The organism is Arthrobacter sp. YC-RL1, from assembly GCF_001454985.1.
Lineage (GTDB): Bacteria > Actinomycetota > Actinomycetes > Actinomycetales > Micrococcaceae > Glutamicibacter > Glutamicibacter soli.
Map to the genome: position 1 here is coordinate 3,704,671 of NZ_CP013297.1, position 56,140 is coordinate 3,760,810.

At 64.6% G+C, this 56,140-nt stretch carries 51 protein-coding genes, 4 tRNA genes and 3 rRNA genes (2 of these 58 running past the window's edge); 23 read left to right on the top strand and 35 right to left on the bottom strand.

Annotated elements, in window-relative coordinates:
- Positions 1–3,804, top strand: the 3' portion of a protein-coding gene (locus ATC04_RS20070; protein WP_052772219.1) for an FtsK/SpoIIIE domain-containing protein. The gene continues 474 nt to the left of window position 1, outside the view; 3,804 of the gene's 4,278 nt are visible here — the last part of the coding sequence; the start codon falls outside the window, past its left edge; its stop codon occupies positions 3,802–3,804.
- Positions 3,805–3,825: 21 nt separating this feature from the next.
- On the opposite strand, the gene ATC04_RS17020 is transcribed toward ATC04_RS20070, so the two are convergent.
- The 5 genes from ATC04_RS17020 to ATC04_RS17040 form a co-directional block, all read right to left on the bottom strand.
- A complete protein-coding gene (locus ATC04_RS17020; protein WP_047118164.1) occupies positions 3,826–5,802 on the bottom strand; it encodes a serine/threonine-protein kinase in 1,977 nt (658 codons plus the stop codon).
- Positions 5,803–5,902: 100 nt separating this feature from the next.
- Positions 5,903–6,316 carry a DUF3151 domain-containing protein gene (locus ATC04_RS17025; RefSeq protein WP_047118165.1) on the bottom strand — a complete coding sequence of 138 codons (414 nt, stop codon included), beginning with the start codon at positions 6,314–6,316 and terminating at the stop codon, positions 5,903–5,905.
- A 2-nt stretch (positions 6,317–6,318) separates the two neighbouring features.
- Positions 6,319–7,341, bottom strand: a complete 1,023-nt coding sequence (fbaA, locus tag ATC04_RS17030; RefSeq protein WP_047118166.1) for a class II fructose-bisphosphate aldolase — start codon at positions 7,339–7,341, stop codon at positions 6,319–6,321.
- Between the two features lie 145 nt (positions 7,342–7,486).
- Positions 7,487–8,689 (bottom strand): peptidoglycan DD-metalloendopeptidase family protein, encoded by a 1,203-nt coding sequence (locus ATC04_RS17035; RefSeq protein WP_152666769.1) that lies wholly within the window; start codon positions 8,687–8,689, stop codon positions 7,487–7,489.
- A 173-nt stretch (positions 8,690–8,862) separates the two neighbouring features.
- On the bottom strand, positions 8,863–9,516 hold the full coding sequence (locus ATC04_RS17040; RefSeq protein WP_082123777.1) for an RNA methyltransferase: 654 nt from the start codon (positions 9,514–9,516) through the stop codon (positions 8,863–8,865).
- Between the two features lie 197 nt (positions 9,517–9,713).
- Between ATC04_RS17040 and ATC04_RS17045 the strand changes: the two genes are divergently transcribed.
- The 4 genes from ATC04_RS17045 (at position 9,714) to ATC04_RS17060 (ending at position 12,440) form a co-directional block, all read left to right on the top strand.
- Positions 9,714–10,511 (top strand): HAD-IIA family hydrolase, encoded by a 798-nt coding sequence (locus ATC04_RS17045; RefSeq protein ID WP_047118247.1) that lies wholly within the window; start codon positions 9,714–9,716, stop codon positions 10,509–10,511.
- Between the two features lie 106 nt (positions 10,512–10,617).
- Positions 10,618–10,857: a hypothetical protein gene (locus tag ATC04_RS17050; protein ID WP_047118168.1), complete on the top strand. Its 240-nt coding sequence runs from the start codon at positions 10,618–10,620 to the stop codon at positions 10,855–10,857.
- 78 nt (positions 10,858–10,935) lie between these two features.
- Positions 10,936–11,718: an ABC transporter ATP-binding protein gene (locus ATC04_RS17055; protein ID WP_047118169.1), complete on the top strand. Its 783-nt coding sequence runs from the start codon at positions 10,936–10,938 to the stop codon at positions 11,716–11,718.
- Complete coding sequence (locus ATC04_RS17060) at positions 11,715–12,440, top strand: ABC transporter permease (RefSeq protein ID WP_161449994.1); 726 nt, start codon at positions 11,715–11,717, stop codon at positions 12,438–12,440. Before ATC04_RS17055 ends, ATC04_RS17060 begins: the two co-directional genes overlap by 4 nt.
- 49 nt (positions 12,441–12,489) lie before the next feature.
- Here ATC04_RS17060 and ATC04_RS17065 read toward each other — a convergent pair whose 3' ends face one another.
- Both ATC04_RS17065 and pyrE read right to left on the bottom strand, forming a co-directional pair.
- A complete protein-coding gene (locus tag ATC04_RS17065) occupies positions 12,490–12,702 on the bottom strand; it encodes a hypothetical protein (protein ID WP_047118248.1) in 213 nt (70 codons plus the stop codon).
- A gap of 140 nt (positions 12,703–12,842) precedes the next feature.
- Positions 12,843–13,400 carry an orotate phosphoribosyltransferase gene (gene pyrE / locus ATC04_RS17070; protein ID WP_181728131.1) on the bottom strand — a complete coding sequence of 186 codons (558 nt, stop codon included), beginning with the start codon at positions 13,398–13,400 and terminating at the stop codon, positions 12,843–12,845.
- Positions 13,401–13,439: 39 nt separating this feature from the next.
- Between pyrE and ATC04_RS17075 the strand changes: the two genes are divergently transcribed.
- Together ATC04_RS17075 and nadE are read left to right on the top strand one after the other, a co-directional pair.
- Positions 13,440–13,877 carry a transcriptional regulator gene (locus ATC04_RS17075; protein WP_047118172.1) on the top strand — a complete coding sequence of 146 codons (438 nt, stop codon included), beginning with the start codon at positions 13,440–13,442 and terminating at the stop codon, positions 13,875–13,877.
- A 92-nt stretch (positions 13,878–13,969) separates the two neighbouring features.
- Entirely contained in the window at positions 13,970–14,794 is an 825-nt protein-coding gene (nadE, locus tag ATC04_RS17080; protein ID WP_047118173.1) for an ammonia-dependent NAD(+) synthetase, read from the top strand.
- 498 nt (positions 14,795–15,292) lie between these two features.
- Here nadE and ATC04_RS17085 read toward each other — a convergent pair whose 3' ends face one another.
- The 4 genes from ATC04_RS17085 to ATC04_RS17100 all read right to left on the bottom strand — a co-directional run bounded on the left by ATC04_RS17085 (position 15,293) and on the right by ATC04_RS17100 (position 17,554).
- The gene (locus tag ATC04_RS17085) at positions 15,293–15,592 is read right to left on the bottom strand and encodes a transcriptional regulator (RefSeq protein ID WP_047118174.1); all 300 of its coding nucleotides are present in this window, start codon (positions 15,590–15,592) and stop codon (positions 15,293–15,295) included.
- Entirely contained in the window at positions 15,589–16,029 is a 441-nt protein-coding gene (locus ATC04_RS17090) for a hypothetical protein (RefSeq protein WP_047118175.1), read from the bottom strand. Before ATC04_RS17090 ends, ATC04_RS17085 begins: the two co-directional genes overlap by 4 nt.
- Positions 16,026–16,232 (bottom strand): hypothetical protein, encoded by a 207-nt coding sequence (locus tag ATC04_RS17095; RefSeq protein WP_047118176.1) that lies wholly within the window; start codon positions 16,230–16,232, stop codon positions 16,026–16,028. Before ATC04_RS17095 ends, ATC04_RS17090 begins: the two co-directional genes overlap by 4 nt.
- Positions 16,233–16,408: 176 nt before the next feature.
- On the bottom strand, positions 16,409–17,554 hold the full coding sequence (locus tag ATC04_RS17100) for an acyl-CoA dehydrogenase family protein (protein ID WP_052772221.1): 1,146 nt from the start codon (positions 17,552–17,554) through the stop codon (positions 16,409–16,411).
- Positions 17,555–17,625: 71 nt separating this feature from the next.
- Between ATC04_RS17100 and ATC04_RS17105 the strand changes: the two genes are divergently transcribed.
- The gene (locus ATC04_RS17105) at positions 17,626–18,129 is read left to right on the top strand and encodes a MarR family transcriptional regulator (protein ID WP_047118177.1); all 504 of its coding nucleotides are present in this window, start codon (positions 17,626–17,628) and stop codon (positions 18,127–18,129) included.
- Here ATC04_RS17105 and mmsB read toward each other — a convergent pair.
- Both mmsB and ATC04_RS17115 read right to left on the bottom strand, forming a co-directional pair.
- Positions 18,124–19,020, bottom strand: coding sequence for a 3-hydroxyisobutyrate dehydrogenase (gene mmsB, locus ATC04_RS17110; RefSeq protein ID WP_047118178.1), 897 nt, complete (start codon positions 19,018–19,020; stop codon positions 18,124–18,126). The genes ATC04_RS17105 and mmsB overlap by 6 nt on opposite strands.
- The gene (locus tag ATC04_RS17115) at positions 19,017–20,069 is read right to left on the bottom strand and encodes a 3-hydroxyisobutyryl-CoA hydrolase (protein WP_047118179.1); all 1,053 of its coding nucleotides are present in this window, start codon (positions 20,067–20,069) and stop codon (positions 19,017–19,019) included. The genes mmsB and ATC04_RS17115 overlap by 4 nt, the downstream gene beginning before the upstream one ends.
- A gap of 104 nt (positions 20,070–20,173) precedes the next feature.
- On the opposite strand from ATC04_RS17115, the gene ATC04_RS17120 reads away from it, so the two are divergent.
- On the top strand, positions 20,174–20,974 hold the full coding sequence (locus ATC04_RS17120) for an exodeoxyribonuclease III (protein ID WP_047118180.1): 801 nt from the start codon (positions 20,174–20,176) through the stop codon (positions 20,972–20,974).
- Positions 20,975–20,989: 15 nt separating this feature from the next.
- Positions 20,990–21,832: a hypothetical protein gene (locus ATC04_RS17125; protein ID WP_047118250.1), complete on the top strand. Its 843-nt coding sequence runs from the start codon at positions 20,990–20,992 to the stop codon at positions 21,830–21,832.
- A 78-nt stretch (positions 21,833–21,910) separates the two neighbouring features.
- Here ATC04_RS17125 and ATC04_RS17130 read toward each other — a convergent pair.
- The 4 genes from ATC04_RS17130 to ATC04_RS17145 form a co-directional block, all read right to left on the bottom strand.
- Positions 21,911–21,984, bottom strand: a tRNA-Asp gene (locus ATC04_RS17130).
- A gap of 60 nt (positions 21,985–22,044) precedes the next feature.
- Positions 22,045–22,117: transfer RNA gene (locus ATC04_RS17135), tRNA-Phe, on the bottom strand.
- Between the two features lie 49 nt (positions 22,118–22,166).
- Positions 22,167–22,240, bottom strand: a tRNA-Asp gene (locus tag ATC04_RS17140).
- Positions 22,241–22,295: 55 nt separating this feature from the next.
- Positions 22,296–22,368: transfer RNA gene (locus tag ATC04_RS17145), tRNA-Glu, on the bottom strand.
- A gap of 135 nt (positions 22,369–22,503) precedes the next feature.
- Here ATC04_RS17145 and ATC04_RS17150 point away from each other — a divergent pair.
- Positions 22,504–22,875, top strand: a complete 372-nt coding sequence (locus ATC04_RS17150; RefSeq protein WP_047118181.1) for a metallopeptidase family protein — start codon at positions 22,504–22,506, stop codon at positions 22,873–22,875.
- A gap of 544 nt (positions 22,876–23,419) precedes the next feature.
- Positions 23,420–25,099 (top strand): NlpC/P60 family protein, encoded by a 1,680-nt coding sequence (locus ATC04_RS17155; RefSeq protein WP_152666770.1) that lies wholly within the window; start codon positions 23,420–23,422, stop codon positions 25,097–25,099.
- 129 nt (positions 25,100–25,228) lie between these two features.
- Here the strand turns inward: ATC04_RS17155 and ATC04_RS17160 are convergent, their stop codons facing one another.
- Complete coding sequence (locus ATC04_RS17160; protein ID WP_047118183.1) at positions 25,229–26,206, bottom strand: universal stress protein; 978 nt, start codon at positions 26,204–26,206, stop codon at positions 25,229–25,231.
- 169 nt (positions 26,207–26,375) lie between these two features.
- Here ATC04_RS17160 and ATC04_RS17165 point away from each other — a divergent pair, with 169 nt between their 5' ends.
- Both ATC04_RS17165 and ATC04_RS17170 read left to right on the top strand, forming a co-directional pair.
- A complete protein-coding gene (locus tag ATC04_RS17165; protein ID WP_197413548.1) occupies positions 26,376–27,827 on the top strand; it encodes an NCS2 family permease in 1,452 nt (483 codons plus the stop codon).
- 101 nt (positions 27,828–27,928) lie between these two features.
- Positions 27,929–28,468 (top strand): DUF2087 domain-containing protein, encoded by a 540-nt coding sequence (locus tag ATC04_RS17170; RefSeq protein WP_082636919.1) that lies wholly within the window; start codon positions 27,929–27,931, stop codon positions 28,466–28,468.
- Here the strand turns inward: ATC04_RS17170 and ATC04_RS17175 are convergent.
- Both ATC04_RS17175 and ATC04_RS17180 read right to left on the bottom strand, forming a co-directional pair.
- A complete protein-coding gene (locus tag ATC04_RS17175) occupies positions 28,465–29,292 on the bottom strand; it encodes a fused MFS/spermidine synthase (protein WP_047118185.1) in 828 nt (275 codons plus the stop codon). The two genes, ATC04_RS17170 and ATC04_RS17175, sit on opposite strands and share 4 nt — an antisense overlap.
- Positions 29,285–29,800 carry a GNAT family N-acetyltransferase gene (locus ATC04_RS17180; RefSeq protein ID WP_047118186.1) on the bottom strand — a complete coding sequence of 172 codons (516 nt, stop codon included), beginning with the start codon at positions 29,798–29,800 and terminating at the stop codon, positions 29,285–29,287. The genes ATC04_RS17175 and ATC04_RS17180 overlap by 8 nt, the downstream gene beginning before the upstream one ends.
- A 138-nt stretch (positions 29,801–29,938) precedes the next feature.
- Here ATC04_RS17180 and ATC04_RS17185 point away from each other — a divergent pair, with 138 nt between their 5' ends.
- The gene (locus tag ATC04_RS17185; protein ID WP_047118187.1) at positions 29,939–30,331 is read left to right on the top strand and encodes a hypothetical protein; all 393 of its coding nucleotides are present in this window, start codon (positions 29,939–29,941) and stop codon (positions 30,329–30,331) included.
- 9 nt (positions 30,332–30,340) lie between these two features.
- Here the strand turns inward: ATC04_RS17185 and ATC04_RS17190 are convergent, their stop codons facing one another.
- Positions 30,341–31,030 carry an O-methyltransferase gene (locus ATC04_RS17190; protein WP_052772224.1) on the bottom strand — a complete coding sequence of 230 codons (690 nt, stop codon included), beginning with the start codon at positions 31,028–31,030 and terminating at the stop codon, positions 30,341–30,343.
- A gap of 289 nt (positions 31,031–31,319) precedes the next feature.
- Positions 31,320–31,628, bottom strand: a complete 309-nt coding sequence (locus ATC04_RS17195) for a thiamine-binding protein (RefSeq protein WP_047118188.1) — start codon at positions 31,626–31,628, stop codon at positions 31,320–31,322.
- Positions 31,629–31,818: 190 nt separating this feature from the next.
- Here ATC04_RS17195 and ATC04_RS17200 point away from each other — a divergent pair, with 190 nt between their 5' ends.
- Positions 31,819–32,025, top strand: a complete 207-nt coding sequence (locus ATC04_RS17200) for a hypothetical protein (protein ID WP_047118189.1) — start codon at positions 31,819–31,821, stop codon at positions 32,023–32,025.
- 36 nt (positions 32,026–32,061) lie between these two features.
- On the opposite strand, the gene ATC04_RS17205 is transcribed toward ATC04_RS17200, so the two are convergent.
- From ATC04_RS17205 to ATC04_RS17240, 8 genes are all read right to left on the bottom strand, one after another.
- Entirely contained in the window at positions 32,062–32,379 is a 318-nt protein-coding gene (locus ATC04_RS17205; protein WP_047118190.1) for an AzlD domain-containing protein, read from the bottom strand.
- Complete coding sequence (locus ATC04_RS17210) at positions 32,376–33,107, bottom strand: AzlC family ABC transporter permease (RefSeq protein WP_047118191.1); 732 nt, start codon at positions 33,105–33,107, stop codon at positions 32,376–32,378. Before ATC04_RS17210 ends, ATC04_RS17205 begins: the two co-directional genes overlap by 4 nt.
- A complete protein-coding gene (locus ATC04_RS17215) occupies positions 33,088–33,771 on the bottom strand; it encodes a serine-tRNA(Ala) deacylase AlaX (protein WP_047118192.1) in 684 nt (227 codons plus the stop codon). Before ATC04_RS17215 ends, ATC04_RS17210 begins: the two co-directional genes overlap by 20 nt.
- A 5-nt stretch (positions 33,772–33,776) precedes the next feature.
- Positions 33,777–34,646, bottom strand: coding sequence for a glycerophosphodiester phosphodiesterase family protein (locus tag ATC04_RS17220; protein WP_047118193.1), 870 nt, complete (start codon positions 34,644–34,646; stop codon positions 33,777–33,779).
- 230 nt (positions 34,647–34,876) lie between these two features.
- A 5S ribosomal RNA gene (gene rrf, locus ATC04_RS17225) occupies positions 34,877–34,993 on the bottom strand.
- A 152-nt stretch (positions 34,994–35,145) separates the two neighbouring features.
- A 23S ribosomal RNA gene (locus tag ATC04_RS17230) occupies positions 35,146–38,284 on the bottom strand.
- Positions 38,285–38,864: 580 nt separating this feature from the next.
- Positions 38,865–40,390 (bottom strand): 16S ribosomal RNA (locus ATC04_RS17235).
- The 16S, 23S and 5S rRNA genes sit together here, the layout of an rRNA operon.
- Positions 40,391–41,080: 690 nt before the next feature.
- Complete coding sequence (locus ATC04_RS17240) at positions 41,081–41,845, bottom strand: hypothetical protein (RefSeq protein ID WP_047117702.1); 765 nt, start codon at positions 41,843–41,845, stop codon at positions 41,081–41,083.
- A 135-nt stretch (positions 41,846–41,980) separates the two neighbouring features.
- Between ATC04_RS17240 and ATC04_RS17245 the strand changes: the two genes are divergently transcribed.
- Positions 41,981–43,171 carry an alanine racemase gene (locus ATC04_RS17245; RefSeq protein ID WP_047117701.1) on the top strand — a complete coding sequence of 397 codons (1,191 nt, stop codon included), beginning with the start codon at positions 41,981–41,983 and terminating at the stop codon, positions 43,169–43,171.
- The gene (locus tag ATC04_RS17250; protein ID WP_160309059.1) at positions 43,168–44,469 is read left to right on the top strand and encodes a D-arabinono-1,4-lactone oxidase; all 1,302 of its coding nucleotides are present in this window, start codon (positions 43,168–43,170) and stop codon (positions 44,467–44,469) included. The genes ATC04_RS17245 and ATC04_RS17250 overlap by 4 nt, the downstream gene beginning before the upstream one ends.
- On the opposite strand, the gene ATC04_RS17255 is transcribed toward ATC04_RS17250, so the two are convergent.
- The 4 genes from ATC04_RS17255 to ATC04_RS17270 all read right to left on the bottom strand — a co-directional run bounded on the left by ATC04_RS17255 (position 44,466) and on the right by ATC04_RS17270 (position 50,221).
- A complete protein-coding gene (locus ATC04_RS17255; protein ID WP_047117700.1) occupies positions 44,466–45,443 on the bottom strand; it encodes a hypothetical protein in 978 nt (325 codons plus the stop codon). The two genes, ATC04_RS17250 and ATC04_RS17255, sit on opposite strands and share 4 nt — an antisense overlap.
- A gap of 148 nt (positions 45,444–45,591) precedes the next feature.
- Positions 45,592–47,247, bottom strand: coding sequence for a thiamine pyrophosphate-binding protein (locus tag ATC04_RS17260; RefSeq protein WP_353611644.1), 1,656 nt, complete (start codon positions 47,245–47,247; stop codon positions 45,592–45,594).
- A 199-nt stretch (positions 47,248–47,446) separates the two neighbouring features.
- Positions 47,447–48,514 (bottom strand): ECF transporter S component, encoded by a 1,068-nt coding sequence (locus tag ATC04_RS19540; RefSeq protein ID WP_152666714.1) that lies wholly within the window; start codon positions 48,512–48,514, stop codon positions 47,447–47,449.
- Positions 48,515–48,874: 360 nt separating this feature from the next.
- Positions 48,875–50,221: a TIGR01777 family oxidoreductase gene (locus ATC04_RS17270; RefSeq protein ID WP_047117699.1), complete on the bottom strand. Its 1,347-nt coding sequence runs from the start codon at positions 50,219–50,221 to the stop codon at positions 48,875–48,877.
- Between the two features lie 126 nt (positions 50,222–50,347).
- On the opposite strand from ATC04_RS17270, the gene ATC04_RS17275 reads away from it, so the two are divergent.
- The 3 genes from ATC04_RS17275 to ATC04_RS17285 all read left to right on the top strand — a co-directional run bounded on the left by ATC04_RS17275 (position 50,348) and on the right by ATC04_RS17285 (position 52,033).
- Positions 50,348–50,824, top strand: coding sequence for a MarR family transcriptional regulator (locus ATC04_RS17275; RefSeq protein ID WP_047117698.1), 477 nt, complete (start codon positions 50,348–50,350; stop codon positions 50,822–50,824).
- A 126-nt stretch (positions 50,825–50,950) separates the two neighbouring features.
- Positions 50,951–51,406 (top strand): Fur family transcriptional regulator, encoded by a 456-nt coding sequence (locus ATC04_RS17280; protein ID WP_047117697.1) that lies wholly within the window; start codon positions 50,951–50,953, stop codon positions 51,404–51,406.
- A gap of 15 nt (positions 51,407–51,421) precedes the next feature.
- A complete protein-coding gene (locus ATC04_RS17285; RefSeq protein WP_047117696.1) occupies positions 51,422–52,033 on the top strand; it encodes an FABP family protein in 612 nt (203 codons plus the stop codon).
- A gap of 60 nt (positions 52,034–52,093) precedes the next feature.
- Here the strand turns inward: ATC04_RS17285 and ATC04_RS17290 are convergent, their stop codons facing one another.
- Complete coding sequence (locus tag ATC04_RS17290; RefSeq protein WP_082123727.1) at positions 52,094–54,925, bottom strand: FAD-binding and (Fe-S)-binding domain-containing protein; 2,832 nt, start codon at positions 54,923–54,925, stop codon at positions 52,094–52,096.
- Positions 54,926–55,056: 131 nt separating this feature from the next.
- Between ATC04_RS17290 and ATC04_RS17295 the strand changes: the two genes are divergently transcribed.
- Both ATC04_RS17295 and ATC04_RS17300 read left to right on the top strand, forming a co-directional pair.
- A complete protein-coding gene (locus tag ATC04_RS17295) occupies positions 55,057–55,710 on the top strand; it encodes a GntR family transcriptional regulator (protein WP_047117695.1) in 654 nt (217 codons plus the stop codon).
- A gap of 17 nt (positions 55,711–55,727) precedes the next feature.
- Positions 55,728–56,140 carry the 5' portion of a hypothetical protein gene (locus ATC04_RS17300; RefSeq protein WP_047117694.1) on the top strand. The gene runs 40 nt beyond the window's last position, so the window shows 413 of its 453 coding nt (coding positions 1–413); the start codon lies at positions 55,728–55,730; the stop codon falls past the right edge of the window.

Sequence of the window (56,140 nt, forward strand, 5' to 3'; positions counted from 1 at the left end):
ATCACCGAGGCGGCCACCGTGCTGGTCGGCGGCACCGCCCTGCAGCTGCGCCCGCAGCTGCCCGAACGCCTGGCACCGCGGCCCGGCTCGCTACACAACCTCACCCCTGCGGCCACCGCCCCCTTCAACCGCCCGCCCCGCCCGGGCCTGGACCCAGCCCCCGAACCGCTGCCCGCCCCGGCACCGAAGGACGTGGCCCCGGCCTCCAAGTTCAGCTACATCACGGTGCTGGCCCCGCTGCTGCTGGCCGGCGCCATGGTGATGATGCTCGGGGACCTGCGCTTTGCCATGTTCGCCCTGCTCAGCCCGGTGATGGCGATCGGCATGTGGTTCGAGCAGAAGCACCGCCACACCAGGAACCTGAAGGAGGAAAAGGAGCGGTTCGAAACGGCCCTTGAGGAGTTCGAGGGGCAGATCGCCCGGGCGGCCGTACGCGAGGCCGAGCGGCGCCACACCCGCATCCCGGATCCGGCCACCACGCTGCGCGTACCCGCCCTGCCCACCACCGCTCTGTGGCAGCGACGGGCCGGCGACCACGACTTCCTGGCCCTGCACGCCGGAACCGGAAACGTGCCCTGGCAGCCGGAGATCGACCGGCGCGCCACCCCCACCCTGGACCCGCGGGTGCGCGAGCTGATCGAGGCCAGCCACATCCCGGCGGCCCCGGTGGTCGTGGACCTGACCGGCGCCGGCGTCGTTGGCATCGTGGGCGAGCGCGAGGGGGCGCTCGCCCTGGTCCGCAGCCTGCTGGTGCAGGCCGCCGTGCACGCCGGGCCGGCGGACCTGCGCATCGCCCTATTCTGCGACCGCGGACGGCACCCGGCATGGGAATGGACCGGCTGGCTGCCGCACACCCGGCGCGCCGGGGCGGCCACCGGGGAACGCTGGCTGTCCGATGACCAGCGCCGCAGCGCGCGCCTGCTGCGCGCCCTGCGCGAGGACAGCATCCAGCGCAGTGAGGGAGCCACGCTGCTGGTGCTCGACTCGGAGGTGCTCACCGAGGGCCGCGACGCCCCGGCCCGCGCGCTGCTGGGGCACGGGCGGGACGCCGACTCCGGGCTGGGCGGTACGCGCCGCGCCCACCAGGTCTCCGGGATCGTCATCGCCGCCACCGAGCAGCAGCTGCCCGCGGCCTGCAGCACGGTGATCCGGGTCGGCGCGGACGCCGCCGGCACCGTGCACGGGCTGGGCGAGCAGTCCGAGGTCGAGGACGTGGTGCTCGCCGGGCTGCCGGTCGAGCGCGCCGAACGGGCCGCCCTGGACCTGGCCCGTTTCGACGACCCCGAACTGGTGGTCCCAGGTGCGGCGCTGCCCGCCCTGGTCAAGCTGCCGGCACTGCTGGGCCTGGAGCAGATCAACGAGGCTGCGATCGGCGAGCTGTGGCGCACCGCGCGCGGGGTGTCCACCCCGATCGGCAGCACCGAGGCCGGCACCATGATGCTGGATTTGGTCAAGGACGGGCCGCACGGCCTGGTCGGCGGCACCACCGGCTCGGGCAAGAGTGAATTCCTGCGCTCGCTGGTGGCCGGGCTCGCCGCCCGCAACGACGCGACCAAGCTGAACTTCATCCTCATTGACTTCAAGGGCGGGGCGGCCTTCGCCGCCTGTGAGGCGCTGCCGCACACCATCGGCACCATCTCCAACCTGGACGAGCAGCTGGCCGACCGCGCGCTGCGCGCCTTGGAGGCGGAGATGGCCCGGCGCCAGCGGATCTTCGCCGCCGCCGGGGAGGACATCGACAACCTGGACGCCTACCTGGCCACCAACCCGGCCGAGCCGATGCCGCGGCTGTTGTTGGTGGTCGACGAGTTCGCGATGCTGGCCAAGGACTTCCCCGAGGTGCTCTCCTCGCTGGTCTCGGTGGCGGCGGTGGGCCGAACCCTGGGCGTGCACATGATCCTGGCGACCCAGCGCCCCGCCGGGGTGGTCAATGACGACATCCTGGCCAACACGAACCTGCGGGTGGCGCTGCGCGTGCAGAGTCGGGAGGACTCCTCGAACGTGATCGGCGTGCCGGACGCCGCGGCCATCGGCCGGGCGCAGACCGGCCGCGGCTTCATCAAGCTGGGCCAGGACGACATCAGCGCCGTGCAGACCGCCCTTGTCACCGGGCGGGCCAGCACCGCCAGCGGCGGCGGGCTGCGGGTGAGCGAACCCGGACACTTCGGCGCCCCCGCCCCGGCACCAGTAGCCGAGCCCGAGAGCACCAGCGATGACAGCGACCTGGACCTGCTGATCGCCGCGATCCGCCAGGCCCACGCGCAACGTGGGCTGGGCGAGCCCCGGCCGGTGTGGCCCGGGGCGCTGGGCGATCAGGTGCAGCTGGCCGGCTACACCCCGGCCTCGCGGCGTTCCGCCTCCCTGCCCGCGGTCGGCGCGGTGCGCGGGCAGATCATCGAGGTGGCGCTGCGCGATGAGCCGGAGTTCCAGCGCCAGGTGCCCGCCGGTTGGGACCTGTCCGAGGGGAACCTGCTGTTGCTGGGAATCGCCGGCTCGGGCACCAGCACCACCCTGGCCTCGATCGCATTGACGGCCGCCGCCGCGTATTCGCCCGGGGAGCTGGACCTGCTCATCCTGGACCTGGGATCGCGCACCCTGGCCCCGCTGGCCGGACTGCCGCACACCGCCGCGTACGTGGGCACCGGCGCGGGCGCCGCGGAGCAGCAGGCCCGGTTCCTGCGCCACCTGCGCAACGACCTGGCCCGCCGCCGTGCCGAACCGGCCGCCCGGCGGCGCACCCTGGTGCTGCTGGACGGGCTGGCCACCCTACGCGATGAATTCTCCGACTACGACGGGCTGGCGCTGATGGACGCGCTGAACCGCGCGTACGCGGACGGCCCAGCCTTGGGTCTGCATTTTGCGGTTAGCAGCACCCGCGCCAAGGCGGTGCCCACCGCCATTGACGAGGTCACCACACAGAGGTGGCTCTTCCGGCTGGCCGACCCGTATGACTATTCCACGCTCGGGGTGCGCGGAAGCAACATCCCCGCCGCCGTACCCGGGCGCTGCGTAGCCGCCGCCCAGCTGCGCCAGATGCACGTGGCCACCCCTGGCACCGAGCTCGAACAGGCGGTCGCCGAGGCCGCCGCCCGCTGGCCGGAGGCACGGCCCAAGGCGCCGGTCATCGGCCAGCTGCCCGCCCGGGTCGCGGCCGGCGAGCTGCCGGCACCCGGACTGGCGGCCGAGCCGTGGCGGATCCCAGTGGGACTGCGCGAGGAGGACCTGGCCCCGGGCTGCCTGGAAATCTACGAGGGCGAGCACGTGCTCATCGCCGGCCCGGCCCGCTCCGGCAAGTCCAGCCTGCTGCTGGCCCTGGCGGACTCGCTGCGCGGCATCCCGGGCCCGGACGGCACCCCGGTGGCGGTGTGGGGCGTGTGCGATCGCCGCTCGCCGCTGGCGGATGCGGACCTTGACCGGGTGGCGGTCGGTTCCGCGGACCTGCCCGCGCTGCTGGCCTCACTACGCCTGGAGCGCGGGCCGGTGGTGCTGCTGGTCGATGACGCCGAGCGGTTCGAGGACACCGACCAGGCCCTGGCCGGGCTGCTGAACTCTCCACCCGCGGGGTTGTGCGTGATCGCCGCCGGGCGGGCCGCGGAGCTGCGCGGGCTCTACGCGCACTGGACCAAGACCCTGCGCAAGTCCCGCTGCGGGGTGCTGCTGCAGCCTGATGCGGACTTCGACGGGGAGCTGCTGGGCGTGAACCTGCCGCGGCGCGCCCCGGTGGCGGTGACCACCGCGCGCGGCTACCTCTGCGTGGGCGGTGCCCCGGCGTTCATCCAGGCCATGGGGCCCTCCGAGAACTGACCAGGCGAATCCGGCTCCCGGCTACTGCCGGGTGGTGATGCCGAACGGCTCGCTGGCCAGGTCGGTGAAGTTGCCCACCGAAGCGCGCAGCGTGCACTGCGGGGTCACCGACAGCGCGGTGACCACCAGCCCGTCCCCGGAGACGGCCACCGCCCCGGAGCAGGCGTCGGAGAAGCGCACCCCTGCCTCGCCGCCGGCAATCGAGCGCAACGTCGCCGAGGGCTTGCCGGTGGCGGGGCTGGCATACAGCGGGCTGAGCACGTCCGGGCCCGCGGGCCACACCGGTACCAGGGTCACCGGCAGCGTGGTGCCGCTGACCGTGCGGGCGGGAGTCTGCACCACGATGTCCTGCAACCGCTGCGCCGGGTAGGCCGAGCCCTCGACCCGTTCGTCGGCGAGCGCCTGCTCGGTGGCGGCCGCGGCCTGCTGCAGCCATTGATCCAGCGCGTCATCCCCGCTCAGCGCCAGCGGCAGCGTGGCCTGGACTGTCACCTGGCCGCGAGCCGGGATGCTGATCCCTGACAGGTTCCACCCGCACTCGACCGAAATCCCGGTGAGACTGGGCTGGTTGCGTTCGCCCTGCGCCTGGCTGAAGTCCACCGCCGGGCAGCCCGAGGTACCTGGTGCCGCCGGCAGCACCTCCAGGAACGGCCCGGTCAACGGGGCCTTCTGTGCCGAATACGTGAATTCAAGGTGCACCTGCTTGGCCTGCGCGTCGTAGCGTACCGAGCGTGCGGTGGCCAGCCCACTTGGTGTAGCCTGGCCCTGCCAGCTGGCGGTGGCATCCGGGGCTGGGACGGCCTGCGGTTCGGTGCGTCCGAACAGCGCGATGCTGCCGGCGATGACGGCGGCCAGTAGCACCACCGCGGCGGCCAGCAGGCCCAGGGACTTGGCGTTGAGCCAGCTTGGGCGCCGTCTGTTCCCGGCGTTCTCCGTGGCCTCGGTGGGTGGTGCCGCGGGGGGCGGCAGGTCGCTGCGGCGCTGACGGAAGACCGTGTGCCGGGCGCTGGTCCCCAGATCGGGCGCCTCTGGCGAGGTCAGCTGTCCAACCGTGGCGGCGGCGTCGGTGGGCTCGGGGTCGGCCTGCTGGATTCCGCGCAGCACGGTGGCCGGACGTTGCAGGTCCTCGAAGTGTTCCGGGTCCACCACCGGCGGCAGCGCCGGCAGGGAGGCGTGTGCGGCGGCCAGCGCGCGCAGGGTGGTTGCGGCCTCGGCGGCGGCCGGGCGAGCCGTGGGGTCCTTGTGCAGCATGGCGGCCAGCGCGTCCCAGAGTGGGCCCGGTACGTCAATCCGCGGCGGCATGACGCTGACGTGGCGGAAGGCGATCGTGAAGTCGGTGCCGGACCCGGCGAAGGGGGTGCGCCCGGACAGCAGCTCGTAGAGCATGATGCCCGCGGAGTAGACATCCCCGGCCGGTCCGGCCTCGCCCCGGCTGGTCAGTTCCGGGGGCATGTATGCCGGGGTGCCCATGATCTCGGTGGTCCGCCGGGATTGCCCGGACATCACCGAGGCGATGCCGAAGTCAGAGACCCGCACGTTGCCGGCAGCATCCCCGGGGGCGGCCAGCAGCACGTTGTCAGGCTTGATGTCCCGGTGGGTGGTGCCCGCCGCGTGCGCCGCGGCGAGCGCGTCCAGCATCTGGGCGGCAAGTTCCAGCGCCTGGGACGGCGGCAGGGTGCCCACCTCGAGCAGCCACTCGCGCACCGAGCCGCCGGGGACCAGGTCCATCACGATGGCCAGCCGGCCCCCATCGACCACCAGGTCACGCACCGCCACGATGTTCGGGTGGCGCAGCGCCAGCAGCACCGAGCGTTCCCGCACGAACCGTTCGACCAGCCCGGCGTCCTGCGCGTGCTCCTCGCGCAGGATCTTGGCGGCCAGGTCCGCGCCCGGATCGTGGGGGCGGACCCGCCAGACCTCGCCAACGGCCCCGGAGCCCAGCGGCTCGACAAAACTGTAGGAGGCGCCCAGCGCCTGGCCCGGCTGCACGTTGCTCATGGTTTCTCCCCTGCCCGTTTACGGACGCGTCGAAGCGCACGATTGCCCGGGCCGATGCGGGACCGGCCCGGGCAATGATGCGAGGATGCTGCTTCTCGGGCTACTTGGCCTCGATGGCCGCCCGGGCGCGCGGATCCGAATCGTTCAGGAACTTCCCGATCCGCTCGACTTCCTCGGCTTCGCCGATGGCTGCGGCCGCGCGGCCCAGCGCGTACAGCGAGCGCAGGAAGCCGCGGTTCGGCTCATGGCTCCATGGCACCGGACCCTGTCCGCGCCAACCGGCCTTGCGCAGCGCGTCAAGGCCGCGGTGGTAGCCCACGCGGGCGTACGCGTAGGATTCCACGGTGCGGCCTTCGGCGTGTGCTTCGTCGGCCAGCAGCGCCCACACCAGGGAGGACGACGGGAACTTCGCAGCCAGATCCACCGCTTCGTCGCCGGCCTCAAGGCGGGCGAGCACGTCGGTTTCCTCCGGCAGCAGCGTGGCCGGGATGCCCAGCAGGTTCTCTCCGACCATGGCTACTTCAGGCTCTTTCCTGCCGAGCCCAGCTGGCGGGCGGCTTCCACGATGCGGGCGGCCATGGATTCTTCGGCCTTGGCGCCCCAGACGCGCGGGTCGTAGGTCTTCTTGTTGCCGATCTCGCCGTCTACCTTCAGCACGCCGTCGTAGTTGGCGAACATGTGGCCAGCCACCGGTCGGGTGAAGGCGTACTGCGTGTCGGTGTCGATGTTCATCTTGATCACGCCATAGGACACCGCGTCGGCGATTTCCTGGTCGGTGGAGCCCGAGCCGCCGTGGAAGACCAGGTCGAACGGGTTGGCCTTGCCGATCTTGGCGCCGACCTTGTCCTGGATGTCCTTGAGCAGCTCCGGACGCAGCTTCACGTTGCCCGGCTTGTAGACGCCGTGGACGTTGCCGAAGGTCAAAGCGGTGATGTAGCGGCCCTTTTCGCCGGCGCCCAGGGCGTCGATGGTGGCCAGCGCATCCTCGACGGTGGAGTACAGCTTGTCATTGATGGCGTTCTCCACGCCGTCCTCTTCGCCGCCCACGGCGCCGATCTCAACTTCGAGGATCTGCTTGGCGGCGGCGGTGCGCGGCAGCAGCTGGGCTGCGATGCGCAGGTTCTCTTCCAGGGTCTCGGCCGATCCGTCCCACATGTGCGAGTTGAAGAACGGGTCGCGGCCGGCGGCGACCTCTGCCTCCGAGGCGGCCAGCAGCGGCAGCACGAAGCCGTCGAGCTTGTCTGCAGGGCAGTGGTCGGTGTGCAGCGCGATGTTCACGCCGTAGTTCTTGGCGACCTGGCGGGCGAAGGCTGCGAAGCCCAGCGAGCCGGCAACCATGTCCTTGACCGAGGCGCCGGACCAGTAGGCGGCGCCGCCGGTGGAAACCTGGATGATGCCGTCGGATTCGGCCTCGGCGAAACCGCGGATGGCGGCATTCAGGGTCTGCGAGCTGGTGACATTCACCGCTGGGAAGGCGTAGCCGCCAGCCTTGGCGGCATCGATCATTGCATTGTACTTATCGGGGGTTGCGATAGGCATGCTTCACTCCTGTGAGGATTGGCGGGGTTCACGCGTCGCCGTCGACGGCAGTTCGTGTCCATCCTATCGGTTTGCAGGGGCCGGCAGACCTAAATCTGTCTTCGTGACACGCCAACTTCTGCCCCTGCCCCGGCTGCATCGCGGGCTAGCTCGACTCGGCGGCGCCGGAACCGGACCCGGACGGGCTCTGCGAGCCCGGCTTTTGGGTTGGCGCCGAGGTTGGCTTCTTGCTCGGGGCCGGTCCGGTCGAGGGGGCTTCGGTTGGCGGCGTCGCCTCGCCGGTGGGCTTCGCCGATCCGCTGGGCGACTCGGATTCGGATTCGGACGGCGCAGTGCTTGGCGAGGGCTTGGCGCTTGGCGATTCGGAGTCTGGAGCCGAGGATCCCGGGCGTTGGGTCTGGCTCGGCGACGGCGCGGGCTTCTGGGACTGCGAAGGCTTGGGCTTGGCACCGGGCTTCGGCTTGGGGACCACCGGGGTGTCATCCTTCGGCACCACGACATCCGGATCGGTGCTCAGATCGGATTCGTCGCGCACCGGCGTCTTGCCGCCATCGCCCTTCGGCGCGCTGTTGGCATTAACTGTCAGGCGCGAGGAATCGATCATCGCCTGGCCCTGGCCCGGGATGATCGGCAGGTAGTTGCGCGGATCGTGCCAGCGGCCGTCCACGATGACCTCGAAGTGCACATGGCATCCGGTGGAGTTGCCGGTGGTTCCCGACAGGGCGATCAGCTCGCCCTGCTTGACCTCCTGGCCCACCGAGGCGATGAGTTTTGAATTGTGGCTGTAGCCGGTCTGCACGTCGCTGCCGTGGTCGATGCTCACGCGCATGCCGGAGTGCCCCGCCCAGCCGGACACCGTCACGGTCCCCGCCTCGGCGGCATACACCGGGGAGCCGCAGGCGATCGGGTAGTCCTGGCCGATATGGATCTGGTTGCCGGCGCCGGTAGGGTTCGACCGCCAGCCGTAGGGGCTGGAGATACGGCGGGTTGTGACCGGGTGCATCAGCTGCAGGCCGCCGGGGAGTTCGCCGACCTGGCCCACCTCGCCGGCGAGCAGCGTGGAGTTCTCCTCCGATTCGGACTGCTCATCCACCGGGGATTCGTCGGCGCCGGCCAGCATGCCCAGCGGGCGTCCGTCGATGGCCAGCTCCTTGCCGGAGCCGCCGAATGCATGAAGCGGGGCGTCCTGGCTAACGAGGATCGGATCGTTATACAGCCCGGGCTCGGATAACGCGTTGATGGCGACAGGGATGTCGCCGTTGCGCGGATCAGCCGACTGGGCCACCAGGGGAATCGCCACGGCGCTGGACAGCGTCAGTGCTGCGGCAGTCGATATCCCCCAGATCACCACCGGTTTTTTGCGTCGGGGAAGCCCGGGCAGAAGAAGGTCATGGTTCACCTGATGACGTCGACGCACGGATTAATCCCCCCGGATCACAAATTCATATCGTTTCCAAGCCTAGGGGTTCAATGGCAACTAATCCAGATGCTCGACTAAAGAGCTTATTAATAAATTCCTTGTTAACCTACTTTTTGCCCGAAGACGTGGCGGCGGATCCAAGCATGCATCGCGATGCCTGCGGCCGAGGCCGCGTTGATCGACCGGGTGGAGCCGAACTGCTCGATGGACAGCGTGTCCTTTGCCGCGGCGTGGACTTCCGGGCTCAATCCCGGCCCTTCCTGGCCGAACACCAGGACGCAATTGCGCGGGATGTCGTAGGTTTCCAGCGGCACCGAATCCGGGAAGATGTCGATGCCCAGGATGGTCAGCCCTTCAGCTTCGGCCCAGGCGACAAATTCCTCGACCGTGGCGTGGTGGCGCACGTGCTGGTAGCGGTCGGTGACCATGGCGCCGCGGCGGTTCCAGCGGCGGCGTCCGATGATGTGGACTTCCTTGGCCAAGAAGGCGTTGGCGGAGCGGACCACGGTGCCGATGTTCATGTCGTGCTGCCAGTTCTCGATGGCGATGTGGAAGTCGTGGCGGCGCTCGTCGAGGTCGGCGATGATCGCATCCATGGTCCAGTAGCGGTATTTGTCGGCGACGTTGCGGCGGTCGCCTTCGGCCAGCAGCTGCGGATCATATTTTTCGTCCTGCGGCAGCTCGCCTTCCCAGGGCCCTACGCCGATGACGTGCTCGGCGGTGTTCTCGGTTGCTTCATTCACTTCGTGGCTCACACATTTAAGGGTAGTAGGTCGCGGGAGTGCCGCCGTTCACTGCACCTCCCGCGGATGCTGTGTAGGCTTTGGGTTACAGGGAAACTTTCAGCGCAGATAGCTCCCGCCACCTACTGCCAATGGAGGAATGACACCTCGTGACCCTCAGCAACCGCGCCGCACGCACCGTCCACGATATCGAATGCTGGCTGACCGACATGGACGGCGTCCTGGTCCACGAAAACCACGCACTCAAGGGCGCCTCGGAGCTCTTGCAGTACTGGCGCGAGAACAACCTGCGCTTTCTGGTGCTGACGAACAACTCCATCTACACGCCGCGCGACCTGCGCGCCCGCCTGCTGGCCTCCGGGCTGGACGTGCCGGAGGAGAACATCTGGACCTCCGCCATGGCCACCGCCGAGTTCCTGGCGCGCCAGCGCCCGGGCGGACGCACCTTCGTGATCGGCGAGGCGGGGCTGACCACGGCCCTGCACGACGCCGGGTTCATCATGACCGACCAGAACCCCGATTACGTGGTGCTCGGCGAAACCCGCACCTATTCCTTCGAGGCCATCACCAAGGCCATCCGCCTGATCGAGGGCGGCGCGAAGTTCATCGCCACCAACCCGGATGCCACCGGCCCATCCGCCGAGGGCATCCTCCCGGCCACCGGCGCGATTGCCGCGCTGATCACCCGGGCGACGAACCGCGATCCATATGTGGTGGGCAAGCCGAATCCGATGATGTTCCGCTCGGCTTTGAACAGGATCGACGCGCACTCGGAGACCACTGCCATGATCGGCGACCGCATGGACACCGACATCGTCGCGGGCATGGAAGCAGGCCTACTGACCGCGCTGGTCTACTCGGGAATCACCGCGCGCGAGGACATGGACACCTTCCCGTTCCGCCCCGACCTGCAGTACCCGTCGGTTGCCAACCTGCATGCCGAACTCGTCAAGGGGCGCGTCCCGTCCGACGCCAATCCGGCCGAAACCAAGGCCGCTTCCAAGTAGCCTAGTTTCCCATGCCCCGGCAACCGCTGAACCGGCTGCCGGGGCACTTTTCTTTGTCGCACCAACACCCTAGGCAGGGACGGAACACTGGCGGATACTAGGTGCCATGGAGAACTATCGTTCCCGGCGGCGGGTCTGGAAGTTCGTGCTCATCGCCGTGGGACTCTATCTGGGCCTGACGCTGCTGATCGCCGTGAACTACGCGATGCGCTCATGCCTCGGCGCCGGGGCGGAACTGCACTGCTCCATGAGCAACACCGTGGTGTGGGGCGAGCACAAGCTGTTCGGCTTCATCGCGCTGGTCTACCTGGTGCTGGTCGTCGGACTGTGGGCCAAGCGCCGTTGATCCGTTCCCGAGGCCGCCGGGGCGGCAATTCGCCGCCAAGCATTGACCCTGCCACGGCGGGGGTCTCTAATTCATTGTGTGACCAACAAGACTGCATGCATCCAGGTCCAGCGGGTGAGCGTCAAGAGAGGCAAATCGCTGGTTCTCCAGGACATCGACTGCGAGCTGGCCCCGGGCCGCATCGTCGGGTTGCTGGGACCCAGCGGCAGCGGCAAGAGCACGCTGCTGCGCAGCATCGTGGGCAACCAGATCACCGCCGGCGGCACGGTCACCGTCCTGGGGCAGCCGGCCGGGCACAAGTCCCTGCGGCATAGGGTCGGCTACATGACGCAGGCTGCCAGCGTCTACGACGACCTGACGGTGCAGCAAAACGTCGCCTATTTCGCCAAGGTCCTCGGCCTGCCAGATGCCGAAGCCACCCGAGTCATCGAAGCCACCGACCTGCAGGACCAGGCCAAGCGGCTGGCGCTGGACTTATCCGGCGGGCAGCGCAACCGCGTATCCCTTGCCATCGCGCTGCTCGGGTCTCCTGACATCGTCATCCTCGACGAGCCGACGGTCGGGCTGGATCCGGTACTTCGCGCGGAGCTCTGGGCCCTGTTCGCCAAGCTGGCGAAGACCGGAATCTGCCTGTTGGTTTCCAGCCACGTCATGGACGAGGCCATGCGCTGCGATGAAATGCTGCTGTTGCGCAACGGAAAGCTGCTGGCCCAGCTCTCCCCCGGCGAACTGCTCAGGCGCACCGGCGCCAGCGACCCGGAAGACGCATTCCTCAGGCTCATCGCCTCCGGCGGACTGGGGTCCGCGCCACCGCGCGACCCGTCCACCGCACGGCACCGGGCGGAAGGAGAGGGATCGTGAAACGAACCGCGGCCACCGCGGCCCGGGTCCTGACCCAGATCCGGCACGACCCGCGCACCATCGCGTTGATGCTGGTAGTCCCCAGCCTATTGATCGGCTTGATGGCCTGGATTTTCACCGATACCGAGGTGTTCCAGCGCATCGGCCCGGCGATGATCGCGCTGTTCCCATTTGTCGTGATGTTTCTGGTGACCAGCATCGCGACGCTGCGCGAACGGCGCAGCGGCACCTTGGAGCGGCTGCTCAGCATGCCGCTGGCCAAGGGCGAGTTCATCTTCGGCTATGCGCTGGCGTTCACCTTGGTTGCGGTGCTGCAGACCGTCATCGCGGTCTCGTTCGCCCTTCTGGTACTGGGGCTGCAGATCTCCGGAAGCCTGGTGCTGCTTTTCAGCGTGGCGGCGCTGGATGCCCTGCTCGGAACCAGTCTGGGATTGATGGCCAGCGCCTTCGCCCGCACCGAATTCCAGGTCGTCCAGTTCATGCCGCTGCTGATCTTTCCACAGTTCCTGCTGTCCGGGCTGATCCTGCCACGCGAGCAGCTGCCGGGGACGCTGGAGGTCATCGGCGATTGGCTGCCGCTGTCGCATGCCATCGACGCGCTGGGCGATGTCGCTGCGGGCACCGAGGACAGCGGCACCTGGGCCAGCCTTCTGGTCATCGGCGCGTGGATTCTCGGCGCCCTGCTGGTCGGATCGTTGACCCTGCGTCGGCGGACGCCGTAGCGCTTCGCTTGCTTGAACTAGCCGGGCAGCCCCACGGCCGGTTGCTCCATTAAACCCGGCCGTACTTCTTGTGCGCCGCCTGCTTCGAAATCTCCAGGGCAGATGCGATGGCTTGCCAGGAATACCCGTTGGCGCGCGCCCGGCGCACCTCGGCGGTTTGCGACCGGGCCAGTTCCCGCTGCCCCTCGGTCAGACGCCGAAGCTCCGCCAAGGGACCTCCGTGGTCCTCGGAGTCGACGGCTGTTCGAATCCCCTCATCCATGGGGTCAACTTTAGTTGACGGCATGTTGCAAGTCAATCAAAGTTGACGGAATTCAGGGTCGGGAAAATCCGCAAGGGCTGGGCGAACCTTGAGGTTCGCCCAGCCCTTGCGGTCGAAGAGATTGACGGGAAAGCTGCAGACTACAGACCCAGCTCGTCCTTGCCGTAGGCGAAGAGGTAAGGCACGCCGGCCTCTTCCTCGATGCGCTCCTTGGCACCGGTGTCGCGATCCACGATAACGGCCACGGCGATGACGTTGCCGCCAGCCTTGCGGACACCCTCGACCGCGGTCAGCGCGGAGCCGCCGGTGGTGGAGGTGTCCTCCAGCACGATGACGTTGCGGCCCTCAACGCTCGGGCCTTCAACCTGACGGCCCATGCCGTAGGACTTCTGCGCCTTGCGCACCACGAAAGCGTCGATGGCGCGGTTCTTTTCGCGCGCAGTGTGCATGATGGCGGTGCCCACCGGGTCAGCGCCCATGGTCAGCCCGCCCACGTTGGTGAACTCCAGACCGGCTTCATCCAGAAGATCAAGCATGACCTGGCCGACCAGACCTGAAGCTTCCTGCTGCAGGGTGACCCGGCGAAGGTCGATATAGTAATCGGCTTCCTTGCCAGAGGAGAGGATGACCTTGCCACGCACAATGGCAAATTCCTGGATCAGTTCTTTTAGCCGCCCGCGGGCGCTGGTTTCGCTCATACCCTCGATTCTAGTCGGCATCCTCGCTAGGCTGATCCCATGAACGCTACACGCCCCTTGGGTTACTGGTTGAAATTGGTGGATTCGCTGATTGACGAGCAGTTTGCTGCGACGCTGGAAGAGCATGGCGTGACACGCCGGCAATGGCAGGTGCTGAATCTCCTGGAACAGCAACCCGCCACCGAGCCGGAACTGACCGCCGGACTTTCGCCATTCTTCGCGTCGCCCGACGAACCGACGTCGGTCTCCGAGCACCTCATGGAATTGGTGGAGTCTGGATGGATTTCGCACGACGAGGGCGAGTTCTCCATCACCGACCGCGGCCACGTCTCGTTGATGAAGCTCAGCGAACTGATCGAGAAGATCCGGACGCAGTCGGGACAGGATCTCGACGGCTCGGAATACGCTGCAGTGGTCGCCACGCTGGAGAAGATGGCGCGCAACCTCGGATGGGACCCGGACGCCGAAGAAAGCTAGGAGCTGCGGCGAATGTTGAGAACTCGTTAAGTTTCGCCGCCCTTCCGCAGTTACGACCGCATCCTGCCTCCGATATACCTAGGATTAGTTACATGCGTGAACTTCAAGCAGCAATCATTGAAGAGCTGGGCGTCAAGTCGTCCATCAACCCGGCCGAGGAAGTGCGATCCCGAGTCGACTTCTTGAAAGACTACCTCGCCGCGACCGGCGCGAAGGGTTTCGTGCTGGGCATTTCCGGCGGCATCGATTCCACGCTCGCCGGACGCCTGGCTCAGCTTGCCGTTCAGGAAGTGCGCGAAGCCGGCGGCACCGCCGAATTCATCGCCGTCCGCCTGCCCCACGGGGTCCAGCATGATGCGGCGGATGCCGCGGCGGCCATGCAGTTCGTCGCCGCCGACCAGGAGTTCGAGGTCAATATCTCCAAGCCCGTGGCGGGACTGGATGAAGCCCTGGCCGATGCCGGGCATCCTGCGATCAGCGATTTCAACCGAGGCAACGCCAAGGCCCGCATGCGGATGATCGTCCAGTACGCGGTGGCCGGGGACCGCGGCATGCTGGTCATCGGCACCGACCATGCGGCGGAGTCCGTGACCGGGTTCTTCACGAAGTTCGGCGACGGAGGCGCAGACCTGCTGCCGCTGGCCGGGCTGAACAAGCGGCAGAACCAGGCGCTGTTGCGCGAGTTGGACGCCCCAGAGCTGCTCTGGGCCAAGGCTCCCACCGCGGACCTGCTGGACGGCCAGCCGCAGCGTACCGACGAGGACGAACTGGGACTGACCTACGCGCAGATCGACGACTACCTCGAGGGCCGCGAAATCGACGAGGCCGCCGCGCTGTCGATCGAACGGCGCTTCGTTCTCTCGCGACATAAGCGGACCGTTCCCGCCACCAACCTCGACAAATGGTGGAGAGCCTAGAGGAAGTCCTCCCAGACGCGGGTTTCATGGATTTCACCGACTTCGGGCGCTAGGCTGCGGCCACGGTGCCGCTACGGCACCGCCCCACGGCAAACGAGGACGCATCCATGGAAGCTGGATCCGAACACCGCACGGCGGGTGCCGCCGGTTGGCGGCCGGTGCTGGGAATTCTCCTCGGCATCTACATCGGCTACGCCGGATGGAGCTGCTCACCTCGGGCAGGGCTTCGGCATCGCTCTGAGTTTTGCGCTGTGGGCGGCGAGCGTCTCGAACCTGAGCTTGATCCAGTCCTCAGCGGTAGCTGGGGCCGCACGCGTCCCGCGCCGGCTGGCCTGGACTGCGGCGATGGCCGCAGGGGCCGCCCTCCCGACCGGCCTTCCAGCCGATCCCTTCTGGGCCGTGCTGGCCGTGCCGTTGCTCATCGCTGCGGCAGGGAGGATGTGGAGCCAAGCAGGAAAATCCGCCCGGTCACCACGGCCCGCCGCGAAATGACGGCGGCTAGGCCAGGCCGGTGACTTCCTTCAGGGCCTGGACGTGCTCCGTGAAGGCACTGCGCCCTTCGGGGCTCAGCTTGGCCCAGGTCCGAGGACGTTTTCCCACGAATCCCTTGCGGATTTTGACGTGGCCTTTTTCCTCCAGGGCGCTCAGATGGCGGGACAGCACAGAATCCGAAATTCCCAGCGCTTCCTTGAGCGACTTGAAATCCGCCTCCTCCACCATGTTCAGCGCGCCCATGATGGACAGGCGGACGGGATTGGAGAAGTCGTCATTGAGTCGGTTCCGGGCATGCGTGGTCATTTCCGCACCATGCCGATTCCCACAATCAGTAGCGGGGCCGATACAACGATCCAAATCAGTCCTAGGATGGCCCAGGAACTCAGCTGCTGCGGAAGGAGCGCCAACGAGGCCGCATAGAAGACGATGGTCAGGGTGAACCCCCAGGTGTAGCGTTTTGACGCGCCGATCGGAAGCGAACGGTAGAGCTTACGGTAGGCCAGCGACGCGGCGAGGATCGCCACCACGTAGAGTCCAATGATCACGATGAAGCCGGCCATGTGCTTCTGCGGTGGATACAGCTGCAGCAGGAAAGCGAGGGCGCCGATGACCAGCGAAACGATGATGCTGTACCAGCCTAGAAGCCTTGAGCCGTAGCCAACGGCACGGTCCATGTCGGCTTGGGCCTGCGCCAGCGCTGCCAGCTGCTGTTCCGGGTTGAGGTTGTTTTCGGCGCTCATGACGCGCGCTCTTCCGCGCGGGCCGCGGCCTGCTGCCGAGCGTGCAATGAGCTCATGGTCATCGTCACGGCGAAAAAGATTCCCATTCCCACGAAAATCAGCGCGTTGCGGCCGCTGAAGTAGGCGAAGAGCGCGAGAGCTGCGAAGAGCACGCCCGCAAGGCTGATGATGATCGAGTACGTGGCATTGGACATCTTGTTCATGATCCTGCTCCCGCGGTTCCGTTCCTCCGATGTACCAAAAGACTAACAAGTACTTTCTGTATTGGAAAGTACTTTCTCAGTTTTTGTTTTAGCGGCTGCCAACCCCGGATCTTCCAGAGCCGGCAGCCTGGGCGCGCGTGCAAAACGGGAGGAGACGGCGAGCGGCGCCCATGTAATCAGACGAAGGCGCCCGTTCCAGTCAACGCACGCCCCACAATGAGCGAATTGATCTCATAGGTGCCTTCGTAGGTATGGAGGATTTCAACATCGCAGAAGATCTTGGCCATTTCGTATTCCGAGGACACCCCATTGCCGTCAAGAAGTGCACGGCCCTTGGCCACCGCATCCCGCGCCAGCCGGGTTGCCGTCGACTTGGCCAGCGCTGCATCGGCCATGGTCAGCTTTCCCGCCTCCTGCTTGCGCGCGATGTCGCCCATCATGGACAGCCCGGCCCGGGCATTGCCGACGATTTCGGCAAGGGCCTGCTGGATGAGCTGGAAGGATGCCAGCGGCTTGCCGAACTGCCCACGGCTGACCGCGTAGGCCGTGCAGACGTCCAGGGTCGCCAGCATCGCGCCGGCAGCCTGCCAGCCGACCCACGCCCGGGATTGCATGAGCAGGTGGTTCGCTGCGGCGAAGCCTGTGGCTCCGGGAAGCTTGTTTTCCAGCGGAATACGCACCTCGTGCAGTTCGATGTCGGCATTCTGCATGATGCGCAGGCCGATCTTGTTTCCGATCTTGGAGGCGCTGAATCCCCGCCTGCCGGATTCCACCAGATAGGCGCCGATGTCCCCGGATTCCGGTTCCCTGGCCCAGACCAGCGCGAAGTCCGCGATGGTTCCCATGCCGATCCAGCGCTTGCGCCCGGTAAGGACGTACTCGTCGCCTTCCCGGTGCACGCTGGTGGCCATTCCCCCGGCAATGTCCGATCCATGCTCCGGCTCGGTCATGGCAAACGCTCCGAATGCCTCAAGCCTGCCCAAACGCGGCAGCCACTCTCGGCGTTGCGCTTCGGAGCCTAATTCGTTGATCATTCCGAGCACAAGTTCATTGTGGATTCCCACCACCGAGGAGAGGGAGATGTCAGCGCGGGCCAGCTCGGCATGAATCAGCCCACGCGCCAGATGCGAGCAGTCCTCCAGCTGCACCGCGCCCAGGCCCGCGGCGCCGAGCTCCGCCACCAGCCCGGGAGCGAAGTCCTCGCGGTTCCAGTACTCGATGGATTGCCTGCGGATCCTGCCTTGGGCGAGTTCACGCACCTGGGCCAGGCGCGCGCGCTCGGACTGGGTGAGTTGCGCCGAAATGTCGGTCATGAGGTCCATCCGGGATCTCCTTCCAAACCTTAGGATGTCCAAGTATATTGTTGGACTAGGTCTTATTTTGGGGGTAGAAAATGTCGTCACCATTGCCGCGCGACCCGATTGCCCAGGCCCGCGACCAGTGGGTCTCCCATGGCTGGGATGCCGAGGCGGACTCCATGGCCGCGATTACCGCAGTCATGCGCACCGCCTCGATCTTTCTTCAGCGCGCGGATTCAATACTCAGGCCGCACGGCCTGACCTTCGCCCGCTTCGAGGTGCTCGCGCTGCTCGGCTTCTCCAAGCGAGGTTCGCTACCCATGACCCACGCCAGCCGCCTGCTGCAGGTGCATGCGACAAGCCTGACCAATTCCGTGGACCGGCTGGAAGCCACCGGCCTAGTCCGCCGGATTCAGCATCCCACCGACGGCCGCACCCGGCTGCTTGAACTGACCGCCGAGGGGGCGAATGTCCTGGCCGCGGCCCGCGACGATCTCAACGAGCAGCTGTTCGCCGACAGCGGCCTGCCGGTCGCGGATGCGCGGGAGCTGTTCCAGATCCTCTCGCGCTTCCGCAGGGCCTCGGGCGACTTCCTATAACGTTCCTTCGCGCACCGCGTTGATGATTCCCGAGAAGTCCGTGCCGGCATTTCCCTCGTCGCTGAACTTGCGGTAGAGCGCCGCGGCCAGGGCGCCCATTCGCGCATCGGTATCGGTATGCTCCAGCGCGCTGGACGCCAGCCCAAGGTCCTTGGCCATCAGCGCCGCGGCGAAGCCGGGCTGGTAGTCGCGGTTCGCCGGCGACGCGGGCACCGGCCCGGGGACCGGACAATTGGTGGTCACCGACCAGCATTGGCCCGAGGCAGTGGAAATGACGTCGTAGAGCGCTTGGTGTTCCAGACCCAGGCGCTCGCCCAGGACGAAGGCCTCGGCCGCGCCGATCATTGAAACGCCCAGCAGCATGTTGTTGCAGATTTTCGCGGCCTGCCCCGAACCGTGGCCGCCACAGTGCACGATCCGCTTGCCCATATGCTCCAGCACGGCAGTGATCTCCGCCAGGTCCGCGGCCTCGGCTCCGAGCATGAAGGTCAAGGTCCCTGCTTCGGCTCCGACCACTCCGCCGGAGACCGGCGCGTCCGCGCTGCGATGCCCGGCGGCGACGGCCAGCTCAGCCGCTTCGCGGGCCTGAGCGACATCGATGGTAGAGCATTCGAGGAACAGCGTATTCGGCGCCGCGGCGTCGAGCAGGTAGCTCCGGTAGGCGTCCAGCACATGCTGGCCCGAGGGGAACATGGTCAGCACGATGTCGACGTCCTTCGCCGCGTCGGCTCCGCTGTCGACCGTTTCGATGCCGGCATCCGCCGCGGCTTGCACCGCCGCAGGGACGACATCGAAGCCCTTAAGCTTGTAGCCGGCCCGGTGAAGATTGATGGCCATGGGCAGTCCCATGTGCCCTAGTCCCAGGAATCCGATAACTGGCAGATTGCTCATCGTCCACTCTTTTCGCATAGTCCCTGGTCAATCAGGGTGAAATTCAATTCGGAGCCGGCCAGCGGCCTGAAATGCCTGGCCGTGCGCTGCTCGGGGCTGAGGTTTTCCAGCGGTTCGTTCCACTGCGGCTTTCGGTCCTTGTCGATCACCGCGGCACGGATGCCCTCAGCGAAATCCGGGTCGTCGAGCCGATGCACGGCCGCCCGGAACTCGCGGGCCAAGTCCGCACGCAAGTCGGCCCCGGCGTCCCGCAGCAGCTCGTCCACAAGCCGCACCGAGCTCGGGCACGCGGCTTCCAGCGCCGCCAGGGCCGCTGCAGCCCGCGGGTTCTCGAACTCGGACAGTTCCGCCGCGACCGCCGGAATGCTCGGCTCGGAGAAGGACTGGACCCACTCTTCGTGCAGGCACCCGGCCTCGGGGATTCCCGCGAAGCGCGACACCGCGCGGTCCACCGGCTCAGTCTGCAGCGCCTCAAGCAGGGCCGCCAGATCCTTTTGCAGTACGTAGTTATCGGCGAGTCCCAGCGCCATGGTGTCCGCGGCGCCGAACTTCATGCCGGTCAGCGCCGCCAGGCGTCCTGCCGCCCGCGGGGCGCGGGATAGCAGGTGGGTGCCCCCGACATCCGGGAAGAATCCGATGCCCACCTCCGGCATGCCGCACCGGCTCGTTTCGGTCACGATGCGATGGCTCCCGTGAGCCGAGATGCCGATGCCTCCGCCCAGCACAATTCCGTCCATGAACGCGATATACGGCTTGGGGTACTCGTCGATCAAGACATTGAGCTGGTATTCGACCCGCCAGAATTCTTCCGAGGAACCATTGCGCTCCAGGATGTCCTGGTAGATGGCGACGATATCCCCGCCGGCGCAGAAGGCCCGGTCGCCGGCCCCGACAACAGCCACGTGTTCAATCTCCGGATCATCGCGCCACTGCAGCAGCGCGTCCAGGATGGCGCGGCACATGTCCGTATTCAGTGCGTTCAGGGATTTCGGACGGTTCAGGGTAATGAGCCCCAGATGTCCGCGGCACTGGATCAGGATCTCAGGCAAGGGCCTCTCCTTTGAGTGATTGGGGTCACCTTCAGAGACGAATATACTCGGACTTCCAAGTAAATTGAAGTGGCTCGCTCGGTCAAACTTGATAGGTTGAAGAAGTGAAGATTGCGACTTGGAATGTAAATTCGCTGCGTGCCCGAGCCGACCGTGTTGAGGACTGGCTGCGCCGCACCGACGTGGATGTCCTGGCCATCCAGGAAACGAAATGCAAGGACGACAATTTCCCGTGGGAATTGTTCGAGAACAACGACTACGAAGTCGCGCATTGCGGCGTGAACCAGTGGAACGGCGTGGCCATTGCCTCGCGCGTCGGTCTGGATGACGTGCAGCGCGGTTTCGCCGGGCAGCCGGAATTCGGCAAGGGCGGCAAGAACCCGATCCTAGAGCCGCGTGCCATCGGCGCGACGTGCGGCGGTGTGCGCATCTGGAGCCTCTACGTCCCCAACGGCCGCGCCCTGGATGACGAGCACATGGGTTACAAGCTCAGCTGGCTCGACGCGCTCAAGCAGGACACCGTCGGCTGGCTGGAAGCCGATCCGCAGGCGCAGATTGCGCTCATGGGCGACTGGAACATCGCCCCGAAGGACGAAGATGTCTGGGACATCAACTTCTTCCTGGAAAACGAGCTGACCCACGTTTCTGCTCCCGAACGCGCGGCCTTCGCGGCCTTCGAGGACGCCGGATTCACCGATGTCGTCCGCCCGCACACCGAAGGCCAGTTCACCTACTGGGACTACACCCAGCTGCGCTTCCCCAAGGGCGAAGGCATGCGCATCGATTTCTCGTTGACCTCGCCGGCCCTCACCGCGCGGGTCACCGGCGCGAGCATTGATCGCGAAGAGCGCAAAGGCAAGGGCGCGAGCGACCATGCGCCGGTAATTGTGGAGCTGGGCGGATAGATTAGGGGAATGAAGATGACTGGGCCCCTGTACGACCTGACGGCAGCGACCGCGCACCTGCGTGTCTACGAACCGCTGTCCGCGTTCGAGGACTGGGCCCAGTCCATTATCATCAACACCCCCGGGCGCAGCGCGGACCAGCTCGACGTACTGGAGAACCAGCAGCTGTGGGAGCGAACCCTGCGCGGCGTCTCCGACCCGTTCCCCCACACCGAGCAGGAAACCTTCCGCACCGTCAAGATCCTCGACTACCAGGGCGCCGAGCATACCCGGTACTGCCCCTCGCAGATCCAGGCCCGGAGCCTGCTGGCCGCGGAGCAGGCGGAGGAAGCCATGCGCGCCGAAGTTTTCGATCTGCTGATCCCGCCGGCCGCCCGCCGCGCGAACGGGCAGCGCGTGGACACGGACAAGCTTGCCGCTGACCTGACGCACCTGCACACCCGTACCTCCACCTGGGGCATCCCGCTGAGCTGGTTCTCGCTGTTCCGCGATGACGACGAGTGCGAGGTCCTCTACGTCGGGGAGCGGCTGCGGACAGTTCGGTTGCTGGTTCCGCTTGAGCAGGCCATCGAGCGCCTGGCCTGGGCGGTGCAGACCATGGCTACCCACGCGCCGCAGGCACCGCTGTTCGAAGAACTGGGGTCACTGGGCGGCTGGCTTGAATCCTTCGACCCGCAGTCGGTGATCGAGCTGGATTACGGGCTGCTTGCGGACATCGTTTGGCCCGATGAATCCGTGAACGACCTGATGCACGGAATCCAGGCCCTGGAGGACGGCGACATGACCATGGCCGCGGCGGCCTACCGGCGCCTGAGCAATCGATGGATCGGCCCGCGCCAGCTGGGCCGGGCCAACTAACCGGACCCAAGCGAAACCGGGCCCGTTCCGGGAAAGGGAAAAGCTCCAGTTCGCTTGAACTGGAGCTTTCATGTACTGCGACCCTGACGGGACTTGAACCCGCGACCTCCGCCGTGACAGGGCGGCGCGCTAACCAACTGCGCTACAGGGCCTGGTGTTTTGGGATAATCCCAATTCACACAGTAAAACCCTCGGTTACCCGAGGGCCTGCGTGGCTCCGACCGGCGTCGATCCGGTGACCTTTCGATTTTCAGTCGAACGCTCTACCAACTGAGCTACAGAGCCTGGCGTCACAATATTTGGACACCTAATTTACTATTGCTAGTAAATTGAGCGACCCTGACGGGACTTGAACCCGCGACCTCCGCCGTGACAGGGCGGCGCGCTAACCAACTGCGCTACAGGGCCTTGCTTTCGCAAGCCGATGGATTTCTCCATCTGACAACCACAAAGTGGCTGTTTGTACCCCCAACGGGATTCGAACCCGTGCCGCTGCCGTGAAAGGGCAGTGTCCTAGGCCGCTAGACGATGGGGGCCTATATCAGCTGCGGTTTCTTTCGTCTCCGCTGCGGACTCCAATAACTATACGTGGGCTTTTTTGTTTTCGCAAAATCGGCATTCGCAACCTCTCGAACCATCCCAAAAGCGGGTCGTCGACCTAGGCTGGAGGCATGGATCTACAGATGCCCGACGACGAGTTCGACGCCCTGGCTCAGGAGGCTATTGACGCCATTCCGCAGCAGGCCCTGGACATGATGGATAACGTCGTTTTCTTTATTGAAGACGAGTACGAGCCACTCCCCGGAGAGCCGGAAAACACCGAGATTCTGGGGATTTACGACGGAGTGGCACTGACCGAACGAGATCAGGGATGGGAGGCTGGAGCCCTTCCCGACCGCATCACCATCTTCAAAAATCCCACGCTTCGGGCCTGCGAAACTCGAGAGGATGTTGTCCGCGAAATCAAGATTACGGTCATGCACGAAGTAGCCCACCACTTCGGCATCGACGACGCCAGACTGCACGAATTAGGGTGGTCATGAGCGCATTTCCCGAAAAAGTCTTTCTGAGATGTGCGTCACAAAATACGGTGAGATTGCAGCCACCTGCCCCAGCGGCGGTGTCCGACCTCACAGAGAAACCCCTTCTGTGTTTGCAAGTCACCCGGTCCGTGCCCGGCTCATCGCGCAGTCAGCGGAGCGCCGCAACCGGGTCACGCGGCGGATTTCGCCCGCACGTTTAAGAGGTCAAAAAATCGGTGTCGCGGTCGGCAGTGATCGACCGTTACATTTTCGTCACTCGATGGCCCCGTTAACCACGAACTGGGAAAGGGGACCGGTGATCTTCGAGAGTTTCCATCGGCCGCGAACCCAGCCCCCGTTTTCACGTCGCTCCACATCACAGGCATTTTCAGTCTCATAATTCCGTCAATGTAATTCGTGTGACTGGTGTGACTACTGTTGCGAACGGTACCGATGTTGGCATAGTGTGCTATTTGGGGCTTATCCAAATCGTGACCTAACCCCGTTGGATGATCACGGATTGAAACTGCCCCAATGTCATCTCTTGGAATCAGTGAGGAACGATATGGCTTACCGCCACACGCTCGGCGTTGCAGCGAGCACTCTTGCATTGGCAGTCACCTGCCTTGCCGGAGCAGCACCCGCTTCAGCAGCAACCACTACGTCATTCCCGACCACCGTGTCGATCGCAGCCGAGCGTTCGGTTTCCGGCCTGCCTAGTGCAGCGGAGATCGAGGCAGCCAAGAAGGACAAGGACTCCACCAATGCGATGATCGCGCGCCTGGAAGCTTCGCTGGCCTCCAGCCGTGCCGAGTTGCTCCAGGCCGAAACGGCGGCCGCCGAGGCCCAGGAGTCGCTGCTGACCGCAGGCGAGGAGCGCGATCTGCGCACCGCCGACGCCGAAAAGGCCGTCAAGCAGCTGGAGTATGCCAAGCAGTACCTCAAACAGAGCCAGACCGATCTGGGCGCCATCGCTTCGGACATCTACCGCAACGGCGCCGGCAACTCCACGCTCGGCATCCTGTTGAACAGCGACGACTCGAACGACCTTTTCTACAAGGCCGCCACCATTGACACCCTGAGCCAGCAGCAGGTCCAGTCGGTCAATTCGGCCACCGAGGCCGAGGCTCTGGTCTCTTCCTGGGAATCCTACGCAGACGCCGCGCAAAGCGCAGCGAAAGAAGCCGCGGCGAACTACGATGCCTCCGCGTCGACCGCCAACAGCACCTTGGCCACCTACCAGGCCGCCATCAAGCCAGAGCAGGACCTGCGCGACGAGCTGATCAGCAACCTGGCAAGCCTGAAGGACCAGGAAGAAGCCGAGGTCCGCAAGCAGGTCGAAAAGCAGGAAGAGGCGGAACGCGAAACCGCCCTGCAGGAAACCCTCAGCGCCGACGACGAACCGGTCGTCAAGCCAAGCCAGGCCGGCACGATCCAGCCGCTGGCCGTGGATGCGCCGCAGGAACTGGAAGTCGACGAGTCGACCGCCGAGCCAACCGTGAAGCCAAAGCCTGAAGCGCAGCCGCTGGACGAAGTGGATACCGTCACTCCGACCTTGGCTCCTGAGCCGGAGAGCGCTCCGAAGCCGCAGAAGACCGAAACCCCGCAGGTCGAAGAAACCCAGAAGCCTGCCGAGACTCCAAAGGCCGAGGAAACCCAGAAGCCGAAGGAAACCCCGAAGGCGACCGAAAAGCCGAAGGAAACCCCGAAGGCCACCGAAAAGCCGAAGGAAACCCCGAAGGCAACGCAGAAGCCGAAAGAAACCCCCAAGGCCACCGAAAAGCCGAAGGAAACCCCGAAGCCCAAGCCGAAGCCGCAGAAGACCGAAGCTCCCAAGCAGGAGCAGGAAGTTGCTCCCCAGAGCAGCGGACGCAGCTACGGCGCTGCAATTTCCTGGGCACTGAATACCGCCAGTGACAACAGCAAGTACTACGTCTACGGCGCCAACGGCCCGAACGCCTTCGATTGCTCCAGCTTCTCCCAGCGGGCATTTGGCAAGTCGGGCATCAGCCTGCCGCGCACTTCGACCCAGCAGTTCTTCGCTGCACCGCAGTACGTGTCGCTGAACAACCTGCGCCCCGGCGACCTGGTGTTCTCCTCCTCAAACGGAGGATCCTCGTTCTACCACGTGGCCATCTACATCGGCAACGGCCAAGTGGTCCACGCACGCAACCCGAATGCAGGCATCTCGGTCACCCCGCTCAGCTGGGTGAACAACCTCCACTCGAAGGCCGCCCGCTACTAGGAGCAGGCCACAGCAGAGCACCCGCAGGGAAGTCCCCGCGGGTGCTCTGCTGTTTTCCGGCGCAGACAGCAGCGTGCCCCCGGGGATCGCTCCCCGGGGGCACGTCAGGCTTGCGCGGCGGCCTGGATGCTAGTCGTTGGCGCGGGTGTCGAAGTTCTTCCGGTCCGCCAGGCGCGGGTCGTCGGAATCCGGAACCACCATGACCGGGCCCTTGGAGTGGTGCAGTACGCCCTGGGAGGTCGAGCCCAGCAGCATGCCGGCGAAGCCGCCGCGGCCGCGCGAACCGGTCACGGTCAGCACCGCGTGCTCGGATTCACGGATCAGCACCTCGACCGGAGGGCCGCTGATTACATCGGTCTCGATCTTCAGGGTCGGGTAGTGCGAGGACAGCCAGGCCACGCCGACGCTCATCTGGTAGCGCACGTCCTCGAGCACCGCCTCCTGGTCCACCGTCGCCGGCATCCAGGCCAGCGCGGCGCCCACCGGGGCGACCGCGCAGATCAGGCGAAGGGTCAGGTCGCTGGCTATGGCGGCGTCCGCTGCGGCCAGCACCGCGGCGCGGGCGCGGTCCGAGCCGTCGACGCCGACCACGATCGACTTGCGCGCCGCGGCGGCTGCAGCCGCTGCGTCGCCTTCCTGCTCCTTGGCCACGGCCAGCGGAACAACCACCGTCGGGCACTTGGCGTGCGCCGGCAGGGCCGAGGAAACCGAGCCGAGCAGCCGGCCCACGAATCCGCCGCGGCCACGGGTGCCGACCACCACGAGCTCGGCGTCCTTGCTCAGGTCCAGCAGCACACCCGACGGGTCGCCGGATTCGATGTAGGTGCGGATGGTGGCCTCGCTGTTTTCCAGCTCCTTGCGCGCCTGGCGCACGATGTCCTCGGCGCCGCCGCGGATCAGGTCGTCGTCGAGGGTCGAGTAGCCCGCATCCATGGAGGAGGCGGCGAAAACCGGGATGGTGTAGGCCGAAACGATGTTCAGCACGCTTCCGCGGCGCACCGCTTCGCGTTCGGCCCAGCGCAGTGCGCACCTGCTCTGCTGCGATCCGTCGACGCCGACCACGATGCCTTCGATTTTTTCAGCTGCGACTGGTGCTTCGTCACTCATCAGACCCGCTCCTCAACTACTTCCGGTTTCACGTGGGCGTGATGCCCCTTACACCCAATGTACTTCGTTGGTGCGCCATCATGTGAGTTGGATCTAAAGATTTCACGCAGAGCCTACTCAGATTCGAATTGGGTATTGGAATGAGCCCGAAAGCACCTAGAATTTTCCTATGTCCTCCTCCACAAAATCAGCGCCTGCCAGTAATATGCGCGAACGCCTTGACCGTTACTTCAAGATTTCGGAGCGGCGCTCCACCTTCTCCACCGAACTGCGCGGCGGCATCGCCACGTTCTTCGCGATGAGCTACATCGTGGTGCTCAACCCGCTGGTGCTCTCCGGCGCCGACTCCTCCGGCGGCGAGCTGGGGATCCAGCGCGTGGCCGCCGTGACCGCCTTGGTCTCCGGCATCCTGACCATCATCATGGGCATCTGGGCCCGCAGCCCGTTCGCCATGGCCACGGGCCTCGGCGTGAACGCGTTCGTGGCCATCACCGTGACCACCAACCCGGAACTGACCTGGGCCGACGTCATGGGTCTGGTGGTGATCGCCGGCATCGTGATGTTCATCCTGGTGCTCACCGGGTTTAGAACCGCGGTGTTCAACGCGGTCCCCGCGGGGCTGAAGACCGCCATCGTCGTGGGCATCGGCATGTTCATCGCCCTGATCGGCCTGGTCAACGCCGGCTTCGTGCAGCGCGTCCCGGATGCCGCGCACACCACCGTGCCGGTGGGCCTGGGCTTCGACGGCCAGCTGATGGGATGGCCGATCCTGGTCTTCATCATCGGCCTGCTGCTGACCATGACCCTGGTAGTCCGCAAGGTCAAGGGCGCGATCCTGATCGGCATCGTCGTCTCCGCGATCGTCGCCAACATCTTCGAGGCAGTGTTCCACGTCAGCGAGTCCGAGACCAACGGCTGGTCGCTGGTGGTTCCCTCGCTGCCCGACTGGCACCTGCCAGACCTGTCGCTGATCGGCGAGGTGAGCTTGTTCGGCGCCTTCGCCAAGATCGGCCCGACGGCCGCCTCGCTGCTGGCCTTCGTGATCCTGCTGTCCATCTTCTTCGACGCCATGGGCACCATGGTGGGCCTGGCCGCAGAGGCGGACCTGGTGGATGAGAACGACCAGATCCCCAACGTGGACAAGGTGCTGCTGGTCGATGCGGCCGGCGCTATCGTCGGCGGCGGCACCTCCAGCTCCTCGGCACAGATCTTCGTCGAATCCGGTGCCGGCATCGGCGAGGGCGCCCGCACCGGCCTGGCCTCGGTCTTCACCGGCCTGCTGATGATCGTGGCGATGTTCCTCAGCCCGCTGATCTACCTGGTGCCATTCGAGGCAGTGGCCCCGGCCCTGGTGGTTGTCGGTTTCATGATGATCACCCAGATCACCAAGATCGAGTGGAACGACTGGGGCGTAGCGCTGCCTGCCTTCCTGACCTTCACCCTGATGCCGTTCACCTACTCCATTGCCAACGGCATCGGCGCAGGCTTCATCTCCTACGTCTTCATCCGCGCCACCCAGGGCCGCGCGAAGGAAATCCACCCGCTGATGTGGGTTGTGGCTACCGCCTTCGTGCTGTTCTTCGGCATCGGACTGATCGAGGACTGGGCCGGGGTCAAGTAGGCATACCCCTTCCAGCCACGCGCGGCGGCCCGTCCCGATTCCCTCGGGGCGGGCCGCCGCCGTTCCCGGACGGGCCCGTGCCGCTTCGCTAGCATGGGGGCATGGCAGATCACAACGAAACACCGGGGACTTCCCCGGCGGGAGCCTGGATCCAGGTGGCGGCGGGGCTGAAGAACCCGGCGATGCGCAAGCTGCTGGGCCAGGTGCTCACCGGGCAGGACCCCGAGCAGGAAGCGGCAGGGGCCCGCAGGGCCAAGGACCTGGCCCGTTGGGAGCAGATCGGCTTGCTGCGCCTCGGGGCGGGCGGGACCTGGGAGCTGAACGAGCAGCTGCTGGCCGACACCCTGGCCGCGGCGGGAACCGCCAAGGCCGACCGCAGCGGCATCAACCGCTTTTTCACCGGCACGAAGCTGCACACGCTGCCTGCCAAGCCGGCGGACCGGCTGCAGGTCATGGCGTACCTGCGCGACGCGGTCATCGACGGGGACGAGCAGCTGCGCGAGGAGCAGCTCAACGAGCGGCTGCGGGTATTCCACCCGGATACCGCGCTGATCCGCCGCTATCTCGTGGACCACGGCCTGCTGCTGCGCGCCGCCGACGGATCCAGCTACCGCCGCGGCGACCGGTTGCCGGAAGCCTAGTCCTCGATGGGTGCCGCGGAGCCGGCGAACCGCGCGACGGCCGAGTTGGACACCAGCTGCGCGGGCAACGGCGCGGTGCGCAGGCTGCGTTCGAAGGCCGGGCCCAGGGCCAGCGGCTCGTCGCCGGCCAGGAACACGATGTTCCCGTAGCGCCGGCCCTTGAGCATGGGCGGATCGGCGATCAGCGCCACGTGCTTGAACACCGACAGCAGCGTGGCTGCCTCGGCCCGCGCCCCGGCCAGGTCCGCGGTGTCGCCGCAATTCAGGATGTACACCCCGCCCGCGTCCAGCACGCGCTGGGCCTGGCGGGCGTAGCCTACGGTGGTCAGCTGGCGCGGGGTGGTGCTGCCGGCGAACACGTCGCGGATGATGATATCGCGGCTGTCCTCGCTCAGCGTGGGAAGCACCTGCCCGGCATCCCCCACGCGCAGGCGCACCAGCGGGGCGCGCGGCACCTGGAAGTTGGTGCGCACCAGCTCGGCCAGCTTGGCATCCAGCTCCACCACGACCTGGCGGGCGTTCTCGTAGCGCGAGGCGACCCAGCGGGCCATCGAGCAGCCCCCGCCGCCCAGGTGCAGCACCCGCAGCTTGCGGGCGCGGCCGTCGTAGTCCTCCGGCGGGTAGCCCGTCAGGAAGATCGGCTCCATCCAGCGCATGTACTCGAAGTCCAGGTAGCCTGGGTCGTCCAGGTCCACATGCGAGGAGGGCACCCCGTTGACCTTGAGGATGTAGCGGTTGGCCCCGTAGGGGTCGGATTCGATCTCCGCCAGCCCTGTGTCGATCGGGTAGCTTCCCACGAGCGTCGGCGCGGCGTCCCTAGCCATTGCGGCGCACCATCCTCAGCTCGGTCAGCCCGTTCCACGACCCGGTGAGCTCCTCGCTGACGCCGTCGAGCTCGAAGCCGTGCTTGCGGTAGAAGGCGATGGCTCGTTCGTTGCCCTGCAGCACCCAGACCAGCGCCGGACGCTGGCCCAGCACCACCTGGAGCAGGTGGGCACCCAGGCCGGAGCCGTAGAAGTCGGCCAGGATGTAGAGCATGCCCAGCTCGATCTCGACGCCGGCGTCCTGGTCCTCGTCGATGACCGGCGTCCCGCCGGCCAGTCCGATGATCCGCCCTTCGGCGTCCTCGGCGATGTAGAACTGGGCGCCGCCGGCCAGCCCGCGTTCCCACCAGGCCACTTGGGCCTCGAGCTGTTCCTCGTGGAAGGCGAAGAATTCCTCACCGCGGAACCCGCTGTAGGCTTGCCGCCAGGCAGCCAGCTTCATTTCCAGCGCCGGGCGCACATCCGCGGCGGTTGCCGCGCGGATTCGATAATCTTTCAGTTCAGGCACGCTACCAACCCTACGGCAGGGCGGCGGCCCAGCCCCGGAACGCACCACCCCTCCTACTTAAGTACGATTGCGGTCGCAGCTGGTTTTTGAAATGATGGCCGGATAACTACAGCTCATTGATGGAAAAGGGGTCAGTCCGTGCATCGGAACCAGTCGTTCGCCGCGCTGACCGGTGGAGTGATCGCCAGCCTGACCGTGGTGGTCAGCCTGTCCCCGAGTTTCTGGGTCATCCTGCTGGGAAGCCTGGTCCTGGTCATCGGATTCAGCACCCTGGCCAAGCTGGAGCGTTTCTGGGGTCCTGCCTCGTCGGGGTCCTATTTTTATGTCGCGCCCATGGTCGTTGGCCCGGCGGCCGGCGGCTTGCTGCGCGATACCCAGTATGCGGGCTGGGCCGGCGCGGCTGTCGGCCTACTCTGCGGCTTGGCCGCCTACCTGCTGATCATGAAGTCCCCGCCATTCGCCGAACCGGGAGCCGATGAAGAGGCGGACGAGAATTACTTTCTGAACGTCCGCGAATCTTCGCGCAGCTAGTCGGCGAAGCTAAAGCACCCGGGCCAGCGCAAAACCGTCCCATCCCTTGGACCCGACGGTCTGCAGCGCCGTGGCCGAAACCCGCGGCTCGTCACGCAGCCAGCGCAGCGACTCCTGCACCCCTCGAAGATCCGCTTCCTGCAGCCCGTGCTGCGCCGGATCGTCGAGGATCTTCCCGGCCCTGATGACGTTGTCGAGCACCAGCACGGTTCCGGAGCGGGACAGTCTCACAGCGCGCTCCAGGTACACCACATTGTTCCGTTTGTCGGCGTCGATGAAAATCAGGTCGAACGGCGCGCTGCGCGAGCCGATCAGCCGCTCCAGAGTCCCCTGCGCGGCGCCGAGCTTGATCTCCACCCGGTCCGACAGCCCCGCACGCTCCAGGTTCTCGCGCGCGACGGATGCATGCAGCGGCTCGAATTCGCAGGAGACCACCTTGCCCCGGGCTCCGACGCCCCGGGCCAGCCAGCTGGTCGAGTAGCCGCCGAGCGTACCAATTTCCAGGACGCGGGTTGCGCCGGAGATTTCCACCAGGAGCTGCAGGAATTTGCCCTGCGCGGTGCTCACTTCGATGCGCGGCAACCCGGCATTGCGGGCATGCTCTCGCCCGGCTTCCAGCTCCGGAACTTCCAGTCCGAGAGCTACATTCAAGTAGTCATCGACTGCAGGGCTCTCACGGTCTGCCAGATGGTGGATCATCGTCTCTGGTTCTCCTCACGTTCCCGGCTGCCTGGTGCAGCACACCGCCCCTGCGAACCGGCCACCCGTTGGGGCGAACCGCGCAGGAGCCGGCCCTCCGGCGCGCCCGAGAACGCCTCGCAGATCAGCTGGTGATCGGCGGGCGGCTTTCCGGACCGGCCGGTACAGGTCTGTCGAGTTCAGGGTACTCCTGATGCTCCAGGAAGTGCAGGGGTCACGCCAATGACCTTGCCCATGCACAGCCGCGGCAGGGTGGAGCGATGGCGGGGCAATTGCCCCGGCACTCCGGCTACGCCCCGGATGCGTCGATGGCGCGTTCCAGGCGCTCCAGCTTGCCGTCGATCTCACCGGTGTATCCGGGGCGGATGTCCGCCTTCAGAACCAGGGACACCCTGGATCCGAACTGGCCAGCGGCGAACGTGGCCCGCTTGACGACGTCCATGACTTCGTCCCATTCACCCTCGATTTCGGTGAACATGGAGCTGGTGCGGTTGGGCAGACCCGATTCCCGGACGATCTTCACGGCTTCGGCGACCGCGTCGTGCACGGAGCCGTTGGGGTTGTCGGTACTGGGGGCAACTGAGAAAGCTACGATCATGAGTCCACTGTCCCACCGGACACGGGGAAACTCCTAACGTGTTGCGCCGCTACCGGGAGATCCGGGTGCCCTGTCCGCAAGCCGCCCGCGCTGTTATGGTGAAAGAAGGATGCGGTGACTGCGTCACTTCCTTCGGCAAAGCCACTACTCCTTGCAGTTTGCGGTGGAAACTACCGGGAAGGGGCAGGAAATGACACACGAAGAACAGGTCATGCGGAGGCAGCGGATCACCATACTCCTGCTGGTTTTCTTGGCCATCGCGGCCTTCGCCTTGGCCATCACCCCGGCGCTGGCCGGCCTATCCGGCGCGTTCGCGGCTTTCGGCGGGCTCTGCCTGCTGGTGTCGTTGGGCATCGCCATCAACAGCTACTGGCGCACCACCCGGACTCCGGATTGATCCGCCTGCACGGCACCCCTCGGCCGGGCCGGGGTGTCAGGCGGCCAATCCGGTAGCCCGCAGCAGAACCGCCGCCAGTGCGCCGGCAATCACCACCACCAGATACGGGGCCTTGAAAACCAGCGCGACGACGGCGGCGGCCAGCGCGCCGATGCGCGCATCGATCACCAGCTCCTGGCCGGAGGTGAACGCATTCACGGTGACCAACGAGGCCAGCAGTGCAATGGTCAAGGTGGCTGCGACATGGGACATCGTCGGCGAGTCCAGGACCTTGCGCGGTACGAAGTAACCGCAGATCTTGATCGCATAGGCGGTCAGGCAGGCTGCAAGGATCCACCAGCTCAGTTCGCTCATGCCCGGTCCTCCTGGACGTTCTGCAGCTCTCCGTGCTCGGTTGCCGGCTTGCTCCGGCGTCCGGTCGTCAGGGCATAGACCGCGGCGCAGGTGGCGGTGATGAGGATCGGCAGTCCCGGGCTCGTCAGCGGAACCGCGATCGCGGTGACCACCGCAGCGGCCAGCGCGATGAGCACCGGCTCCATGGCTTTCAAACGCGGCCACAGCAGTCCGATGAACGCCGCCACCGCTGCCCCGTCCAGCCCCCAGGCCGCGGGATCGCCCATGCGTTCTCCGAGCAGCGCCCCGGCAATGGTGAAGAAGTTCCACAGGACGTACACCCCGACCCCGGCGCTGAAGAACCCGCGGCGTTTTTCGTCTACGTCGGCCTGCCCCAAGCTGACGGCGGTGGATTCGTCGATGGTCACCTGCGCCATCCATGGCACATGCCTGCCCCGGGGACGCAGCGCCTGCTTGATCTGCATCCCGTAGACGGCGTTGCGGATGCCCAGCAGGGATGCGGCGGAGAACGCTGCCGACGCGGCGCCGCCGCCCGAGATCACCCCGATGAAGGCGAATTGCGAACCGCCGGTGAACATCAGCGCGCTCAGGGCAACGGTCTGCCAGAGGTTCAGCCCCGCGGCGATGGACAACGCACCGAAAGAGATTCCGTAGAGACCCGTCGCAATGGCGATGGACAGGCCCATCTTCGTCGCGGGGGTGAGCCGGCTACTCCGCGTGCCGGGCATCGTACCGGACCTTGTAAACGCCGCGCTTGACCTTGGCTTCCTTGATCACCACGTCCGCCAGTTCGCTCACGTGGCTGACATGGGTGCCACCGCATGGTTCGGCGTTGATTCCCTCGATGCGCACGGTGCGCAGCCCGTCGGCGTCCATGGTGCATATGACGGCCCAGCCGCCGGACAGCAATTCATCCACGCGTTCCTGCAGCCAGTCCCTGGCGGCTGCACGCTGCGTGTCATCCGCCAAGGGCATGTCCACGCTGGCCGGGTCGAAATCCAAACGGGACTGTCCGGGAAAATGCGAATGGCCCTTGTGCTGCCAACCGCGGTCTTCTCCCGCGAAACCCACGACATGCCCTGCGGTGTGCAGTGCCGCGTTCAGCAGGCGCTGCTGCTTGTCGATTGAGCTGAACACCTGCGTGCCCGGTTCCAGCTCCGGTGCGCCGTGGAGGATCACCAGGCCGTCCTGGTTGCGGCTCACGCTGACCGGGTGCCCGTTTACCGTCCCGCTGTCCTCCGGTTGACCGCCGCCTCGCGGATGGAAGATGTTCGGACTGAGCGCGATCCACGCTCCGTCTTCGTCGACACCGGTGGCAAGCACCTGCGCTTGGGCTTCAAAAGCATAGGTGTCCTGCAGATACAGATTTTCTTGCGTTGTAGCCGTGCTCATGTTTCCTAGTTCTGTTCCAATTCCCTGCGCAGTTCAGCAGGCCGGTTGCTCGTCAGTTGGCTTACGCCGAGGTTGACCAGGTATTGCGCGTCGGCTGGCCGGTCAACGGTCCAGATCCTGGCTGTCAGGCCACGCCCAAGCCACTCGCGCACGATTTTCTCATTGGCCCGGGTCCACGCAACCCCGGGACCGATGATTCCGGCGCCGCCCTGGTCGATGAACTCGATCCCTTCAGCTACCGACCGATACAGCACCTCATACACCGCTGCGCGCCCCATCTGGCCGGTGGAGACCAGCTCGTCCACCCACGATGCGTCCACCTCGGTGATCAGCTGGCAGAGCAGCTCCTTGTTCACCGTGCGGGAGAGGTACCGGAGCGATTCCGGTTCGAAGCTCATGAGGGTGACGGCAATCTGGTTCTTGCTGCCGGCCGTACCGGTAGAACGATCGAAATGGTTGTCGGCCAGGACCTTGAGCACCCCGTCTTCGAGCAAGTGCCCGAACGGGCTGGGATGCTTGATCTCGATGGCCAGGCCAATGGGCTGTCCCCGTTCCTCGAGGATCTCGAAGAGTTCGGCCAGGCTCAGGAGCTGTTCATTCTCCTGCCCGTAGCCCGCGGGAATCAGGTTCGGGATGACTCCGGTGAAGTCCATGGCCTTCATCTGGGACAGCGTGAACCCGGAAACCAGACCCGTCGAATCCGAGGTACGGTCCACGGTCGGATCATGGTGGCATACGACAATCCCATCCTGGGTCAGATGGACGTCACACTCTATGCCATCAGCTCCCTCGTCGATGGCCTGAAGGTAAGCTGCCCGAGTGTTCTCAGAGAACTTGTGGGAGCTGCCCCGGTGCGCGTAGAAAAGCGTATCCATGGTCTCTACGCTACGCGGTATGGCCCTGCTCTCACCAAACGTTCTCAGGTATGTTGCTTCTTTCCCCGTTAAACAAAAAAGGGGGGAGCTTCTACTCCCCCACCCCACCGGCCACCCCACCGGCCAAGCCAACCGCACCAGCCACCCAGCCAGGCCGTCCCGGCCAGGTGGATCCACCGGTTAAACAGCAGAAGGCCCCAACACTGTTGGAGCCTCCCACCACAAGTTAAGTCCGGCGGTGACCTACTCTCCCACACCCTCACGAGTGCAGTACCATCGGCGCAATGGGCCTTAGCTTCCGGGTTCGGTATGGGACCGGGCGTTTCCCCCACGCTATGACCGCCGTAACAATCACGAAGCACACAAACCACTGGTAATCCGGTGGATTCGTCCTTGCAAAGTCTCTTACTTTTTGTGGTTCGAGGTTGTTGTCTCGTAACCGCATAGTGAACGCGAACAATCAGAAAAACGTATTTTGTTGACACACTGTTTTGATAGTGTGTTGTAAGCCATCGGCCTATTAGTACAGGTCAGCTACACAAGTCTTTGGTCCTTGCTTCCACATCCTGCCTATCAACCCAGTAATCTAGCTGGGGGCCTCACCCACACAAAGTGGATGGAAATCTCATCTCGAAGCAGGCTTCCCGCTTAGATGCTTTCAGCGGTTATCCCTTCCAAACGTAGCTAATCAGCGATGCACTTGGCAGTACAACTGACACACCAGAGGTTCGTCCGTCCCGGTCCTCTCGTACTAAGGACAGCCCTTCTCAAATTTCCAACGCGCGCAGCGGATAGGGACCGAACTGTCTCACGACGTTCTAAACCCAGCTCGCGTACCGCTTTAATGGGCGAACAGCCCAACCCTTGGGACCTACTCCAGCCCCAGGATGCGACGAGCCGACATCGAGGTGCCAAACCATGCCGTCGATATGGACTCTTGGGCAAGATCAGCCTGTTATCCCCGAGGTACCTTTTATCCGTTGAGCGACGGCCCTTCCACGAGGTGCCGCCGGATCACTAGTCCCGACTTTCGTCCCTGCTCGAGCTGTCACTCTCACAGTCAAGCTCCCTTGTGCACTTACACTCAACACCTGATTGCCAACCAGGCTGAGGGAACCTTTGGGCGCCTCCGTTACATTTTAGGAGGCAACCGCCCCAGTTAAACTACCCATCAGGCACTGTCCCTGAACCAGATCATGGTCCGAAGTTAGGTGACCGGTACAGCCAGAGTGGTATTTCAACGATGACTCCACCCGAACTAGCGTCCGAGCTTCACAGTCTCCCACCTATCCTACACAAGCTGCACCGAACACCAATACCAAACTATAGTAAAGGTCTCGGGGTCTTTCCGTCCTGCTGCGCGTAACGAGCATCTTTACTCGTACTGCAATTTCGCCGAGTTCATGGTTGAGACAGCGGGGAAGTCGTTACTCCATTCGTGCAGGTCGGAACTTACCCGACAAGGAATTTCGCTACCTTAGGATGGTTATAGTTACCACCGCCGTTTACTGGGGCTTAAATTCTCAGCTTCGCACACAAGTGTGCTAACCGGTCCTCTTAACCTTCCAGCACCGGGCAGGAGTCAGTCCGTATACATCGTCTTGCGACTTCGCACGGACCTGTGTTTTTAGTAAACAGTCGCTTCCCCCTGGTCTCTGCGGCCCACACCCGCATCCGGAGAGCAAGTCTCCATCACGGGGCAGGCCCCCCTTCTTCCGAAGTTACGGGGGCATTTTGCCGAGTTCCTTAACCATGATTCTCTCGATCGCCTTAGTATTCTCTACCTGATCACCTGTGTCGGTTTAGGGTACGGGCGGACTGGGACCTCGCGCCGATGCTTTTCTAGGCAGCATAGGATCACCGAATCACCCCACAAACGGGGCGCCTATCAGGTCTCAGAAACAATGAACAGCGGATTTGCCTACTGTTCTTCCTACACCCTTGGACCAGGTCAATTCCATTGCCTGGCTCGGCTACCTTCCTGCGTCACACCTGTTAATACGCTGACCTCACAACATCGGTTCCCACCACACCAACCAACAAGACACCTAAAAGGCATCAACGCTGGAATCCGTCATGGTTAGCATCCATTGCTCAGTATGGGCGGTCCTTCGCCGGTACGGGAATATCAACCCGTTGTCCATCGACTACGCCTGTCGGCCTCGCCTTAGGTCCCGACTAACCCAGGGCAGATTAGCTTGACCCTGGAACCCTTGATCATTCGGCGGACGGGTTTCTCACCCGTCATTCGCTACTCATGCCTGCATTCTCACTCGTGTGGCCTCCACCGCTGGTTTCCACCGCGACTTCACCGTCCACACGACGCTCCCCTACCCATCCAAACCACTGGACCACAAAGGCCAATGACATGTTTGAATGACGCAACTTCGGCGGTGTGCTTGAGCCCCGCTACATTATCGGCGCGGAATCACTTGACCAGTGAGCTATTACGCACTCTTTCAAGGGTGGCTGCTTCTAAGCCAACCTCCTGGTTGTCACAGCAACTCCACATCCTTTCCCACTTAGCACACGCTTAGGGGCCTTAGTTGGCGTTCTGGGCTGTTTCCCTCTCGACTATGAAGCTTATCCCCCACAGTCTCACTGCTGCGCTCTAACTTACCGGCATTCGGAGTTTGGCTAAGGTCAGTAACCTTGTAGGGCCCATCGCCTATCCAGTAGCTCTACCTCCAGCAAGAAACACGCAACGCTGCACCTAAATGCATTTCGGGGAGAACCAGCTATCACGAAGTTTGATTGGCCTTTCACCCCTACCCACAGCTCATCCCCTCCATTTTCAACTGAAGTGGGTTCGGTCCTCCACACGCTCTTACACGCGCTTCAACCTGGCCATGGGTAGATCACTTCGCTTCGGGTCTAGATCACGCCACTCACTCGCCCTATTCAGACTCGCTTTCGCTACGGCTTCCCCCCACGGGTTAACCTCGCGACGTAACACTAACTCGCAGGCTCATTCTTCAAAAGGCACGCCATCACAACCACAAGTGGCTGCTCTAACGGATTGTAAGCGCACGGTTTCAGGTACTATTTCACTCCCCTCCCGGGGTACTTTTCACCATTCCCTCACGGTACTGATTCACTATCGGTCATCAAGTAGTATTCAGGCTTACCAGGTGGTCCTGGCAGATTCACACAAGGTTTCACGGGCCCCGTGCTACTCGGGCATCCACACAAGAACGGCAGACACGCATTACACCTACGGGACTATCACCCTCTCTGGTCCGGCATTCCAACCGATTCACCTATACGCCTGCACCTCATCCCACCAGCGTAGATAGAACTGGTACATGTGGACCCCACAACCCCGATGATGCAACGCCTATCCGCTATCACACACCAACCGGTTTAGCCCCATCCGCGTTCGCTCGCCACTACTAACGGAATCACTATTGTTTTCTCTTCCTGCGGGTACTGAGATGTTTCACTTCCCCGCGTTCCCTCCACACAGCCTATACATTCAGCTGCAGGTCACACCACATAACATGGTGCGGGGTTCCCCCATTCGGAAATCCTGGCCTCAACGTCCGGTTATCGACTCCACCAGGCTTATCGCAGATTCCCACGTCCTTCATCGGCTCTTGATGCCAAGGCATCCACCGTGCGCCCTTAAAAACTTCAACACAAAACAAAGTTCTCAAAAATTGAGCTATAAAACAATCAACAAAATCACTACAAACAAGACTCAAACACCACACACACCCAGGACAGGCACGCACAGCTCATCTTGTCTGCAAGATGCTCGCGTTCACTATACAGTTCCCAAACAACAACCCCGCACCCCCAACCACAGCACCCCACACACCAGCCCCAAAAGGACCAGCCAGGACACCATGCCAGCAGACACAGGACAAACACCGAAACACCAAGCACCCAACCCACCAAACCCCACAAAGGGACCAGGCGGCCAGGAGGCTTGTTGCCTCAAAACCCAACAGTGCACCAAACATTATCTATCGCATCACACGACCCATGCGCCCTTCCAACACCACCAACCCCACAAGAGGGCCGGCACTGCGTACTAAACCACACACGCCACACAACACAAACCATGCCAACACCCGAACCCCCGAAAACAACCACACGATCGCCCTCGAAAACCCGTTTCCCGGTGTTGAGTTCATTGACATTCCACCCTCGAGCAACCCACCTGCACCACACTCGGGCACAGACATGGGCAACCAAAACTGGTTAGCTCCTTAGAAAGGAGGTGATCCAGCCGCACCTTCCGGTACGGCTACCTTGTTACGACTTAGTCCCAATCGCCAGTCCCACCTTCGACGACTCCCCCCACACAAGGTGGTTAGGCCATCGGCTTCGGGTGTTACCAACTTTCGTGACTTGACGGGCGGTGTGTACAAGGCCCGGGAACGTATTCACCGCAGCGTTGCTGATCTGCGATTACTAGCGACTCCGACTTCATGGGGTCGAGTTGCAGACCCCAATCCGAACTGAGACCGGCTTTTAGGGATTAGCTCCACCTCACAGTATCGCAACCCATTGTACCGGCCATTGTAGCATGCGTGAAGCCCAAGACATAAGGGGCATGATGATTTGACGTCATCCCCACCTTCCTCCGAGTTGACCCCGGCAGTCTCCCATGAGTCCCCGGCATAACCCGCTGGCAACATGGAACGAGGGTTGCGCTCGTTGCGGGACTTAACCCAACATCTCACGACACGAGCTGACGACAACCATGCACCACCTGTGAACCAGCCCCGAAGGGAAACCCCATCTCTGAGGCGATCTGGAACATGTCAAGCCTTGGTAAGGTTCTTCGCGTTGCATCGAATTAATCCGCATGCTCCGCCGCTTGTGCGGGCCCCCGTCAATTCCTTTGAGTTTTAGCCTTGCGGCCGTACTCCCCAGGCGGGGCACTTAATGCGTTAGCTACGGCGCGGAAAACGTGGAATGTCCCCCACACCTAGTGCCCAACGTTTACGGCATGGACTACCAGGGTATCTAATCCTGTTCGCTCCCCATGCTTTCGCTCCTCAGCGTCAGTAAATGCCCAGAGACCTGCCTTCGCCATCGGTGTTCCTCCTGATATCTGCGCATTTCACCGCTACACCAGGAATTCCAGTCTCCCCTACATCACTCTAGTCTGCCCGTACCCACCGCAGATCCGAGGTTGAGCCTCGGACTTTCACGATAGACGCGACAAACCGCCTACGAGCTCTTTACGCCCAATAAATCCGGATAACGCTTGCACCCTACGTATTACCGCGGCTGCTGGCACGTAGTTAGCCGGCGCTTCTTCTGCAGGTACCGTCACTTTCGCTTCTTCCCTACTGAAAGAGGTTTACAACCCGAAGGCCGTCATCCCTCACGCGGCGTCGCTGCATCAGGCTTGCGCCCATTGTGCAATATTCCCCACTGCTGCCTCCCGTAGGAGTCTGGGCCGTGTCTCAGTCCCAGTGTGGCCGGTCACCCTCTCAGGCCGGCTACCCGTCGTCGCCTTGGTGAGCCATTACCTCACCAACAAGCTGATAGGCCGCGAGTCCATCCCCAACCGATAAATCTTTCCACCCTCAACCATGCGGTCAAAAGTCATATCCGGTATTAGACCCAGTTTCCCGGGCTTATCCCAGAGTCAGGGGCAGGTTACTCACGTGTTACTCACCCGTTCGCCACTAATCCACCCAGCAAGCTGGGCTTCATCGTTCGACTTGCATGTGTTAAGCACGCCGCCAGCGTTCATCCTGAGCCAGGATCAAACTCTCCATAAAAAACAAAAAGCCACCACAACCCCACCGGAAAAAGACGGAGCCACACGTGGTGATGAAATCCTGGCGAATAAAAACACTCGGAACAACACACGGGGGTGCATCATCCCAAGCAAAATGTTTCGTATTCACCAAACAAAAAATAATTTGGTATCAACAAACTTGGCACACTATTGAGTTCTCAAACAACAAACACTTACCGGTTCTCCGCCACCCCTATTCCAGGAGGCGATATCGTCCAGCGTTATATTCATATTCTATAATCATTGAATTCTGAAAGTCAAATCGATTCTTTGTGATTTGAACCAGTATTCTTTGATTCCCATTCAATTCCAGCTTATCCACACATGGTGTGGAAAACCTTGATTTTCCGGGGTTTTCGCCGCCTCGTCCTGGTCGGTTGGTGTTCCGTCCGGCTCGTGGCGACAAGGAAAAACTATACACGGGTTGTCGGGGGTCTGCAAATCGGCGGGGTGCTGCGGGGCGGTGAGCGTGGACACATAAAAACAGAATCGTGTTCATTACTGGCTTTTTATGCGCTTAACGCCCGAGAACGCGCGGTTTTAAGCGACTGCGACCCGCCCTAACCGGAATTCTTTATCCCGTTGCGCCCCGCTCGACACCCGCCCGACACATGAAAACTCCCGGTCCCGGGCAGCCACTCTATATTTACGGGGTTGCGCTTGACCTCTACTATTCTTCGATGACTTCGACGTCGATGATCCGCGGATCATCCAATTCCAGCTGGTCTGGGGCCATGGTGGGAATCCCAGCGAAGGCGACTGCTGCAGTTTCAACAACACGCTTGGCCAGGAAACGGTTGCCGGCGCCACCGATGACAGCTCCCACGCCGAAGGGAACGATCCTGCCGACAACGCTTGCGGCTTGGGTGCCTACAACCTTGCGCATGAACGACTTCTGCATCGTTTTTTGCAGTGAAGCATAGAAGCTCGTCGACTTGTTCGCGCCGAAGGCCTTGGCCCACCCCTTGATCGGCCCGCCGCCGCGCCCGGCCGCCTGCCGGGTGAGGCCGGCGATCATGGCGCTGCCTTCCTCACCCATCAGCACACCCATAACCAGCACTCGGGATCGTTCCGGGTCTTCGATGGCAATTCCGTGGAGCTCAGCAAGGGTCTGCGCATATAGTGCAGAAGCTTCGAGGAATCCAAGGGTGGCTGCCACAGACAGGCCCAGTGCGGCACCGGTGCCCACCGCGGGGATGGCTGCGGTGCCGCCAACGGCTGCTCCTGAACCGGTCACGATTTTCAAGTAGTCGCGCTCGGCAATCTTGGCGAGTTCTGCCGCCGTGGCCTCGGGGTGCTTGCGGCGCAGCCGTTTCAAATATGCAAGAACCAGCGGTCGCTGGACGCCGACACCTTTCATGATGGCGTCCTGGATTACAGTACGTGGTTTGCCATCGTTGCCGATGACCGTCATCGAAATGGGATCTTTGCTCATGATGGTGCCAGCATATCGAGCCAAACCTGTAAGTTTCCGTGAATCGGATGCTTCCGATACCTGAATATCCTCGGAATGCCAATCATGTTCGGCCCAGTCCTTGAAAGACCCAAACACCGATGGAAGAGTTGGGATATGAAGAACGCGCAGGCCAAACGGTACAACCACGCTGTGAAACAAGCCGGGGTCAACGAACGACCAGTAGCATTGCTGGATCTTGATGCCTTCGATGCCAACGTGATCGCCCTTCGCGAACGAGCCGGAGGAATCCCGATACGCGTCGCCTCCAAATCCCTGCGCGTCCGCAAGGCCCTTGAACGGGCACTGGCCGCCGACGGGTTCAGCGGAGTGCTGTGTTTTACCCTGGGCGAAGCACTCTGGCTGGCGAGCCATGGGCTGAAGGACCTGGTGGTGGCCTATCCCCAGACCGACACGGAGGCTATCAGCCGTTGGGCAACCAGCGAGCAAGCCCGCGCTGAGATCACGGTGATGGTCGACTCCGTTGCGCAACTGGATCTCATCGATCGGATCGTCCCGCACCATCACCCACTGAAGGTCGCCCTTGAACTGGATGCCGCGTACTATCCGACGGCGGGACTGCGTATCGGGGCAGCGCGGTCTCCGTTAGCCGAGCCGGAGGATCTGGCTTCACTCGCCGAGGAGGTCCAGCGCCGGAAGGGGTTCGAACTGGACGGGCTCATGGCCTACGAATCCCAGATCGCCTCGGTCCCGGATGGAGGGTTCGCCCCCAAGGCCTGGATCGCCCGGGCGCTTAGGAAGCGCAGCGCTGCCGAGCTTGCCGAGCGGCGCGCCGAGGCCGTGAGCCGAGTGCGAGGAATCGCGGACCTGCGTTTCGTCAATGCCGGAGGCACGGGATCCTTTGAAACCACCACCCAGGAAGCAGCGGTGACGGAGCTGGCAGCGGGCTCCGGCCTCTTCGCCCCGGCGTTGTTCGACTCCTTCCGCTCGTTCTCCCCCTCCCCCGCCCTGTTCCTGGGGTTCCCAGTAGTCCGCAGACCGGATCACCAGACGATCACCATCCTCGGCGGCGGCTGGACCGCATCAGGTCCGGCAGGCAAGGACCGATTGCCGAGCATCGAGCACCCCCGCAAGCTGCACTACCTTCCATTGGAAGGCGCAGGCGAGGTCCAGACCCCGCTCACCGGACCGACCGCGCACCGCTTGAACATCGGCGATACCGTATGGCTGCGCCATGCAAAATCCGGGGAGCCGGCAGAACGGGTCAACAAGGTGGCCGTTTACTCGAAGACCAAGATCAGCGGCCAATGGCCAACCTATCGAGGCGAAGGGAAAGCCTTCCTGTGAGCACCTTCCAGAATTTCGCCGGCACCGTGACTGCCGCTCCGACGATGCGCCAGTCGATCACCTCCCTGGACCAGCTGGGCGGGTTGCTCGAATCGGCGGCGCTCAAGGGGCACACCGTACGCACCGTGGGCGCCGGCCATTCATTCACCCCGCTGGCGAAGACCAACGACATCCTGCTGGATCTCGACGGCCTCCAAGGAATCGAGGAAGTTGATGCGCTAACGCATGAGGTGACGTTCCGGGCCGGGACCAGGTTGTGGCAGGTTCCTGACCTGCTGGAGCCCTTCGGGTTGGCGCTTGAGAACATGGGCGACATTGACCGGCAGTCCATCGCCGGTGCCATCAGCACCGGAACCCACGGCACCGGCCTGAAATTCACCGGATTCAGCGGCGCGGTCACCGGCCTGCGGTTGATGCTGGCCGACGGGACGCAGGTGCGTGCCAGCGCCACGGAGCACCCGGACCTGTTCCAGGCGGCTCGTGTCGGATTGGGCGCGTTGGGTGTCATCACCCATGTCCGGCTCCGGTGCGTCCCGCACTACATGATGCACGCAACCGAGACCATCGAGGCCATCGACCCGTTGGCCGAAAGTTTTGTCGAAAGAGCGGCCCAGGAAGACCATCTTGAGTTCTTCTGGTTCCCGGGTACCGGCAATGCCCAGGTGAAAACCAATACGCGGCTGCCGGGCGATGCCCTGGCGAAGATGCCGGACAGGCTCAGGACCTGGGTGAACGACGAACTGCTGTCCAATGGCGGGCTGCAGGCCATCTGTTCGCTAGGCGCCGCCATGCCGCGCATGATTCCCCGGCTCAATTGGTTCGCCAGCCGGGTCCTTTCAGACCGCAGCTACACCGCGTCGTGGAACCAGACCTACATCAGCCCGCGGCGGGTGAAGTTCACCGAGATGGAGTACGCGCTGCCGCTGGAGAACTTCGCTGCCGCGTTTGCGGAACTGCGCCGCTATTTCGAGCTTCGACCCGCACCTGTCGTTTTCCCGCTGGAAGTCCGGACAACTGCCGGCGACGACACCTGGCTGGGCACTGCCAGCGGCCGAAACAGCGTTTACATCGCGGTGCACCGCTATATCCGGGATCGGGTCCCGCAGTATTTCCCGGACATGGAATCAATCCTGCGTTCGCACGGCGGACGTCCGCACTGGGGTAAGCAGCACACGCTGCGGGCGGCCGAGCTCACCCAGTTGTATCCGAGGTTCAAGGATTTCCAGGCCGTGCGGCAGCAGGTCGATCCCCAGGGACGGTTCGTCAACGGCTACCTGCGTGAACTGCTGAACGCCTAGAACTGGACGTCGGTCCAGATCAGGTCGGAGGTTTCGATGCTCTCGGGCGTTGCGCCCGGCAGCAACTGGAAATCTTCCGGGGCTTCGGCGCCGATGCGGCCCTGGCCCAGCACGTTCCAGCCCCGGTTGGGAATGACGAAGTTCCCCGAGTCGTTCAATGCGTCATCCCGGCCGAGCTCATCGCCCAGAGCCAACGCGGCTGCGGTGAACTCGGTGCGCTGCGCCAATGCACCGGTCACCACGATGCGGTTCTCGTCGATGCCTCCAGCCTTGGCTCCGTCGTCTGCGACAACGTAGTCTTCCCCGGCGATGTAGTCGGAGATGACCTTCAATTGGTCCTTCTGGCGTGGTGCGCCGAAGCCGTAGCTGCTCTGGGCTGGCTCGGTTTGGGCCGCCAGGATATGGACGCGTTCACCGCGATACTCGATGGGGATGTCCCACAGCCCGTTGTGCATCACCGGAATGGACGCGGCCACGGCACCGCTCAGCTCGGAGCTTGAGAGCTTGTTGCCTGCCACCTCGTCCCACTTCAGCGCCGACACGGAAACGACGTCCGGCTGGTTGATCGGATACTTGGACAGCACCACAGTCGAGGACTGTTCGGCGAATGCGCCCTGGCCCCAGGCATCGCCCGGGCCTCCGACCACGCGGTCTCCGTCCAGGTCCGCGCCGCTCTGCACTCCGCTGGAGCCGATTGCGAGATAGGAGTAGGCGTAGCCGACATCGGTATGTTCGTCGTCCGGGCTGTTCAGGTAGTCCGAGATAAAGGTATTTACCGCATCCGGATCGGCATCCATGCCGGTCAGCACCACGATGTCGGGATTCGCGACGCTGATTGCATCGGCCACGCGTAGGGCTTCGGTGTCTGTCCGGGTCAGCAGATCCCGATACAGGTCTCCGGGTTCCTCCCCGCTCAGGTCGGTTGCCATCGTGGCCACGCGCAGGGAAGTTTCGGACAGCAGGGGTGCGGTCACACCGGCCCCGTCATTCGGGCCGGTGGGTGCGGCTAAAGACGGGGTTGCAGGGAGCATTAACAGCGCCCCGATCCCCAGGCCCGCTGTTCCAACCAAAAACTTGTGCACCCTGCAACCCTACGCGGTGGGGACCGCACTGACCAGCATCTTAATCCGATTGTGATGCTGCAGCGCCGGCGGCCTTGCGGTTCGCCTCCAGGACTTCCTCCATGTACGGAGCTCGGACATGCGCCGAGATGCGTGCGTCCACAAGGCAAACGCCCTGCGCCCCGGCTTCCACCCATGCGCTGACTTTGCCGAAGTCATCCAAGGTTTCAACCTTGATGCCGGTGGCGCCCATGCCTTGGGCCAGTGCCGAGAAGTCCACGGTCGGGATCAGCATCGGATCCTCGTGCAGCCCGATCGATCCGTACTGGTGCACCTCGGCTCCGTATGCCGAATCGTTGTAAATGACGATGACACCGCTTGTGACGGTGCGCACGATGGATTCCAGGTCTGCCAGTCCCATGAGGAAGCCGCCGTCGCCGGATGCCAGCACCACGGTACGTCCATCGGCCGCGGCGGCGGCGCCTACCATCGAGGCGATACCCAGGCCAATGGACTGGTAGGCGGTGCCGACACAGGTCAGCGATCGGGCGCCGCTGGTGGACCAATACATGGGTCCCCAGCCGATGAAGTGCCCGCCATCCTGCACCAGCACGCGGTTGGCCGGCAGGATCCGCTCCATTTCGCTGGCCACGCGGCGCGGATCCAGCAAGCCGTCGGCGGTCTTAGCGTCGCCGAGAGGGCGGGTACGCAGCGCGGCGAGGTCCAGCTCCTTGGCCCACGAGGCTTCGGCCGCTGGCACCGACTGGAGCAGGTGCGCGGCGGCGGCGCTGATATCGGCGGTGGCGAAGTAGTCCACCCGTGGATTGGTGGCGGTGGCAGCCAGGTCGATCTGGATCAGGGTGGCGGACTCGTTGACCAGGCCCCCGAAGCGCATGGTGAACTGGTTCAGCGATGCACCGAGGGTCAGCAGGACATCCGCTTGGGCGATGATCTCGGCGTTCCTCTCGGTGGCGAAGCCGCCAGTAATTCCCAGATCGTAGGGGTAGTCCAGCAGGTCACGGGCCAGCAGGGTACCGGAGGTGGTGGCGCCGATCTTGGCTGCCAGCTCCTTGACCAGCGGTGCGGCGTCGATGGCGCCGCGGCCGTAGAGGATGTGCGGGCGCTTGGCGCCTGCCAGCAGCGAGCTGACCTGTTCAAGCTGGGTGGAGTTCAATTCCGGGGCGGGCGGCGTGGGGCCGAGGTCGGCGAAGTCCGGAAGTTCCGTTTCGGAAGTCTCGAGGGCGGCAAGGTCGTAGGGGATGGCCAGGACCACCGGGCATTGCTCGCGCAGTGCATGCGCGGCGGCCTGCAACGCGATGGCTCCCGGGGTTTCCCGGTCCACCACGTAGCGCGGGGCGCGTACCGCGGTATCAATTGCGGCCTGATCCACGTCCCAGCCGCGCAGTCCCGAGGTCGGTGCGTCGCCGGTGACGAACAGCAGCGGGGTGCGTGCAGCGGCGGCCTCCGCCAGCGCGGTCACGGCATTCGTGTAGCCGGCGCCGTAGGTGGTGGAAGCGATGGAGAGCTTGTTGGAGATGCGGAAATAGGTGTCCGCGGCCGATACCGCGGCCGATTCGTGGCGAACTGCGGTATAGGTGAACCCTTGGCGCACGGCCGCGTCGAGGAAATGTGCGTTGCCGTTGCCCATCAGACCGAAGATCTGCGGTGCAAGTGGCTTGAGGGCATGGGCGATGGCGGCAGAAACGCTAGACATCATGGACTCTTTTCAAAAGTATGGTGCTGAAGAAAATTCCATATATGTCTGCCGCTACCGGTTGCGTTTCGGCAACGGGTATCGCCCCTTTTGAGAGCGCCGGAATCCGCTTGGTCGCGCTTCCTGACTCATTGATGATAGGGCAGAATCGTGGTGTTGCGCTAGGCGCGGGCGTCCCGGGCTCCTCGCGGAGCTGAACGGGCTATCCCAGGGCCCGTCCCTGATGGGCCCGCAAGGAACCGAATCCGGTCTTCGTCAAGCGGTAGGCGCGGTTCAGGGAATCCAGCGCATGCTCTGAAACATGCTCGTAGACAGGGACGCGGATCCACTGCTTGACGAGTCCGAGCAGTGCAATCACGATGAATCCGGTCAACAGCTTGTCCACCAACGAATACATCAGGTTAGCTTCGAACACCGCCAGGCCCAGCGAGCTGGTGCTGGCAAGGATGGACTGCATCGTCGTTTCCGAGGCGTGCCCCGTCATACCTCCGAAAAGCAGAACCAGGATGATGCTCGATACCACCGAACATGCAACAGCCACCACGACGTTGAGCAGAACGTACTTCGGCAACGCCGAGTTGCGCTTGATCAGCTTCGCACCGTACCCCCAGACCAGTGCCCCGGTCATGTTCACCAGGCCGAAGGCCGCTGCCGATGAATCGGTAATCGACAGCCCAATGATGTTGGTCGCCAGACCGACAAGCACCCCTGCCCACGGCCCGCAGGCGATGGCGGCTAAAGCGGTGCCGATCATGTCCAGATAAAGCCGAAGCCCTGCCGCATCAACTAGCCAGAAACCCGCCAGGTTCAGTATCAAGCATGCCGAAAGGAGTATATATATCCGTCGCCTGCTGGGAGCTGTATTTTCCTGTCCGAGAGTGGAAACGATGTGAACTGTCGGCGCGGCTGGCGATGGCTGCGGGGCGGCGGACGCCTGCCGCTTGGCTGCTGCTTTGTCGAGACGGGCTTGGAGGCATCTGCGTTCCCAGGTTTTCGCTTCCTCCGGCGAACAGCCCAGGGCTTGCACGATTTCCCCCACAAGCTCGGCATTAATACGTGTCCGGCCGAGGCGGAAAGCATCATAGACAGTGGTTCGGGCAGGCCTCTCGGCGACGGCATCTACTCCGCAGAGCTCGCGCAGCTTCCCGATACGGCGGACGATTTCCGCGTAGGGAACGTCGCCTGCTTCGATCCGCAGCGTCTGGAGATCCCTGACGATCGCATCGAAAGCGTCGGTCGGAACATCTTGGGACTCCGCGTGTTGCGTCATGGCCGCCCTCCAAGCGATCGCCGGACTGGCCGTCGGCGACTGCCGACGGTTTTCGGCGTTTCTGGACGCCAAATAAAGATGCTAGTCAGATCGTATCCGAAAGGTCGGATTTGTTCGGAATCATCCGGGAAGACGGAATTCCACGCACGGTTGCCGTACGCGCGCGATACCTTATGACGTGGGGGCGCCGCAGGCCTTCCGAACCGGCGACCGTCTCGCAATAGGACATCGAGTTCAAGGCCTGCGGTGCATACGACAACTCGCATATATGTTTAGGAGGTCATGTGGCACACATTATCGCGAATACGGCAAGACCCCGCTGCTGACAGCCCGCCAAGGGTGCCGACGCAGGACCTGCGCCTAGAGCTCTCGGCCCAGCAGGTGGGCCAGCGCATCGGGAAGCTCTTCGGAGCGGAAGGTGTGGCCTCGGGCTGACAGCTTCGCGGGAACGACCCGCTGACTGGCCAACGCCAGCAGCTGCGCACCTTCGTCGCCCAGCAGCAGCCGCGGCCCGAAGGCAGGCACCGGGAAGATCTCGGGGCGGTGCAGCACCTTGGCCAGCACGGCCGAGTACTCGCTGTTGCGCACCGGGGTGGGCGCGGTCGCGTTGACCGGACCCTGCAGTTCGCTGTCCCACAGTGCGCGGTGATAGATGTCCACCAGGTCATCCAGTCCAATCCAGGACTGCCACTGCCGGCCATCGCCGAGCCTGCCGCCCAGCCCTGCTTCATAGAGCGGACGCATTTGGCGCAGCAGCCCGCCGGTGGGGCTTTGCACCAGACCGGTGCGGACCTGGACCCGGCGCATGCCGCCATCGGGCCCCGCCTGGGCCGCCTGCTCCCAGTCGCGGACAACTTCCGCAAGGAAGTCCCGGCCGTATGGGGCGTCTTCGGTCAGCTCGTCTTCTCCGGCGTCGGCGCCGTACAGGCCGATGGCCGAGGCGCTGATGAAGACCGCGACACCGGATTGCGCAGCCAGCTGCGCCAGCCGGCGCGTGGGCTCGATGCGGCTGTCGCGGATCTTCCTGCGGTGCTCACTATTGAATCGCCCGGCGATACTCGCCCCGGCCAGATGGACGACCGCGTCGCACCCATCCAGGCAGGATTCGTCGGGGCTCGCGGGATTCCAAAGGCGTTCATTCGGACCTTGGGGGGCCGAACGAACCAACCGGATGACCCGGTGCCCACCCGATTCGAGAAGAGCACCCAGGGAGGTTCCCACCATGCCGTGCGAACCGGTCAGTGCGACGGTCAGCGGCTTCAGGCCGTGCTGCGCCGCGCGCTGGTGGGCCCGCAGGTCCTCGGACAGCTGACGGTGCCGGTAGGCGAGCATGCGCCGCACCATGTTCTGCGGCATATTGGTGCTGACTTCGTCGCGCAGCACGCACTGCTGCGGCCCGTCGGGCAGGATGTGGTGCTCGTGGCGCCAGCGGATCGGCCGCAGCGGCGCCTGAGCGAGCCCCTGCGGCGCCAGCTCGTCCACGAAGACGCGACCGGGCACATACCCGTCGGCAAGATGCCGGGCGTGCCAGCGCAATCCGGCAGGCATCGCCAGCTCGGAGCTGCCGTCGCGCAGGTTTTCCGCTTGGCTCACTGCGCGGACCGGCTGCCATGGAGGAAGCAGCCGGCTCATCGCGCCGGGCCGCTCGTGCCAGGCGAACACTTCGTCGGCGGGGAACGGTATTGCTGTTTCAAGAATGACGGCCATGCCCACATTCAATCAGTTTTCGCCACTTGCGGATACGACTTCAAGCAAGTTTCAAGGAGCTCCGCCCACGCCCGATGCCACGCGGCAGACCCTGCCGGCCGGCGCTCTTGTGACAAACTGGTTTCCATGGGAATCCAGGATCGGCCGCAGACCTCGGAGCAGGAGCTCGCGGCTTTCGAATGCGCCACGCAGGACCTCGTGGGGCTGGCGCTGAGCAGCGTTGAACAGCTCGAGGTATCCCTGCCCCAGTTCCGTCTGCTGCTGACCTTGCAACGCCGGGGTCGGTCGACATCCAGCGACTGCGCCAAGGCACTGGGCGTGGGCAATTCATCCATCACCCGGCTGGCCGACAGGCTCAATGCCTCCGGGCACCTGACGCGTGGCTCGGACCCCGCGCACCGCAGTGTGGTCACCTTGGAGCTGACGGTCTCGGGCCGCCAGGTCGTGCAGCAGGTCACCGAACGCCGACGACAGGACCTGAGCGAGGCCCTGGACCTGCTGGACCCCGCGGAGCGGGCCGCCTGCGCGGCTGCCCTGGACAAGCTGCACGGCCTGGTTGGCCACAGCATCCCCCAGCCGAACAGCACCCACCTGCCCCTGTAGCCGTCGCCAATCCAGCGTTCCGGACCATGCGCTCGCACATCCAAAGACTTGCTTGAGGCAACTCTTGCTTAACGCAAATGTTGTGCCTACATTGGAATTGATCAATTCAATTGCGGGAAGGCCGGCATGAAAGAGCTCGAAACGCGACTGCGGGAGCTGGGAATGCGCGTCACCCGGCCGCGGCGCGCGGTCCTCGACGAGCTGCTCCTGCGCTCCCACATCGATGTCGCGCAAATCGCCGCCGGCGCGCGGCAGCGCATCGGCCGCGTGTCGACCCAGGCCGTTTACGATGTCGTTCACACCCTGACCGGCGCCGGAATCCTGCGCAGCATCGAGCTGCCCGGATCCCCGGCGGTTTTCGAGCTGGCCCGCGGGGACAACCACCACCATCTGGTCTGCCGCGCCTGCGGACGCATCGCCGATGTCCCCTGCCCTGTCGGCAAGGCCCCGTGCCTCAGGCCCCTGGACGCTACCGGGTATGCGATCGAGGAAGCAGAAGTCACCTACTGGGGGCTCTGCCCTGAATGCCGACCCGGCATCCCGCCGGCCGCACCACACGGCACCACGATTACCACTCACTGATCGGAGAACCCAGCCATGACCGTCTTGGCAAGAACCTCGACCATCCAGGGACCGCAGAAGCTCGGTCCACTCACCCCGCTCGTCGGCGAATGGGAGGGGAATGCCGGGGTCGACCTTTCCTACCACAACCTCACCGACGAAACGAGCGAAACCGGCTACTACGAGCGCGCGGTGTTCAAGCCCATCCCGATCCAGGAAAACGGCAAGCAGACCCTGTGGGGATTGAACTACTCGATGACGGCCTGGCGCCACGGCGAGGAGGCCATGGACCCGTTCCACGACGAAATCGGCTTCCTGCTCTGGGACCGCGAGAACAGCCAGGTGATGCGCAACGTGGTCTTCGGCCGCGGCATCGCGGTGCTGGCCGGTAGCACCGCCGGACCGCGCGACACCACCGTGCACTTCAACGCCACCCCGGGAGATCCCTCCTACGGGGTGCTGCAGAACAAGTACCTGATGGAACGCGCGGAGATCAAGGAGTTCAGCAGCTCCTTCACCTTCCACGAGGACGGCAGCTTCAGCTACACCTCGGACCTGCTGCTGCGCCTGGTGGCCCTCGGCGCGGAAATGCGCCATACCGACGTCAATACCCTGCACCGGGTCAAGCGCTTCCATCCGGGAGAATAAGGCGGCGGCGGGGCCGGATGCGAATATCGCACCCGGCCCCGCCGCCGTCCGGCCTTGCGCCTACCGCGCGACTGCTTCCGCCAGCAATTCGATCACATGGCGGTAGTCCTTGCCGGTTGCGCGCGTCATGCCCAGCTCGCAGGTGCGGTTGCAGGAAGCATGGGCCTGGGCATCGAGTTCGCGCACCTCGGCTGCCTCGGCGGCGGTGGCGGAGGCGGTCAGCTCCGGATGCAGCATGCCGCGGTCGCCCGCATAGGCGCAGCAGCCCCAATTGACCGGCACGTTCACGGTGTCCGCGGCCGCCCGCGCCACCTTCTCCAAATCGGGATTCAGCCCCATCTGCGTGGAGGAGCAGGTCGGGTGCAGGGTCAGCGAGGAGACCTTCCGGCCCTCGGGCAGCTTTTCCAGCAGGTGCTGGGCGGTGAAGGCGAGCAGGTCCACCACGGTGTAGCCGTGCTCTTCCAGCGTGTGGGCGAAGCCCTCGGTGCAGCTGGAGGCGTCGGAGATGACCGGCAGGTTCCTGCCCGGCAGCGCCGCCGCCACCTCGTCGAGCACCCGCTGGGCCATGAGGTCGTGGCCGTCGGCGTAGCCCTTGGAGCTCCACGGGGTGCCGCAGCACATCGACTCGATGCCCTGCGGGACGTAGACCGAGACGCCGGCCGCGTGCAGCAGCTGCGTGAACGCCGAAGCGACGCCCTGGCCCTCGCCGGCCGGGCCGAACATTGAGTTCACGCAGGCCGGCAGGTAGATGGCCAGCGGTTCGGTGCCGGCGGCGCCCAGGATTCCGGCCAGCGGCTTGCGGGCCTTGCCGCCGCCGGGCAGTTCCGCGTCGTAGCGCGGCATGACATCGGTGCTGATGACCTTGCGCGCCGCATCGGTGACCCCGCGGACCAGGCCCACGGGGAACTTGTCAGCCACGCTCAGGGCCAGCGAGCCGGCGCGCGTGGCGCCGCCCCAGCCCTTGGCGGCGGTCTTGAACCCTGCGGCCAGCGCGGGGTTCGCGTCCTCGCGGCGCAGGCGCTTGACCAGCAGGCCGGTATTGATGCCCACCGGGCAGGCGGTGACGCACATGCCGTCCACGGCGCAGGTCTGCACGCCGTTGTAGTCGTAGTCCTTCTCAAGCTCCGCGGCCAGCTCCCGGTTGCCTTCCGCCTCCGCCTTGGCGATGGCGCGGCGCACCACGATGCGCTGGCGCGGGGTGAGTGTCAGGTCCTTGGAGGGGCAGACCGGCTCGCAGTAGCCGCATTCGACGCAGCGGTCGGCCTCCACCTCGATGGTGGCGTTCAGCTTGATGTTGCGGATGTGGGCCGAGTGGTCCTCGTCGATGATGACCCCGGGGTTCATCATCAGGCGCGGATCGCAGGCGGCCTTGAGTTCCAGGTGCACGTCGTAGAGCTCCTCGCCGTACTGGGCGCGGACGAACGGGGCCATGGCGCGGCCGGTGCCGTGCTCGGCCTTCAGGTTGCCGCCCTTGGACAGGATCAGGTCCACCATCTTGTCGTTGAATCCGTTGTAGCGGTTCAGCGCCCGCTCGCCCTCGAAGCGGTCGGTGAGCATGAAGTGGATGTTGCCGTCCTTGGCGTGGCCGAAGATCACCGAGTCCTCGTAGCCGTATTCGGTGAACAGCTCCTGCAGGCTGCCGCAGGTTTCAGCCAGCGACGGCACCGGCACCGCGACGTCCTCCAGCAGCGCGGTGGTGCCCGAGACGCGGGCTCCGGCCACCGAGGCGTACAGCCCCTTGCGGAACTTCCAGGCCGCCTGGCGGTTCTTCGCGTCCGGGGAGAGCACGGCCGGGGCGCGCAGCGCGGCGGTGTCCAGCAGCTTCTGCCCGGCATCCTGCAGCCCGCGCAGCTGCTCGTCGTTGTCTGCGTGGTATTCGATGAGCAGGGCGGCCTGCCGGTCCACCTCGAAGCCCATGATGGCTTCGGGCACGCCGGGCAGCGACTGCCCGACGCGCAGCGAGGTGGAGTCCATGAGCTCAAGGGTCGCGGCGCCCGAATCCAGCAGCTCGGGCAGCGCGCGGGTGGCCAGATCCAGGTTGTCGAAGACCGCCAGGGTGGCGACGGCCAGCTTGCGGATCGGCACGGTGCGGAACACCGCCTCGGCCACGAAGGCCAGCGTGCCTTCGGAGCCGATGATCAGATGGGCCATCAGCTGCGCCGGGGAGTCGAAGTCGAGGAATGCGTTGATGCCGTAGCCCATGGTGTTCTTCAGCGCGAAGTGCTTCTCGATCTTCGCCACGGAATCCGGGTTGGAGCGCACCCGGTCGCGCAGCTTTTCCAAGGTGGCCACCAGCTGCGGTTCGGCGGCGGCCAGCAGGGCGTCGGCGTCCGGGGCGGCGGTGTCGACCATGGTGCCGCTGGGCAGCACGAAGGTCATGGATTCGAGGGTGCGGTAGGTGTTGAACTCGGTGCCGCAGGCCATGCCGGAGGAGTTGTTGGCGATGACGCCACCCACGGTGCAGGCGGCCTCGCTGGCGGGATCCGGTCCCAGCTTGGTGCCGTAGACGCCCAGCCGGGCGTTGACCTGGCGGATGGTGGCGCCGGGCTGGACACGTACGCGCTGCCCGCCGTCCAGCACGGTGATGCCGCGGAAATTCTTGCGCACGTCGATCATCAGCCCGTCGCCGCTGGCCTGGCCGGCCAGCGAAGTGCCGCCTGAGCGCAGGGTCACCGGCTGGTTGTTCCGGTTGGCGGCGGCCAGCAGCTGCGAGACCTCGCGGGCGTCCTTGGCCAGCACCACCGCCTGCGGGGTGTACAGGTAGTGCGACGCGTCCGAGGCATAGGCCACGCGGTCGATGGATCGGGTCTTAACCCGGTCGGGCTCGCCGACCAGGTCGAGGATGCTGGATGAAACCGTGGTTTCGCCGAGTGCTGGCGTGCTCAATGCCATGGTGCGCTCCTGTGTGGATCGTAGGCGTGGCCTACCGTCGCGGGAAATTGTCTTACAAGTACACATGCCATAGTAGTACGCGCCATGGGATACTTGGTAGGTCCAATGTACTTCTGCCCGAAAGGACGCATGTGGCTGCCCGTCTAGGAGTGGTTTCGGTGGTGCAGGCCGTCATCAGGTCGCTGCGCGAACGCATCTTCAGCGGCGAGCTTTCTCCCGGCACCCCGCTGGGCGAGGTCGACGTGGCAGCCTACTACGAGGTCGCCCGCCCCACTGCCAAGGCCGCGCTGGAGAACCTGGTGTCCAGCGGGCTGCTCGCGCGCAACGCCCACCAGAGCGCCAAGGTGCGGGTGCTGTCCGCGGCCGATGCCCGCGACATCTACCAGACCCGAGCCATCATCGAAGCGGAGGCCGTGCGCCTGCTGGCCGGCACCGGCCAGGTACCCGAGGCAGCGCTGGCGGCCAACGCGCAGATCACCGCGTTATCCAACGCCTCGCCCATCGAGATCGTGGAACCGGACGTGCGTTTCCACGCAGCCCTGGTCCAGGCACTGGGCTCGCCGCGCACCAGCGCGATCTACGCGCAGCTCACGGATGAAATCCGGCTGTGCATGACGCACGTGCAGGACGCCACCCTGTTGTCCACCCAGGACATCGCCGCCGAGCACGCGCGCCTGCTGGAACTGATTTCCACAGGGTCCCGGCAGGAGGCGGCCCAAGTGCTGGCTGAGCACCTGCAGACGGCGAGCGCCAAGCTGGCCGCGCATCTGGACACCCTCAGCTAGCGAAAGGACGAACGACCATGGGCTTATTTTCACGCAAGCAGCCAACCGCCTCCGGAACCGGGCGCGCCCCGGAGCGGGCGCTGGATAGCCTGGAACCGCTGCAGGCAGGCCAAGCGACCTTCCGAGCCCGGGAATTGGGCGTGGGCCGGCGCGGCAAGAAGCTGATCCCCGCAGTCGAAGTGGTCACGAGGGATGCCACCGGGCACTTCCGCGCCGACGAGCTGGGCTCCTTCCTGGGCGGACGACTCGGCATCATCGAAACACTGTCCGGCTCACCGAGCACGCTGTTCATCGCCACCGGCGCGCACGCGGGAACAGGCTCCCCCGCGGGCGATGCCTTGGCGCACGCGGCGAAGGACGAGGCGGGACTCCTGATGCCGGCCGGCGAAGAGGTGCGGCGCCTGGCACTATTCAGCACCGCGGACCAGCA

Coding starts and splice junctions, on each gene's coding strand:
- ATC04_RS17020 (WP_047118164.1), bottom strand. CDS start 5,802: ATGAGCAACGTGCAGCCGGGCCAGGCGCTGGGCGCCTCCTACAGTTTT.
- ATC04_RS17025 (WP_047118165.1), bottom strand. CDS start 6,316: ATGGTCGGAGAGAACCTGCTGGGCATCCCGGCCACGCTGCTGCCGGAG.
- fbaA (WP_047118166.1), bottom strand. CDS start 7,341: ATGCCTATCGCAACCCCCGATAAGTACAATGCAATGATCGATGCCGCC.
- ATC04_RS17045 (WP_047118247.1), top strand. CDS start 9,714: ATGGACGGCGTCCTGGTCCACGAAAACCACGCACTCAAGGGCGCCTCG.
- ATC04_RS17050 (WP_047118168.1), top strand. CDS start 10,618: ATGGAGAACTATCGTTCCCGGCGGCGGGTCTGGAAGTTCGTGCTCATC.
- ATC04_RS17065 (WP_047118248.1), bottom strand. CDS start 12,702: ATGGATGAGGGGATTCGAACAGCCGTCGACTCCGAGGACCACGGAGGT.
- pyrE (WP_181728131.1), bottom strand. CDS start 13,400: ATGAGCGAAACCAGCGCCCGCGGGCGGCTAAAAGAACTGATCCAGGAA.
- ATC04_RS17075 (WP_047118172.1), top strand. CDS start 13,440: ATGAACGCTACACGCCCCTTGGGTTACTGGTTGAAATTGGTGGATTCG.
- nadE (WP_047118173.1), top strand. CDS start 13,970: ATGCGTGAACTTCAAGCAGCAATCATTGAAGAGCTGGGCGTCAAGTCG.
- ATC04_RS17085 (WP_047118174.1), bottom strand. CDS start 15,592: ATGACCACGCATGCCCGGAACCGACTCAATGACGACTTCTCCAATCCC.
- ATC04_RS17090 (WP_047118175.1), bottom strand. CDS start 16,029: ATGAGCGCCGAAAACAACCTCAACCCGGAACAGCAGCTGGCAGCGCTG.
- ATC04_RS17095 (WP_047118176.1), bottom strand. CDS start 16,232: ATGAACAAGATGTCCAATGCCACGTACTCGATCATCATCAGCCTTGCG.
- ATC04_RS17100 (WP_052772221.1), bottom strand. CDS start 17,554: ATGGACCTCATGACCGACATTTCGGCGCAACTCACCCAGTCCGAGCGC.
- ATC04_RS17105 (WP_047118177.1), top strand. CDS start 17,626: ATGTCGTCACCATTGCCGCGCGACCCGATTGCCCAGGCCCGCGACCAG.
- mmsB (WP_047118178.1), bottom strand. CDS start 19,020: ATGAGCAATCTGCCAGTTATCGGATTCCTGGGACTAGGGCACATGGGA.
- ATC04_RS17125 (WP_047118250.1), top strand. CDS start 20,990: ATGACTGGGCCCCTGTACGACCTGACGGCAGCGACCGCGCACCTGCGT.
- ATC04_RS17150 (WP_047118181.1), top strand. CDS start 22,504: ATGGATCTACAGATGCCCGACGACGAGTTCGACGCCCTGGCTCAGGAG.
- ATC04_RS17155 (WP_152666770.1), top strand. CDS start 23,420: ATGGCTTACCGCCACACGCTCGGCGTTGCAGCGAGCACTCTTGCATTG.
- ATC04_RS17160 (WP_047118183.1), bottom strand. CDS start 26,206: ATGAGTGACGAAGCACCAGTCGCAGCTGAAAAAATCGAAGGCATCGTG.
- ATC04_RS17165 (WP_197413548.1), top strand. CDS start 26,376: ATGTCCTCCTCCACAAAATCAGCGCCTGCCAGTAATATGCGCGAACGC.
- ATC04_RS17170 (WP_082636919.1), top strand. CDS start 27,929: ATGGCAGATCACAACGAAACACCGGGGACTTCCCCGGCGGGAGCCTGG.
- ATC04_RS17175 (WP_047118185.1), bottom strand. CDS start 29,292: ATGGCTAGGGACGCCGCGCCGACGCTCGTGGGAAGCTACCCGATCGAC.
- ATC04_RS17190 (WP_052772224.1), bottom strand. CDS start 31,030: ATGATCCACCATCTGGCAGACCGTGAGAGCCCTGCAGTCGATGACTAC.
- ATC04_RS17195 (WP_047118188.1), bottom strand. CDS start 31,628: ATGATCGTAGCTTTCTCAGTTGCCCCCAGTACCGACAACCCCAACGGC.
- ATC04_RS17200 (WP_047118189.1), top strand. CDS start 31,819: ATGACACACGAAGAACAGGTCATGCGGAGGCAGCGGATCACCATACTC.
- ATC04_RS17205 (WP_047118190.1), bottom strand. CDS start 32,379: ATGAGCGAACTGAGCTGGTGGATCCTTGCAGCCTGCCTGACCGCCTAT.
- ATC04_RS17210 (WP_047118191.1), bottom strand. CDS start 33,107: ATGCCCGGCACGCGGAGTAGCCGGCTCACCCCCGCGACGAAGATGGGC.
- ATC04_RS17215 (WP_047118192.1), bottom strand. CDS start 33,771: ATGAGCACGGCTACAACGCAAGAAAATCTGTATCTGCAGGACACCTAT.
- ATC04_RS17220 (WP_047118193.1), bottom strand. CDS start 34,646: ATGGATACGCTTTTCTACGCGCACCGGGGCAGCTCCCACAAGTTCTCT.
- ATC04_RS17240 (WP_047117702.1), bottom strand. CDS start 41,845: ATGAGCAAAGATCCCATTTCGATGACGGTCATCGGCAACGATGGCAAA.
- ATC04_RS17245 (WP_047117701.1), top strand. CDS start 41,981: ATGAAGAACGCGCAGGCCAAACGGTACAACCACGCTGTGAAACAAGCC.
- ATC04_RS17260 (WP_353611644.1), bottom strand. CDS start 47,247: ATGATGTCTAGCGTTTCTGCCGCCATCGCCCATGCCCTCAAGCCACTT.
- ATC04_RS19540 (WP_152666714.1), bottom strand. CDS start 48,514: ATGACGCAACACGCGGAGTCCCAAGATGTTCCGACCGACGCTTTCGAT.
- ATC04_RS17270 (WP_047117699.1), bottom strand. CDS start 50,221: ATGGCCGTCATTCTTGAAACAGCAATACCGTTCCCCGCCGACGAAGTG.
- ATC04_RS17275 (WP_047117698.1), top strand. CDS start 50,348: ATGGGAATCCAGGATCGGCCGCAGACCTCGGAGCAGGAGCTCGCGGCT.
- ATC04_RS17280 (WP_047117697.1), top strand. CDS start 50,951: ATGAAAGAGCTCGAAACGCGACTGCGGGAGCTGGGAATGCGCGTCACC.
- ATC04_RS17285 (WP_047117696.1), top strand. CDS start 51,422: ATGACCGTCTTGGCAAGAACCTCGACCATCCAGGGACCGCAGAAGCTC.
- ATC04_RS17290 (WP_082123727.1), bottom strand. CDS start 54,925: ATGGCATTGAGCACGCCAGCACTCGGCGAAACCACGGTTTCATCCAGC.